The sequence below is a fragment of the Streptomyces blattellae genome, assembly GCF_009709555.1.
Taxonomy (GTDB): Bacteria; Actinomycetota; Actinomycetes; order Streptomycetales; family Streptomycetaceae; genus Streptomyces; species Streptomyces blattellae.
Genome location: NZ_WJBG01000112.1, coordinates 221218 through 270228, shown reverse-complemented (window position 1 = coordinate 270228; position 49011 = coordinate 221218). Strand labels below are relative to the sequence as shown.

The 49011-nt window shown below is 69.7% G+C and carries 39 protein-coding genes (1 of these 39 only partly in view); 22 read left to right on the top strand and 17 right to left on the bottom strand.

What is annotated here, in order from left to right:
* Positions 1–268 precede the first annotated feature (268 nt).
* Both GFH49_RS06755 and GFH49_RS06750 read left to right on the top strand, forming a co-directional pair.
* A complete protein-coding gene (locus tag GFH49_RS06755) occupies positions 269–979 on the top strand; it encodes a hypothetical protein (protein ID WP_155054837.1) in 711 nt (236 codons plus the stop codon).
* 13 nt (positions 980–992) lie between these two features.
* Positions 993–1760 (top strand): hypothetical protein, encoded by a 768-nt coding sequence (locus GFH49_RS06750; RefSeq protein WP_155054836.1) that lies wholly within the window; start codon positions 993–995, stop codon positions 1758–1760.
* A 32-nt stretch (positions 1761–1792) separates the two neighbouring features.
* On the opposite strand, the gene GFH49_RS06745 is transcribed toward GFH49_RS06750, so the two are convergent.
* A complete protein-coding gene (locus GFH49_RS06745) occupies positions 1793–2203 on the bottom strand; it encodes an ATP-binding protein (protein WP_155054835.1) in 411 nt (136 codons plus the stop codon).
* A gap of 193 nt (positions 2204–2396) precedes the next feature.
* On the opposite strand from GFH49_RS06745, the gene GFH49_RS39940 reads away from it, so the two are divergent.
* The 3 genes from GFH49_RS39940 to GFH49_RS06735 are packed head-to-tail and all read left to right on the top strand — an operon-like array spanning position 2397 to position 3072.
* Positions 2397–2666 carry a helix-turn-helix domain-containing protein gene (locus GFH49_RS39940; protein WP_230396196.1) on the top strand — a complete coding sequence of 90 codons (270 nt, stop codon included), beginning with the start codon at positions 2397–2399 and terminating at the stop codon, positions 2664–2666.
* A complete protein-coding gene (locus GFH49_RS39935) occupies positions 2612–2902 on the top strand; it encodes a Scr1 family TA system antitoxin-like transcriptional regulator (protein ID WP_230396185.1) in 291 nt (96 codons plus the stop codon). The genes GFH49_RS39940 and GFH49_RS39935 overlap by 55 nt, the downstream gene beginning before the upstream one ends.
* On the top strand, positions 2899–3072 hold the full coding sequence (locus tag GFH49_RS06735; RefSeq protein ID WP_155054834.1) for a DUF397 domain-containing protein: 174 nt from the start codon (positions 2899–2901) through the stop codon (positions 3070–3072). Before GFH49_RS39935 ends, GFH49_RS06735 begins: the two co-directional genes overlap by 4 nt.
* A gap of 854 nt (positions 3073–3926) precedes the next feature.
* On the opposite strand, the gene GFH49_RS06730 is transcribed toward GFH49_RS06735, so the two are convergent.
* Both GFH49_RS06730 and aroA read right to left on the bottom strand, forming a co-directional pair.
* Positions 3927–4553 carry a GNAT family N-acetyltransferase gene (locus GFH49_RS06730; protein ID WP_155054833.1) on the bottom strand — a complete coding sequence of 209 codons (627 nt, stop codon included), beginning with the start codon at positions 4551–4553 and terminating at the stop codon, positions 3927–3929.
* A 19-nt stretch (positions 4554–4572) separates the two neighbouring features.
* Positions 4573–5805, bottom strand: coding sequence for a 3-phosphoshikimate 1-carboxyvinyltransferase (gene aroA, locus GFH49_RS06725; protein ID WP_155054832.1), 1233 nt, complete (start codon positions 5803–5805; stop codon positions 4573–4575).
* Between the two features lie 676 nt (positions 5806–6481).
* On the opposite strand from aroA, the gene GFH49_RS06720 reads away from it, so the two are divergent.
* Positions 6482–8272: a glycoside hydrolase family 3 protein gene (locus GFH49_RS06720; protein WP_155054831.1), complete on the top strand. Its 1791-nt coding sequence runs from the start codon at positions 6482–6484 to the stop codon at positions 8270–8272.
* A 148-nt stretch (positions 8273–8420) separates the two neighbouring features.
* Positions 8421–9101: a hypothetical protein gene (locus GFH49_RS06715; protein ID WP_155054856.1), complete on the top strand. Its 681-nt coding sequence runs from the start codon at positions 8421–8423 to the stop codon at positions 9099–9101.
* Between the two features lie 164 nt (positions 9102–9265).
* On the opposite strand, the gene GFH49_RS06710 is transcribed toward GFH49_RS06715, so the two are convergent.
* From GFH49_RS06710 to GFH49_RS06695, 4 genes are all read right to left on the bottom strand, one after another.
* A complete protein-coding gene (locus tag GFH49_RS06710) occupies positions 9266–10708 on the bottom strand; it encodes a S28 family serine protease (RefSeq protein ID WP_155054830.1) in 1443 nt (480 codons plus the stop codon).
* 154 nt (positions 10709–10862) lie between these two features.
* Positions 10863–11252, bottom strand: coding sequence for a hypothetical protein (locus GFH49_RS06705; protein ID WP_155054829.1), 390 nt, complete (start codon positions 11250–11252; stop codon positions 10863–10865).
* 228 nt (positions 11253–11480) lie between these two features.
* A complete protein-coding gene (locus tag GFH49_RS06700; RefSeq protein WP_155054828.1) occupies positions 11481–15251 on the bottom strand; it encodes an ABC transporter ATP-binding protein in 3771 nt (1256 codons plus the stop codon).
* A 103-nt stretch (positions 15252–15354) separates the two neighbouring features.
* Positions 15355–16392 carry an esterase-like activity of phytase family protein gene (locus tag GFH49_RS06695; protein ID WP_155054827.1) on the bottom strand — a complete coding sequence of 346 codons (1038 nt, stop codon included), beginning with the start codon at positions 16390–16392 and terminating at the stop codon, positions 15355–15357.
* A gap of 299 nt (positions 16393–16691) precedes the next feature.
* Between GFH49_RS06695 and GFH49_RS06690 the strand changes: the two genes are divergently transcribed.
* The 3 genes from GFH49_RS06690 (at position 16692) to GFH49_RS06680 (ending at position 21215) form a co-directional block, all read left to right on the top strand.
* Positions 16692–17678, top strand: a complete 987-nt coding sequence (locus GFH49_RS06690) for a DMT family transporter (RefSeq protein ID WP_155054826.1) — start codon at positions 16692–16694, stop codon at positions 17676–17678.
* Positions 17679–17831: 153 nt separating this feature from the next.
* Positions 17832–20204: an ArnT family glycosyltransferase gene (locus GFH49_RS06685; RefSeq protein WP_155054825.1), complete on the top strand. Its 2373-nt coding sequence runs from the start codon at positions 17832–17834 to the stop codon at positions 20202–20204.
* Positions 20205–20411: 207 nt separating this feature from the next.
* A complete protein-coding gene (locus GFH49_RS06680) occupies positions 20412–21215 on the top strand; it encodes an endonuclease I family protein (RefSeq protein ID WP_155054824.1) in 804 nt (267 codons plus the stop codon).
* 30 nt (positions 21216–21245) lie between these two features.
* On the opposite strand, the gene GFH49_RS06675 is transcribed toward GFH49_RS06680, so the two are convergent.
* From GFH49_RS06675 to speB, 3 genes are all read right to left on the bottom strand, one after another.
* Entirely contained in the window at positions 21246–21809 is a 564-nt protein-coding gene (locus GFH49_RS06675; RefSeq protein ID WP_230396193.1) for a GNAT family N-acetyltransferase, read from the bottom strand.
* Positions 21810–21894: 85 nt separating this feature from the next.
* Positions 21895–23580, bottom strand: a complete 1686-nt coding sequence (locus GFH49_RS06670) for a thiamine pyrophosphate-binding protein (RefSeq protein WP_155054823.1) — start codon at positions 23578–23580, stop codon at positions 21895–21897.
* Positions 23577–24557 carry an agmatinase gene (gene speB / locus GFH49_RS06665; protein WP_155054822.1) on the bottom strand — a complete coding sequence of 327 codons (981 nt, stop codon included), beginning with the start codon at positions 24555–24557 and terminating at the stop codon, positions 23577–23579. The genes GFH49_RS06670 and speB overlap by 4 nt, the downstream gene beginning before the upstream one ends.
* Positions 24558–24850: 293 nt before the next feature.
* On the opposite strand from speB, the gene GFH49_RS06660 reads away from it, so the two are divergent.
* Entirely contained in the window at positions 24851–25645 is a 795-nt protein-coding gene (locus tag GFH49_RS06660; protein WP_155054821.1) for a phosphatase, read from the top strand.
* Here the strand turns inward: GFH49_RS06660 and GFH49_RS06655 are convergent.
* The 4 genes from GFH49_RS06655 to GFH49_RS06640 all read right to left on the bottom strand — a co-directional run bounded on the left by GFH49_RS06655 (position 25638) and on the right by GFH49_RS06640 (position 29208).
* Positions 25638–26516 (bottom strand): acyl-CoA thioesterase, encoded by an 879-nt coding sequence (locus GFH49_RS06655; RefSeq protein ID WP_155054820.1) that lies wholly within the window; start codon positions 26514–26516, stop codon positions 25638–25640. The genes GFH49_RS06660 and GFH49_RS06655 overlap by 8 nt on opposite strands.
* An 18-nt stretch (positions 26517–26534) precedes the next feature.
* Positions 26535–27692 (bottom strand): acyl-CoA dehydrogenase family protein, encoded by a 1158-nt coding sequence (locus GFH49_RS06650; RefSeq protein WP_155054819.1) that lies wholly within the window; start codon positions 27690–27692, stop codon positions 26535–26537.
* A gap of 180 nt (positions 27693–27872) precedes the next feature.
* Entirely contained in the window at positions 27873–28745 is an 873-nt protein-coding gene (locus GFH49_RS06645) for an RpnC/YadD family protein (RefSeq protein ID WP_155054818.1), read from the bottom strand.
* A gap of 49 nt (positions 28746–28794) precedes the next feature.
* On the bottom strand, positions 28795–29208 hold the full coding sequence (locus tag GFH49_RS06640) for an ATP-binding protein (protein WP_155054817.1): 414 nt from the start codon (positions 29206–29208) through the stop codon (positions 28795–28797).
* 224 nt (positions 29209–29432) lie between these two features.
* On the opposite strand from GFH49_RS06640, the gene GFH49_RS06635 reads away from it, so the two are divergent.
* Positions 29433–30284 carry a helix-turn-helix domain-containing protein gene (locus GFH49_RS06635; RefSeq protein ID WP_155054816.1) on the top strand — a complete coding sequence of 284 codons (852 nt, stop codon included), beginning with the start codon at positions 29433–29435 and terminating at the stop codon, positions 30282–30284.
* 8 nt (positions 30285–30292) lie between these two features.
* The gene (locus GFH49_RS06630) at positions 30293–30499 is read left to right on the top strand and encodes a DUF397 domain-containing protein (RefSeq protein WP_196217877.1); all 207 of its coding nucleotides are present in this window, start codon (positions 30293–30295) and stop codon (positions 30497–30499) included.
* Positions 30500–30503: 4 nt separating this feature from the next.
* On the opposite strand, the gene GFH49_RS06625 is transcribed toward GFH49_RS06630, so the two are convergent.
* Positions 30504–31271 carry a sensor domain-containing protein gene (locus GFH49_RS06625; protein WP_196217873.1) on the bottom strand — a complete coding sequence of 256 codons (768 nt, stop codon included), beginning with the start codon at positions 31269–31271 and terminating at the stop codon, positions 30504–30506.
* A 199-nt stretch (positions 31272–31470) separates the two neighbouring features.
* Here GFH49_RS06625 and GFH49_RS06620 point away from each other — a divergent pair, with 199 nt between their 5' ends.
* Positions 31471–31659, top strand: a complete 189-nt coding sequence (locus tag GFH49_RS06620; protein ID WP_155054813.1) for a hypothetical protein — start codon at positions 31471–31473, stop codon at positions 31657–31659.
* 564 nt (positions 31660–32223) lie between these two features.
* Here the strand turns inward: GFH49_RS06620 and GFH49_RS06615 are convergent.
* Positions 32224–38535 (bottom strand): RICIN domain-containing protein, encoded by a 6312-nt coding sequence (locus GFH49_RS06615; protein ID WP_230396183.1) that lies wholly within the window; start codon positions 38533–38535, stop codon positions 32224–32226.
* Between GFH49_RS06615 and GFH49_RS39930 the strand changes: the two genes are divergently transcribed.
* Positions 38485–38928, top strand: a complete 444-nt coding sequence (locus tag GFH49_RS39930; RefSeq protein ID WP_230396182.1) for a hypothetical protein — start codon at positions 38485–38487, stop codon at positions 38926–38928. The genes GFH49_RS06615 and GFH49_RS39930 overlap by 51 nt on opposite strands.
* Before the next feature lie 256 nt (positions 38929–39184).
* On the opposite strand, the gene GFH49_RS06610 is transcribed toward GFH49_RS39930, so the two are convergent.
* On the bottom strand, positions 39185–39781 hold the full coding sequence (locus GFH49_RS06610; RefSeq protein WP_155054811.1) for an SACE_7040 family transcriptional regulator: 597 nt from the start codon (positions 39779–39781) through the stop codon (positions 39185–39187).
* A gap of 87 nt (positions 39782–39868) precedes the next feature.
* Between GFH49_RS06610 and GFH49_RS06605 the strand changes: the two genes are divergently transcribed.
* The 7 genes from GFH49_RS06605 to desA form a co-directional block, all read left to right on the top strand.
* Entirely contained in the window at positions 39869–41485 is a 1617-nt protein-coding gene (locus GFH49_RS06605; RefSeq protein WP_155054810.1) for a carboxyl transferase domain-containing protein, read from the top strand.
* Between the two features lie 14 nt (positions 41486–41499).
* On the top strand, positions 41500–43593 hold the full coding sequence (locus GFH49_RS06600; protein WP_155054809.1) for an acetyl/propionyl/methylcrotonyl-CoA carboxylase subunit alpha: 2094 nt from the start codon (positions 41500–41502) through the stop codon (positions 43591–43593).
* A complete protein-coding gene (locus tag GFH49_RS06595; protein WP_155054808.1) occupies positions 43590–44546 on the top strand; it encodes a hydroxymethylglutaryl-CoA lyase in 957 nt (318 codons plus the stop codon). Before GFH49_RS06600 ends, GFH49_RS06595 begins: the two co-directional genes overlap by 4 nt.
* Positions 44547–44552: 6 nt before the next feature.
* Complete coding sequence (locus GFH49_RS06590; RefSeq protein ID WP_155054807.1) at positions 44553–45713, top strand: acyl-CoA dehydrogenase family protein; 1161 nt, start codon at positions 44553–44555, stop codon at positions 45711–45713.
* 135 nt (positions 45714–45848) lie between these two features.
* A complete protein-coding gene (locus tag GFH49_RS06585; protein ID WP_155054806.1) occupies positions 45849–46898 on the top strand; it encodes an ABC transporter substrate-binding protein in 1050 nt (349 codons plus the stop codon).
* 67 nt (positions 46899–46965) lie between these two features.
* Complete coding sequence (locus tag GFH49_RS06580) at positions 46966–47811, top strand: siderophore-interacting protein (RefSeq protein WP_155054805.1); 846 nt, start codon at positions 46966–46968, stop codon at positions 47809–47811.
* A gap of 147 nt (positions 47812–47958) precedes the next feature.
* Positions 47959–49011, top strand: partial view of a lysine decarboxylase DesA gene (gene desA, locus GFH49_RS06575; protein WP_155054804.1) — the 5' portion only. Its footprint extends 390 nt past the window's final position; the window shows 1053 of its 1443 coding nt (coding positions 1–1053); its start codon is at positions 47959–47961; its stop codon lies beyond the right edge, outside the window.

Sequence of the window (49011 nt, the reverse complement as noted above, 5' to 3'; positions counted from 1 at the left end):
GCCGCTGCGGATGCGCGAGGCATCCTCGCCGAACGTCACATCCCGCACGTAGTGAATCTTGTTCGGCAAAGTATTCACCGAGACCGAGCAAGTGGCCGTAAACGGAATCACCCAAGGAACACTCAAGGCCACTTCGTTCGGCAGGGGAATCTACCAGCAGGCAACAGGACAGGACTCAAGTCCTCAGCCATCCACCACCGCGCCGAGCAGCGAAGCCTTCCATAGCACGCTGGCCTACTAGGAACCCGCTCGATGTGAAGAGGGATACATGACATTGCCTTCAGGCCACGGCGGCGCCGCCGAACTCCCCGACGAGAAGCACCGGAAGCTGATTTACCGGACATTGGCGACATCGGACGTTGAGGCCATCTTCCTTGCCAGCGCGGGCATGGCCAACATGCCCAAAGCACGTCGGGCGGGCCGCCCTTTCGTGCTGATCGAAGCGGAGACGCGAGGAATTCGTTGGACGCACCCGCTCTTTCAGGTCGCGGCCTTCCTGAGCGGGGACTGGGAATGGTCCCGGTGGCAGGGTTCCAAGGTGCCCACCACAGCCGAGGAGCGCAGGAAACTCCGCGCATGGTCGGCCTCTCAGGATCAACACAAGCACCTGACCGCACATTTCGGCAGCTGGGACAGCATCGCGGGGTCCCTCGTCGAGGCAATGCAGCCCGTGTCCCGATGCCAAGTGCGCGAGTTCCTCGCCGTTCGCCGCGAGTCGCTTGAGGTGATCCATGTGAACACGCATCGCCGGCACCCCGAACGCACTGCCGAGTTCGCACAGCTTGCCTGGTCACTGCCGCGTAAGCACCTGAAGTGGACCCGCGATGTCACCGAGGGGAAGCCTCCCCGCGGCTATCAGATCGGCTTTGACGACGGCTCCTGGACGACACTCTGGCTCCACGCCCAGCCCCACCTTCCGGCTTTCCGCGACATCTTCCCCGGGACTCTGCCTCAGACCTCGCCGATCCCCGACGCGTAACGGAGCCGTCGCCATGACTGTCATGACCGCCCCCACCGGGGCCCTGCAGGCCTACCGGCTCAGCACCGGCCCTCTCCATATCGGCTGGATACAGCCGGACTTCGTCCACGACCTGCCGCTGGCCGTCGATGACGCCGACGACCTCGACGCAACGGCCGACCGCCTGTACGAGCTGGCGCGCGACCTGCTCCCCCACCGTGCCCCCACCGAACAGCACACTCTTGCCCGCCTGCTGATCCAGTCCGTCGGCCAGCTCATCGGCGCCGACGCCGTCTACGCCGGACTCTGCCTGATCGAGCACGAGGGCGAACCCTCCGTCTCCAGCCTCGCCGTCACCCACACCCCGCGCCTCCCCGGCGACGAGGAACAGGCCTGCGAGCTGATGGCCGAGGCGCTCGGTGAACGTTTTCCGGACGACGAGGTCGGCATCATCGAACTGCCGCAGCTGCGCGCCGTCAGCCGCATCGCCCGCGACTGGATCGCCCTCCCCGCGGAGATCGCCCCGGACGGCCAGACCCATCAGGTCCCCCGGAACCTGATCCAGGTCTTCCTGCCTCTGCCTCGGGTTCCGGAGCTGCTCACGTTCGAGCTGTCCAGCATCTCCGAGAACGCCTGGGCCCTGCACTCGCAGCTTTTCGCGGAGATCCTTCGCTCCATCGACTGGACGACCGACCAGGAGCTTGCCGACACGGCCCGGCTCGCGGCGGTACAGCAGCCGTACGTGCCCGAGCAGGGGTCGGGCACGTCGGCGGCGGACGCGGTGGCCAGGGACTTCGGCTGACACCGAAGGACCCCGCAACCACCCCGAACCCGTCACGTCGACAGCACATGAGCTGCGCTCAGCCCATGCATCCCTTTGCAGCCCGAAAATACGACGCGGGCCCACACGGACTTGCCGGACTCCCGGTGCCGGACCTCCCAGCCGTCGGCGAGGGCCTCTACGAGGAGCAGGCCCCGGCCTGAAGTGGCGTCCGGGTCATAGGGCTTGAGCACCGGGAGATCCGGTGATCCGTCGCCGACCTCGATCTCGATCGTCTTCTCGCCGTCGTAGGCGAGGGAGGTGTCGAAGGTACGGCCGGGGGTCCGGGCATGCCGTACGGCGTTCGCCGCCAGCTCGGACAGGATCAGCACGACTGTCTCGCTCGCGTCCTCGGGCACCGACCAGGAGGCGAGGACCAGTCGGGCACCGAGCCGGACCTCGGGGATGTTCTCGGAGACCGGCATGAAGGAGCGACGCCAGGAGTGGGGCCGGGCATGAGGGGGTGACTTTCCGTGTTCACCTTACGACTGTCGGTCCTGGTCGCTACCTTGGGTAGTGACCGTGCGTCAACGGTCGCCGACGACGACTGGCGGTGTGGGCGCGTTGAGTTGGGTTGAGTCGTGTTGAGATTGAGTCGTGTTGAGGGGGACAGCTGCGATGGGGCAGACCAAGAAGACATCATCCTCGCCCGCCGCGCAGTACTTCGCGGAAGTGCTGCGGCTGTTGCGTACGGCAAAGGCGCTCTCGCAGAACGAGTTGGGCGACCTCATGGCCTACTCGGGTGCGGCGGTGAGCGCGGTGGAGACCTGCGCGAAGCCGGCGACGGACGAGTTCAGCGGCGCCTCCGGTGCCAGGTCGGCGGCCCCGAGGCCATGCGGGCCCAGTACGAGTACCTGCTCACCTGCGCCCGGCGTCCCAACGTGGTGATCCAGGTCATGCCATCGAGCACGACGGGGCACGCGGGACTGCAAGGACCGCTGACCGTGCTCGAAACCCCGGAACAGACCACCCTCGTCTGCATGGAGGGCAACGGCCACAGCATGCTCGTATCCAAGCCGGACGAGGTCGGGGTCCTTGCCCGCCGCTGTGCGATGATCAGTCGGCAGGCCCTCCGCCCGGAGGAATCCGTAGCCCTGATCGAGCAGTTGGCAGGTGAGCTATGACTGAACTGACGTGGTTCAAGAGCAGTTACAGCGACTCCAGCGGCGGCGAATGCGTCGAGGTCGCCACCACCTCCGCCATCCACATCCGCGACTCCAAGACCCCCGACAACCCGTACCTCACCATCTCTGCCACCGCCTGGGCCGACTTCCTCACCCATGCCGTGAAGTGACCGTTGGGGCCGCCCGCTTCTTGGTCAGTGTCGTGCTGGAGCGAGCGAGCGGCCCGGAAAGACGGGTGGCCAGGGGCAGCCTCTTCGGTTGGCCGAGGGGCGGGCCGGGGTGGGGGGCGCGTCAGCGCCTCGCAAGCACGCCGGGTCGGCTCAGCGGCTTGCGGCCTGGGAGCTGCGGGTGCGGGTGGGCAGGGCGCGGGCAGGTCGGACGCGTCAGCGAGGCGGGGGCACGCCGGGTCGGCTCAGCGGCTGAGCCTGAGTGGGTGGGGTGGGGGCGTGCCGGGGCGGCGGCGTGTGGCCAGTGGGCGGCTTTGCTCAACGATTGGTGGATCTGTCTCACCCGGGGTGAGTAAGGTCCCAGCTCGAACGCCCCACCGGTGGGACAGACGCACCAATCACCGTCCGAGGCTCGGTGATTGAGGCTGGTGTGACAAGCGAGGTTGATGACAGCCGCACCCGCAGCCGCAGCGCCCACCGGCCGCAAGTCGCTGAGCCGACCCGGCGTGCCCCCGCCCCGCCGACACGTCCGCCCTGCCCGCGCCCTGCCCACCCGCACCCGCAGCCCCCCACCCGCCGCAAGCCGCCAAACCGGCCCGGCGTGCCTGCGAGGCGCTGACGCGCCCCCGACCCCGGTCCGCGTCGCAGCCGGCCAGCACGCACACACGCCTCGGCCACCCGCCTTTCCGGGCCGCTCGCTCGCTTCCAACCCGTGCTGGAGCGAGCCGAGTCAAGGGTGGCCCGGAGGGCCATCGGCGCAGCCGACGCGGAACGAAGTGGAGCGCCCTTTACTCGGCTCGCGGAAGTACGACACTGGCCAAGAAGCGGGCGGCCCCACGGCAACCGCTCAACTCCGTTCAGCGTGCCAACGCCTTGGCCAGCCGGCCCTCCAGTCGCTTCCGGCACTCCGGCCACTCCGTCGCCGTGATCGAGTAGATCGCCGAGTCCCGCAACCGCGCGTCCTCCCCCGGAGCCCATGAACGGGACCAGTTCCTCAGCACCCCCTCGAAGTGGGCGCCGGTCGCTGCGATGGCCGCGCGGGAGCGGGTGTTGCGGGCGTCCGTCTTCAGATCCACCCGGGACACGGCCCACTCCTCGAAGGCATGCCGGAACAGCAGCAGCTTGGCTTCCGCATTCAGCCCCGTGCCCTGAGCGGACGCCGCCAGCCAGGTGAAGCCGACCTCGATGGCGTCCAGGCGGTCGTCGGAGAGCCAGGAGCGCGGCTCCCAGTACGACGTCGTACCGACCGCTCGTCCCGAGGCGACCGACACCTGGGCGTACGGAGCCAGGCGGCCCGTTGCCGCGCGGGCGAGTTGCGCGTCGATGTACGCGCCGGCCTCCTCCGCCCGCGGCACCCACGTGAACTCGTACGTCCCCCGGTCCTCCTCCGCCGCCACCGCCAAGTCGGCCGCGTGCCGGTGCTCCAGCGGCTCCAGGCGCACCAACTCGCCCTCCAGAGCCGGGCCCTCCAGCTTGAAGCTCACCTGCGACGCCCCTCGGTCTCTACAGACTGAGCTCCGCGAACGCCTCGTGGAACCCCGGGAAAGTCTTCCGCACACACCCCGGGTCGTCGAACGAAATTCCCGGCACCCGCAACCCCGTCACCGCGAAGGACATGACGATGCGGTGGTCGCCGTACGACTTGATCTCCGCACCCACAAGGCCACCGGCAGCCCCCGGCCGGATCTCGATCCAGTCCGGGCCCGTCGCCGTCTCCACCCCCAACCGCCGCAGATTCTCCGCGCACGCCTCCAGCCGGTCGCACTCCTTCACCCGCGTGTTCGCCACGTCCTCGATCCGCACGGGGCCGGAGGCGAACGGCGCGATCGCGGCCAGGGTCGGCATGGTGTCTGAAATATCCCGCATGTTGACCGTCAGACCGCGGAGTTCGCCTGTCCCCCTGACCGTCGTGCTCTCCGCACCGACCGTCACCTGCGCGCCCATCCGGCCGAGTACGTCGACGAAGTCCAAATCGCCCTGGAGGGCCCCGGCGCCCAGCCCGGGGACCGTGACCTCGCCGCCCGTGACGGCCGCCGCGGCGAAGTAGTAGCTCGCGGTCGAGGCGTCCGGTTCGATCGCGTAGGTCGTGGCCCGGTAGCCGCCCGGCGGGACCACGAAGTCGTCCCCGTCCCGCCCGACCTCCACGCCGAACGCCCGCATCATCGCGATGGTGATCCCCACGTACGGCGCCGAGACCAGATCGGTGACCTTGATCCGCAGGCCCTTGCGGGTCAGCGGGCCCAGCAGCAGCAATGCCGTCAGGTACTGCGAGGACTGGCCGGCGTCGAGCGTCACCTCGCCGCCCTCGACTCCCGACGCCCGGACGGTCAGGGGGTGGTGACCCTCCGTCTCCTCGTGCCGGAGGTCCACGCCCAGGTCGCGCAGGGCACGGGACAGGGGCAGCAGGGGGCGGCGGCGCATCTGGGGGGACGCGTCGAAGCGGTACGTCCCGGCGCCCGTCGCCGCCAGGGTCGGCAGGAAGCGGGCCGTCGTCGCGCCGTCGCGGCAGTACACGTCCGTCTCGGTCACGGACGGGCCCTGCGGGCGGCCGTCGATCTGCCAGGTGTCCGGGGTCTGGCCCACGCGGTAGCCGAGGCGGGTCAGGCCTTCCGCGAAGCCTTCCGTGTCGTCGGAGCGGAGCGGGCGTACGAGGGTGGTGACCCCGTCGGCCGCCGCCGCCAGGAAGAGGGCGCGGGCGGTGATGGACTTGGAACCGGGGATGTCGACAACAGGCATGGCCTCATGATCGCCCGACCCGCGCCCTCGGTGTCCTCGCGTCCACGGGATGGACCACGGACGGTCGCCCGGTCGTCACCGTCGTCGGCATGCGTACGGTTTCCGTGGCCCAAGGTGACGGACGACCCATCCATGACCCAAGGTGACGGACGACCCATCCATGACCCAAGGTGACGGACGGCCCATCCATGACCCAAGGTGACGGACGGCCCATCCGTGGCTCAAACTTACGGCCCATCCGTCCCGTTGAACCCCGGGTCACCAACTTCCGGGAATCCGGGCCGAGCCGGGAACCCGGCCCCACCCCCGCTCGTCCAACCCGCAAGCTGCCGGAGAGTCACCGTGATGCGGTGTCGGCCTCGCTGCTGGCTGCGAACGCTGACCCACCCTCTCCGCCGTACCGCGGCCGGCAGCACACCGCCATCGGCGCACCCCCCTCCAACTGCGCCGATGGCGGCCTTTCGCTCCGCGGGAGGGCCACGATTGGCCGTCGATCGTCTGCGGGTTCGTCGTGGCTGGTCGCGCAGTTCCCCGCGCCCCTTCGGGGGCGCCGCCGAACCGCCGCCGACTTCAGCAGAGCCGCTCCGTGTGCCCTCCCTTGACTGGCAGAAACTTCCCGGATATTGGTGGCTCCTCGGAAGTTTCTTTCAGTGGATCATTTCCGGAAGGAGCGCACGTGCCCTCCAGACGTACCGTTCTGGCCGCCACCGCAGGCGTCGCCGCCACCCTCGCCGTGGGCGGAACCGCCTACGCGGACGACAAGAGGCTCCGCTCTCTCATCTCCCGTATGACGCTGCCCGAGAAGGTCGGGCAGCTGTTCGTCATGCGGGTCTACGGCCACTCCGCCACCGCCCCCGACCAGGCCGACATCGACGCCAACCTCGATGAGATCGGCGTCCGCAACGCCGCCGAGCTCATCGCCGAGTACCACGTCGGCGGCATCATCTACTTCACCTGGGCGCACAACACACGCGACCCCCGTCAGATCGCCGACCTGTCCAACGGCATCCAGCGCGCCTCGCTCCAGCGGCCGCGCGGGCTGCCCGTCCTCGTCTCCACCGACCAGGAGCACGGGATAGTGTGCCGAGTCGGCGAACCCGCCACCCTCTTCCCGGGCGCGATGGCCATCGGCGCGGGCGGGTCACGCACCGACGCACGCTCCCTCGGCCGTATCGCCGGGCAAGAGCTGCGAGCCCTCGGCATCCGGCAGAACTACTCCCCCGTCGCCGACGTCAACGTCAATCCCGCCAACCCGGTCATCGGTGTCCGCTCCTTCGGCTCCGAACCCGGCGCGGTGGCGGGTCTGGTCGCCGCCGAAATCGCCGGGTACCAGGGCTCGGGCGTCGCGGCGACCGCCAAGCACTTCCCGGGCCACGGGGACACCACCGTCGACAGCCACTACGGCTTCCCGGTCATCACGCACAGCCGGGAGGAATGGGAAGAGCTGGACGCCGAGCCCTTCCGGGCCGCGATCCGCGCGGGCATCGACTCGATCATGACCGCGCACATCCAGTTCCCCGCCCTCGACGACTCCGGCGACCCGGCCACCCTCTCCCGCCCGATCCTCACCGGCATCCTGCGCGAGGAGCTCGGCTATGACGGAGTGGTCGTCACCGACTCCCTCGGGATGGAGGGCGTGCGCACCAAGTACGGCGACGACCGCGTGCCCGTGCTCGCGCTCAAGGCCGGTGTGGACCAGCTCCTCAACCCGCCGAAGCTGGACGTCGCATGGAACGCGGTGCTCCAGGCCGTGGAGGACGGGGAACTCGACGAGGCGCGGCTCGACGAGTCGGTGCTGCGCATCCTGCGGCTGAAGGCGAAGCTCGGCCTGTTCGACGCGCCCTACGTCAGCCCCGGCGGCGTCGACCGGAACGTCGGCACCCCGGCCCACCTCTCCGCCGCGGACCGCATCGCCGAGCGGACGACCACGCTCCTCGTCAACGAGGGCGGACTGCTGCCCCTGTCCACCCGCGAGCACCCCCGGCTCCTCGTCGTAGGCGCCGACCCCGCCTCACCGTCCGGCACGACCGGACCGCCCACCGGCGTCCTCGCCGCCGCCCTCACCGAACTCGGCTTCACCGCCACCAGGCTGTCCACCGGTACGGCACCGGCCTCGGCGACCATAAGCGCCGCCGTGGCCGCGGCGGGCGAGGCGGACGCCGTCGTGGTCGGGACGTACAACGTCACGGCGAGCAGCACCCAGAAGACCTTGGTCCAGGAACTGCTGGCGACCGGGAAGCCGGTGGTGGCGGTCGCCACCCGCAATCCCTACGACGTGGCCCAACTGCCCGCCGTCCAGGCGTACTTGGCGTCGTACTCCTGGACGGATGTGGAACTGCGCGCCGCGGCGCGCGTGATCGCCGGGCAGGTGCTGCCGCGCGGGAGGCTGCCGGTGCCGGTGCTGCGGGCCGACGATCCGGCGCGGGTGCTGTATCCGGTCGGGCATGGGCTGTCGTACCGGACGTAGCACACATACGTCATGCGCCCGGCGTACAACCATTAATGGGCGCAAAGCATCCCGGCGCGTCTGGCGTGCGCCCGCCTCGGCGGGTCACGCTGGGCCGGGGGGCGGAGGGGTGTCAGGGGGTGCCGGGGGGTGCCGGGGGGGGATGGCGATGCGTGAAAAGGGTTCCGTGGGGGTGGCGGTGTGCGTGCTGACGGCGCTGCTCGTCACCCTGCTGACGGGCTGTCAGGGCATAGCTTCCGACCGGCCCGCGGCAGCGGAGGAGGAGACGCCGGGCGGCAGCGGCGGGGCGGCCCCGACGCAGCCCTCCGGCCACGGCGCGGTGTTCCTCGCGGTCGACGAGTGCAGCTCCTTCGGTACGACGAGCTTCACCGAGGTGCCGTGCACCGGTGAACGGGCGGCGGCGCGGGTCGTGGCGCGGTACGAGGGCCGGGTGGGCGACGGGCCGCTGTGCCCCGGGACCACGGACTTCGTCCTCCACATCAGCGACAAGGCACCGGCCTTGGCCGACGAGGACGGCGACGGAACGATCCCGCAGGGCTACGCCTGCATGCGCAACCTCTCCCCGCCCCACCCCGGCGACCCCGGCGGCGGAGGCGGTCCCCGCACCATCGTCGGCGACTGCGTCTACAGCTCCGGCGACGGGCAGGTCCGCGAGACGTCCTGCGCGGGCGAGGGCAAGGGCGCGGGCGAGAACGGGGGCGAGGGCAAGCAGGAGCCCGAGTACGAGGTGACGAAGGCCGTCGGCAGGCGTACGCAGTGCCCGGCGTCGACGGCGCTGTACATCCAGCTGGGCGGGACGGATCCGGTGGGCTGCGCCCGGCCGCTGTGAGCAACGGCCGGGCACACCTCATGCGTCCGGGCACATCTCATACGTCACCGACGCAGCGCGGTACGGACGCAGCGTCGGCTCACGCGTCACGGACGCAGCGTCGGCTCACGCGTCACGGACGCAGCGTCGGCTCGCGCGGTACGGACGCAGCGTCGGCTCACGCGTCACGGACGCAGCGTCGGCTCGCGCTCGATGTCGCGCTTGTCCAGCTTGGCGTCGAACGGGGCCAGTGGCTCGGCCGCCGCGGGGTTCGACTGTACGGCGCTGGACGCGACGCCCGCCCACTCCAGGATCCGCGCCGTGGCCAGGGCCTTCTCGTCGGCGACGAGGCCCGCGACGTTGGCGCCGTGGTTGAGGCCCGGCGCGGTGAAGACGTAGCTGTCCCGCGCGCCCTTGCCGAGGCGGAACGGCTCGGCGCCCCACGGGTCGTTCTCGCCGTAGACGAACATCATCTGCCGCGCGTTGTGCCGGACCCAGCTGTCGACGTCCTTCATGACGTACGGCTGGAACCTCATCGGGATCGACCGCGGGACGAAGTTGCGCGGCGGCTGGTAGCCGTAGCGGATGTACTTCTCCTCGATGTGCGGGAAGACGATCGTCGGCGCACCCAGCTGCGTACCCGCCTGGTAGTAGTACGGCGTGTACGGCTCCAGGCCCTGGTCCGTGTAGAAGGAGAACCCGGCGATGGTGTCGATGGAGTTCCAGATGGCGTCGTCGGTGGCGTTCTCGGCGTCCGCCGGGATCGTGTCGCAGTCGGACAGCAGGCTGTACTGCCAGAAGCCCCAGACGTAGTCGAGGACGGTGGCCTCGTAGGCCTTGTCGAGGCTGCCGATGGTGTCGAAGGTGTAGCCGTTGTCCGCCGCGTAGGCCGCGTACCGCTTCTCCAGCGGCTCCCGGCGCACCAGCGCCTCGCGCTGCACGCCGTTCAGGCGGTCGCGGCACTCCTCGGTGCCGACGGTGGCGAAGAAGTCGTCATAGGCGGAGTCCTCGTTGTTCACGACGTCGTTGGGGGCGACGTAGGCGACGACGCCGTCCATGTCGCGCGGGTAGAAGCGCTCGTAGTAGGTGGCGGTCATGCCGCCCTTGGAGCCGCCCGTGGAGAGCCAGTTCTGGTCGTAGACCGGCTTGAGCGCCTCGAAGATGCGGTGCTGGTCGCTGGCCGCCTGCCAGATGTCCAGCTTGGTCCAGTCGGCCGGGTCGGGACGCGACGGGGTGAAGAAGCGGTACTCCATGGAGACCTGGTTGCCGTCCACGATCTGGGTCGGCTCGCTGCGGCGGGGCGTCGTGGAGACGTTGTAGCCGCCGGTGTAGAAGACCGTCGGGCGGGACTCGTCCTTGTGCAGCACGGTGATGCGCTGCTGGAACGTGCCCTTGGACGGGCGCCGGTGGTCTATCGGCTGGGTGTAGTTGAGGACGAAGAAGCGGTAGCCGGTGTACGGCTTCTCCTCGACCAGGCTCATGCCCGGAACGGAGAGCAGCTTCTCCTTGATGTCAGCGATATCAGCGGTGCCGGTGGCTTCCGGCTCGGCGGCTGTGGCCGCCCCCGCCGTACTCAGTGTGCCTATGAGCACTGTGAGCGCCAGCAGCCATCTGAGCGCCTTGCGCATGCACCCTCCCGGTGAATACAGATGTGCGCCGGAAGCTAGCGGAGCAAGTCACCTGAATACCAGGGGACATGACAGGCCGATGAGTAAATCCTGTTGAAAACCTGTACGTCGGTATTGCGTCGGAAACCCGCGTCGCTACCGCGTCGGCGCCGCCTCAGTACCGGATCCAGCCGCTGCTGACCGATCCCCGACCCACCGCGCCCTTGACGCGCACGCTCCGGTGGCCCATGTAGACCAGCGGCGTGCTGATGCGGCGGACGCGCTTGTCCTTGTAGGCGACCGGGCGATGGCCGCGCACCTGCACACTGACCGACATCGTCCGCGCGGGGCCGGGGTTCTTGGCGAGCGTGACGGCGCAGACCTCGCGGCCCTGCTTGTAGACGCGCACCATGCCGGTCGAGAAGGTGAGCGTCCTGACCTTGCGGCCGGCACAGGGCTTGGCCGCCGCGTGCGCCTCCGCCGGTGCCGTGAGCGCGAGCAGCCCGGATGTGGTGAGCACGGCGACGCCGAGCGCCAGCCCTCGGCGTATCGCACCACTGTCCACTGTCGTCCCTCCCGCACCCCGTCCATAAGCGTACGGGTGTACGGACGCCTGACATGTATCGGACGGTTGCACCCCCACCGCCGCCCCCCACTCCCCCCACCACCGCCCCCCGACCAGCTCCTCGCCCCGCACCACCCGAGGAACGCCCACCGCAACTCGACGTACCGCCCGCCCCGCGCGGTGCGTGGCGTCCTCGGCGGACAGCCCCGTCGGCACGCCGACGACCCGTCAGGCCACCGCCGCCGTGTCCTCCCCCGCGATTCCGGCGAACGTGCGCCACAACTCGGCGTACTGTCCGCCGCGGGCGAGGAGTTCTTCGTGGGTGCCGTCTTCGGCGATCCGGCCGTGGGCCATGACCACGACGCGGTCCGCGCGGGCCGCGGTGGTCAGGCGGTGGGCGACCACGAGGGTCGTACGGCGGCCTGAGAGGCGGTCGGTGGCCTGGTTGACCAGGGCCTCGGTGGCCAGGTCCAGGGCGGCTGTGGCCTCGTCGAGGAGGAGGATGTCCGGGTCGACCAGCTCGGCGCGGGCCAGCGCGATCAGCTGGCGTTGTCCCGCGGAGAGGTTGCGGCCGCGCTCGGCGACCTCGTGCAGGTACCCGCCTTCGAGCGTGGCGATCATGTCGTGCGCGCCGACCGCACGGGCCGCCGTCTCCACCTCGGCGTCGGTGGCGTCGGGGCGGCCGTAGGCGATGGCGTCACGGACGGTGCCCTGGAAGAGGTACGCCTCCTGCGGGACGACGCCGAGGCGGTGCCGGTACGACGTGAGGTCGAGGGCGCGGAGGTCGGTGCCGTCGACGGTGACGCGGCCGGCGGTGGGGTCGTAGAAGCGGGCCACCAGCTTGACGAGGGTCGACTTGCCGGCGCCGGTCTCGCCGACGAAGGCGACGGTCTGGCCGGCGGGGATGTCGAGGTGGATCCCGGTGAGGGCCTCCTCGGGTCCGCCGGTGGAGCCGTACGCGAAGTGCACGTCCTCGAAGGCGACTTCGCCCCGCAGCCGGCGCACGTCGAGCGGCTCGCCGGCGCTCTTCGTCGAGGCCGGCTCCTGGAGCAGCTCCTGGATGCGGCCCAGCGAGACCGTCGCCTGCTGGTAGCCGTCGAAGACCTGGGAGAGCTGCTGGACGGGGGCGAAGAACAGGTCGATGTAGAGGAGGTACGCCACCAGCGCGCCGGTGGTGAGCGTGGCGTCGTCGACCCGCCCGGCGCCCACGATCAGGACGGCCGCCGCGGCGACCGACGCCAGCAACTGCACTCCGGGGAAGTACACCGATATCAGCCACTGCCCCCGGACACGGGCCTGGCGGTAGCTGTCGCTCCGCTCCGCGAACCGCCGCCCGCCGTCCCGCTCGCGCCGGAACGCCTGCACGATCCGCAGCCCGGACACCGACTCCTGGAGGTCGGCGTTGACCAACGACACGCGTTCCCGGGCGAGTTCGTACGCCTTCACGCTCGCGCGGCGGAAGAAGACCGTGGCGATGATCAGCGGCGGGAGGGTGGCGAAGACGACCAGCGCCAGCTGTACGTCGATCACCAGCAGGGCCACCATGATGCCGAAGAAGGTGACGACCGAGACGAACGCCGTGACCAGACCGGTCTGCAGGAAGGTCGACAACGCGTCGACGTCCGTCGTCATCCTCGTCATGATCCGTCCGGTCAGCTCCCGCTCGTAGTAGTCGAGTCCGAGCCGCTGGAGCTGGGCGAAGATCTTCAGACGGAGGGAGTACAGGACGCGCTCGCCCGTGCGTCCGGTCATCCGGGTCTCGCCGACCTGCGCCGCCCACTGGATCAGCACGGTGAGCAGTCCGAGCAGCGACGCCGCCCAGATCGCGCCGAGGACCATCTCCGAGACGCCGCTGTCGATGCCGTGCCGGATCAGGACGGGCAGCAGGAGCCCCATACCCGCGTCCACGGCGACCAGGCCGAGGCTCACGAGGAGGGGCAGGCCGAAGCCGCGCAGGAGCCGGCGCAGGCCGTAGCTCTCCTCGGGTGTCACGGCGCGTGCCTCGTCGATCTCCGGGGTGTCGGTCGCCGGCGGCAGCGCGTCCACCTGGGCGAGGAGTTCGGGCGTGGCCGGGGTGCCGTCCATCGCGAGGTCGCGCGGGGTGCGCTCGCCCGCCCACAGCCGGGGCGTGATGCCCCGCTCGGCGTCGAACCCGGCGTCCAGCTCGTCCCGTACGGAGTCCCGTACGGAGTCCCGTACGGAGGTGTCCTCCCGCGGGCAGGCGGGCTGGGCGTGGCCGGGCGAGACGCCGCCGAGTTCGTCCGGGTCGGTGAGCAGGCGGCGGTAGAGCGCCGACCGCTGCTGGAGTTCGTCGTGGGTGCCGATGTCGGCGAGCCGACCGTCTTCGAGAACCGCGATGCGGTCGGCCAGATTGAGGGTCGAGCGGCGGTGGGCGATGAGCAGAGTCGTCCGGCCCTCCATGACGTGCTTCAGCGCCTCGTGGATCTCGTGCTCGACGCGGGCGTCCACCGCGGAGGTGGCGTCGTCGAGGACCAGCAGCCGCGGGTCGGTGAGGATCGCGCGGGCGAGGGCGACGCGCTGGCGCTGGCCGCCGGAGAGGGTGAGGCCGTGCTCGCCGACCTTGGTGTCGTAACCGTCGGGGAGTTCCCTGATGAAACGGTCCGCCTGGGCGGCGCGGGCGGCCTGCTCGATGTCTTGCCGGGTGGCGTCCGGACGGCCGTACGCGATGTTGTTGCGGACCGTGTCCGAGAAGAGGAAGGAGTCCTCGGGGACCAGCCCGATCGCGGCCCTCAGCGAGTCGAGGGTCAGCTCGCGGACGTCGTGGCCGCCGATGAGGACGGCGCCGTGGGTGACGTCGTAGAAGCGGGGCAGCAGCAGCGAGACCGTCGACTTGCCGGAGCCGGAGGAGCCGACGACGGCGAGGGTCTCGCCGGGGCGGATCTCGAAGGAGAGGCCGGACAGGACGGGGACGGGGCTGGTTGTGCCGGAGGCGCCCTCGTAGGCGAAGGAGACGTCGTCGAACTCGACGGTGGCCGGGGCGTCGGCGGGCAGGGTCTTGCCGCCCCCGTCGAACGTCGGCTCGGTGTCGATCAGCTCCAGGACGCGCTCCGTGCCGGCGCGGGCCTGCTGGGCGACGGTGAGGACCATGGCGAGCATCCGGACCGGGCCGACGAGCTGGGCGAGGTAAGTGGAGAAGGCGACGAACGTGCCGAGCGTGATGTGGCCGCGGACGGCGAGCCAGCCGCCCAGCGCGAGCATCGCGACCTGGCCGAGCGCGGGGACGGCCTGGAGGGCGGGGGTGTACGTGGAGTTGAACCGGATCGTGCGCAGCCGCCCCGCGAACAGCTTCCGTCCGACCTCCCGCAGTTTCCCGGTCTCCTGCTCCTCCTGCCCGAACCCCTTCACCACGCGTACGCCGCTGACGGCGCCGTCGACGACGCCCGCGACCGCGGCGGCCTGGGCCTGGGCATACCAGGTGGCGGGGTGCAGCTTGGTGCGGCTGCGCTTGGCGATGAACCAGATCGCCGGCCCGACCGCGAGGGCGACGAGCGTGAGCGGGAGCGACAGCCACGCCATGACGACCAGGGAGATCAGGAAGAGCATGAAGTTCCCGATGGTCATCGGGAGCATGAACAGCAGGCTCTGGATCAGCTGAAGGTCGCTGGTCGCCCGGCCGACGACCTGACCGGTGGACAGCTCGTCCTGCCGGCGGCCGTCGAGGCGGGTGATCGTGCCGTACATCTCGGTCCGCAGGTCGTGCTGGACGTCGAGGGCGAGCCGGCCGCCGTAGTAGCGGCGTATGTAGGTGAGGACGTAGACGAGGAGCGCGGCGCCGATCAGGGCGCCCGCCCAGACCGCCATCGACCTGCTGTGATCGACGATCACGTCATCGATGATCACCTTGGTGATCAGCGGGGCCAGCGCCATGACGGCCATGCCCGCGAGGGAGGAACCGAGGGCCAGGACGACATCCTTGGGGTAGCGCCAGGCGTACGCCCACAGCCTGCGCGCCCAGCCCTGCCCCTGCGGCGGTGCCACGTCGGTGCCTCCCCGTTCTGTTAAATCTACGGAAGGCACCAACGCGGAATGAAGCGGATTTCATCCCTCGCCGTGGTGATCGCCGTGGTGATCACCGTGGTGATCAGATGCGGACGCGGAGATCGTAGAAGCGAGTCGTCTGCGCCGCGTTCTGGTTGTCGTCGCTGACCAGGAGCACATGCAGGCGGCCCTTGGTCCGGCCCGTGACCACCATGCCTTCGATGTTGTCGAGGAGCGGGTTGGGCTGGGGCTGCTTGGCGGTCGCTCCCAGTGACGGGCAGTTCACGAGGTCGGCGAGGAGGGTCTTCTTCACCAGCCGTACGCCGTCCTGGCCGGTCAGCGTGTCGGTGCCGCCGGTGTCGGTCGCGCGGCGCGGGTCGGCGAGGTAGAGGCGGACGGTGTTGCCGACGCCGGAGGTGAAGCCGCGCTCCAGGACGAGGAGGCGGCCGTCGGGCAGCGCGGTGACCTCGGGGACGCCGAGGCCGGGGTCGGCCTGGTAGGCGTACTGGGCGCCGGGCTCGAAGGTGCCGTGGTGCCACGTCCAGGTCTGCCAGCGGACGATGCCGGGGGCGTCGCCGGACAGCGCGTACTCCATCGACGCCAGCAGGGTGCGCCCGCCGGGGAGCATGGTCAGGCCCTCGAAGGTGCCATTGGTCACGGCCCGACCGGCCGGGGCGACCTGGAGGGAGGCCGGTACCGGGAGACGGTCGAGGATCTTGCCGTCGCGCGAGTAGCGGCGTACGGACGGCTCGGTCTCGGAGCTGATCAGCCGGGTGCCGTCGCCGTCCACGACAAGGCCCTCGGAGTCCAGCGCGGCGCCGCTCTCGTCGGCGAGCGCGACGACGCTCTTCGGCTGGAGGGTCCCGCGGTCCAGGGTGAACAGCGCCGAGCGGTCCGAGACGGCGGCGAGGTCACCGTTGCGGTCCACGGCGAGCGCGGAGAAGTTGCCGGCATAGGTGCCCTGGTACGTCGTCTTGTCCAGGGCGTCGGAGAAGCCCTCGATGGCGACGGAGGGCGAACAGGCATGGCCGCTCTGCGTGCCGGTCCCCGCGTCGGCGGGCGCCGCGGCGGTGAGGCAGGTGGCCGCGGCGAGGCCTGCGGTGGCGGTCGCGAGCACGGTTCGTATGTTTCTCAGGCGCATGGGCGTCACCGTAGGGCGGGCCGGTGACGGACGGGAGACCAGCCCGTGAAGCGTCGGCTCGCGCTCATCACGCCCACTGTACGACCCGGTACGCTCCCCGCATGAGTACGTACTGGCACGCCGTCACGCCCCCTCCCTGCGCCTGACCGGGCGCAGCCGCCGAGGGTTCGTTTTCCCCGGCCCCGACCGACCCACCGGGCGGTGAGGGGCCGTCGTCGTGCGCCCGTTTCGGACCCGGTCCCAGACGCGCGGACGCAGACGCGCGGACGCAGACGCACTCGACGACGGAAGACACGACTGTGCCGAACCGCACCACCCCCTTGACCCCCGCTTCGACTCCCACTTCGACTCCCGCGCGCCCGGACGCGCGCCTCCTCACCGGCCCCGCGCCCATCCTCATCTCGTCCGTGCTGTGGGGCACGACCGGCACCACCTCCTCCCTGGCCCCCGCCGGCGCCCCCGCGGCGGCGATCGGCTGCGCCGGTCTCGTGCTCGGCGGCATCCTGCTGTTCCTGACCTCCCGCGGCGCCCGCTCACTGCCCGCCGTCTGCACACACCGTGAGCGGTGGCTGCTGGTGCTGGGCGCGCTGGCGGTGGCCGGATATCCGGCCACCTTCTATCCGGCGGTGGCCCGCACCGGCGTCGCGGTGACGACGGTGATCACGCTCGGCAGCGCGCCGGTCTTCGCCGGACTGCTGTCCTGGGCCACCGGACAGGCCCGGCCCACCGCACGCTGGACGCTCGCGACGGCGGCGGCCGTGCTGGGCTGCGCCCTGCTGGTGCTCGGCCCCGCCCTCGGCAGGCACTCCACGCCGATGGACCTGACCGGCGTCGGGCTCGCCGCGGGCGCCGGACTGTCGTACGCCGTCTACGCGCTGATCTGCGGCCGGCTCATCAGGCGCGGACACGCGTCCGACGCGGTGATGGGCGTGCTGTTCGGCGGAGCCGGGCTGCTCGTCCTGCCGCTCGTGCTGTTCCTGGACACGCAGTGGCTGACCACGACACGCGGCGCGGCGGTGGCGGTCTACCTGGCCCTGTTCACGGTCGCTCTCGCCTACCGGCTCTTCGGCTACGGGCTGCGCCACACCCCCGCGTCGACGGCGACGTCCCTGACCCTGGCCGAGCCCGCCGTCGCCGCGCTTCTGGGCGTCACCGTCCTCGGCGAACGCCTGCCGGCCGTCTCCTGGTGCGGGCTGGGCGTGCTCGCGCTGGGCCTGGTGTTCGTCGGCGGTGATCGTCAGAGCCGAACGTCAGAGCCGAAGGTCAGCGTTGAACGTCAGAGTTGAACGTCAGCGTTGAACGTCAGAGCTGATCGTCAGCGGTGACAGCGGCCGGTTGGTCAAGGGCTGAACCAACCATGACCCGGCCCTTGGCCGATTCAAAGCCGAGGGCCAGGTACGGCACAGCCCGCACCCACCCCTCCTTTGCACGATGCGCGGGTGACCTCAGCGACTGATCCACTCCCCCGCACGACCGCGACCCCCGAACCCCCGCCGCCGACCCGTGACGCGGCACTCCCGGACGAGGCACCACGCTGGTCGCTCCCCGCGCTCCTCGCGATCATGATCCTTGCGGCGGCGCTGTACTCCTGGAACCTGTCGTCGTCCGGCCTCAACAGCTTCTACAGCGCGGCCGTGCTGAGCGGCACAGAGAGCTGGAAGGCGTGGTTCTTCGGCTCGCTGGACGCCGGCAACTTCCTCACCGTCGACAAGCCGCCGCTCGCGCTGATGGTCATGGGCCTGTCGTGCCGGGTCTTCGGCTACGGCACCTGGCAGATGATGGCACCGATGATCGCGGCGGCCCTCGGCACGATCTGGATCCTGCACTCCTGCGTGCAGCGGGTCTGGGGCCACGCGGCGGCGGCCGTCGCCGCGCTGGTCCTGGCACTGACCCCGATCACCGTCGCCATCAACCGGGACAACAACCCCGACACGCTCCTCGTGCTGCTGATGGTGGCCGGCGCCGCGCTCGCGCTCCGCGCCACACGGAACGGCAAGCTGCTGCCGCTGCTCGGCTCGGCCGTGTGCTTCGGGCTCGCCTTCAACACGAAGATGCTCCAGGGCTACATCGCCCTGCCCGCCGTCTTCGCGGTCTACCTGTACGCGGCCGGGCCGAAGCTCGTGAAGCGGATCATCAACCTGGCCGTAGCCACCGTCGTCCTGGCGGTCTCCAGCTTCTGGTGGGCGGCCGCCGTCTCGCTCGTCCCCGCGTCCGAGAGGCCGTACATCGGCGGCTCCACGGACGGCACCGCGTGGGACCTGATCATGGGTTACAACGGCCTCGGCCGGATCTTCGGCGGCGAGGGCAACGGCGGAGGCGGCGGTGGCGGAGGCGGCTTCTCCGGTACGGCGGGAATCGGCCGTCTCTTCAACGACATCCTCGGCGGCCAGATCTCCTGGCTGATCCCCTTCGCCACGATCGCCTGCATCGGCGGCCTGGTGCTGTGCGGCCGGGCCCCGCGTACCGACATGACGCGGGCCGCGCTGGTGATGTGGGGCGGCTGGACCGCGCTGCACTACCTCACCTTCGCCATGGCCGAGGGCACCATGCACCCGTACTACACGACCGCGCTCGCGCCCGGCATCGCGGCGCTGTGCGGAGGCGGCGGCCTGATGCTGCTGCGCGCCTTCCGCACCGACAAGCGCTGGGTGTGGGTGCTGCCGGCGGGCCTCGCGATCACCGGTGTCTGGGCCGCCGTCCTGCTGCGCCGCGCCTCCGGCTGGAACACCTGGCTGTGGCCGACGATCGCGGTCGTCATGACGCTGGCGGTCGTCGGGCTGCTCGTCTTCCGGTCGGGCACGCGGGTGCGTCTCCTGTCGGTGTCCCTCGCCGCCGCGATCGTCGCGGCGGTCGCGGGCCCGGCGGCGTACGCCTGGTCGGTGCCGTCCGGTTCGGGCGGCGGCATGGGCGGTACGAACCCGACGGCGGGTCCGTCGACGGGTGGCGGCCTCGGCGGCGGGCCGGGCCGGGGCGGCGGAGGCTTCGGCGGAGGGGGGATGCCGGGTGGCGGGCAGCAGGGCGGCCAGAGCGGGCAGAGCGACCAGAGCGGGCAGTCCGGACAGCAGGACGGTCAGGCTGCCGGGGACTTCCCGGGCGGGGGCATGCCCAGCGGGGCGCCGAGTGGGGCGCCGAGTGGAGCACCCAGCGGAGCACCCAGTGGTGGCGCATCCGGAGGCACGTCCGGTGGCACATCCGGTGGCGCTGGCGGCGCATCCGGTGGCACTGGCGGCGCATCCGGCGATACGCAGCAGGACGGCACCCAGCAGGGCGGCGGCCTCCCGGGCGGCGATGGCCAGAACGGCGCGATGCCCGGCGGCGGCACGTCCCAGAACGGCGTCCAGGGCGGCGGCCCCGGCGGCGAAGGCGGCATGGGCGGAGGCGGCATGGGCGGAGGCGCCGCCGGGACCGAACTCATCTCGTACCTCAAGAAGCACCAGGACGGCGCCACTTGGCTGCTCGCCGTCTCCAGTTCGCAGAGCGCGGCCCAGCTCATCGTCAGCAGCGGCGAGCCCGTGATCTCCATGTGGGGCTGGTCGGGCTCCGACCAGGCGATGACCCTCGCCAAGCTCAAGGAGCTGGTGAAGAAGGGGAAGTTGCACTACATCCAGATCGGCGGCTCGGGCATGGGCGGCGGCCCCGGCGGCGGCTCGACCCTCTCCACCGAGGTGACGGAGTGGGTGCAGAAGAACGGCACGGCGGTGAAGGAGAGCGAGTACAGCACCAGTTCGACCTCCGACTCCGGCACGGGAGGCACATCGACCGAATCGACCGAGTCGTCGATCTACCGCCTGGACCCGTCAAACGTCAGCTGATCCACTGAGCACCTCCTGTCGATCCAGCCCAACGGCCCCTGACTTCCCGCTCAGGGGCCGCTTCGGTGCGTCAACTCGCGTAGACAAGAGTCGATTTGCCGCCCCCGGTCATCAAATGGACACGCGGAGTCCATTTACACCGCCACATGTCCATGTCACTCTCCCATGTGCCGCCTCCATTCAACCCGCGTAGATGGGACCCCCCTTATGCTGGCGACACGCATCCGGCACTGGAAGCCCGTGGCTCTGACCACCGCGGCCGTCCTGGTCGGCCTCACCGCCTCGACACTGACCGCGACCCCCGCCGCGGCCACGACCACGGCGTACGACGACACGTACTACGCCGACGCCATCGGCAGGACCGGTACGGCGCTGAAGAACTCGCTGCACACGATCATCAGCGACCAGACGACCCTGTCGTACTCGGCGGTCTGGGACGCGCTGAAGGTGACGGACCAGGACCCGAACAACAGCAACAACGTGATCCTGCTGTACTCGGGCATCTCCCGCAGCAAGTCCCTGAACGGCGGCAACACCGGCAACTGGAACCGCGAGCACGTCTGGGCCCAGTCCCACGGCGACTTCGGCACCTCGGCCGGCCCCGGCACCGACCTGCACCACCTCCGCCCCGAGGACGTCCAGGTCAACTCCACCCGCGGAAACAAGGACTTCGACAACGGCGGCAGCAGCTTCACCAACTCCGGCGGCAGCCTCACCGACTCGAACTCCTTCGAGCCCCGCGACGCCGTCAAGGGCGACGTCGCCCGCATGATCCTCTACATGGCCGTCCGCTACGAGGGCGACGACGCCTTCGCCGACCTCGAACCCAACGACTCGGTCTCCAACGGCAGCGTCCCCTACCACGGCCGCCTCTCCGTCCTGAAGCAGTGGAACGACGACGACCCGCCCAACGCCTTCGAGGAAAACCGCAACGAGATCATCTACGACACCTACCAGGGCAACCGCAACCCGTTCATCGACCACCCGGAGTGGGTGGAAGCGATCTGGTAGGTCTCCGGCCGGTCATCCATCCGGCTCCCGTCATCCCCGGGAGCCGGCTCGCAAGCGCTCCGGCCGAGCAGCCGGACCCAGGTCGAGGCGCATACGGACGTAGTTCGCGTCACCAGGACCAGCCCGATGGTGCCCATCGGGCTGCCATCCGTGCCGGGCATAGAAAGCCTGGGCGCGGCGATTGCGCTCCCACGCTTCGAGCACCCCGGCCGTCAAGGACGCGTCGCGAAGGTACCGCACGAAAGCCGCGTGCAGCTGACTGCCGATTCCCTGTCCCCAACACCCCGGTCGGACGTGGATCTGGTGAAGTTGCCCGACAGCCGCTGGGTCCACGTCAGCATCGAGTGGTGGGCCCATCGCCAGGACACCCACCGTCTCGCCTTCTCGCACGGCGCACAGCACCAACCGGGTGTCGCCCTTGATGGCACGCAGCCACATCTCCCGCCGACGAGAGCATGCCTCAGGAGAGGTGAGCTCCGCATCCGGCAATCCACCTGCTCGGTAGTACGCCGTGCGCGCCTGAGTATGCAGGGCGGTGATCTGGTCCAGGTCGTCAGGGCCCGCACTTCGCAGCAAGGCACGTGAAGTCGTCACGATCACGAGACGCAATCACCTCGATGCGCAGTTCCGCGACACTCGACGGTCGCGCCGACTTGGCCGCCCGCTTCGCCGTGCGCCCTCAACCCAGATGCGTCGGCGCGAACATCCGCAGCACCGCCGGGAGCACGACCACAGACGGGCCGGGTGACGCCAGTGCCTTCGCCAGGTCGGCCTCCAAAGCCTCCGGGGTCGTCCGCACCCCCGGCACCCCGAAAGACTCCGCCAGCGCCACATAGTCCGGCCGCGTCAGCTCCGTCGCCGTCGGCTCGCCGAACGCGTCGGTCATGTACTCGCGCAGGATGCCGTAGCCGCCGTCGTCGATGATGAGCCAGGTGACCGGCAGGTCGTACTGCCTGGCCGTCGCCAGCTCGGCGATCGAGTACAGGGCGCCGCCGTCGCCGGACACCGCCAGCACCGGGCGGGCCGGGTCGGCGGCAGCGGCGCCGAGCGCCGCCGGGAAGCCGTAGCCGAGGCCGCCGGCGCCCTGGGCGGAGTGCAGGAGGTTGGGGCCCTTGGCGTCGAAGGCCGACCAGGCCCAGTACGCGAGGATCGTCATGTCCCAGAAGGACGGGGAGTCGGCGGGGAGGGCCCGCCGGACCGACGCCAGCACCCCCTGTTCCAGGGTGAGTTCCTGGGCCGCGATACGGTCGGCGACCTTCGCGAGGACCTCACGGACGCGCTCGGCGGCGCCTGCGTCCTCGCGCGGAGTCACCGTTTCCAGCAGCGCCTGCGACGCAAGCCGCGCGTCCGCGTGGATGCCCAGCGCCGGGTGGTTGGACTCCAGCTTGCCGAGGTCCGCCTCGATCTGGATGACCCGGCCGCGTGGCTTGAACGTGTGGTAGTTGGACGACACCTCTCCCAGACCCGAGCCGACCACCAGCAGGACATCCGCGTCCTCCAGGAAGTCCGTGGTGTGCCGGTCCTCGATCCACGACTGCAGCGAGAGCGGGTGCTTCCAGGGGAACGCGCCCTTGCCGCCGGGCGTGGTGACCACCGGCGCCTGCAGCAGCTCGGCGAGCCGGCGGAGTTTGCCCGAGGCGTCCGCCCGTACCACTCCCCCGCCCGCGATGATCGCCGGGCGGGCCGCCTTCGACAGCAGGTCGGCTGCCAGCGCCGTCAGTTCGGGGCGCGGCGGCAGCTCCTCGGGGAAGGCGTCGCCGCCCGTCACCACCGGGATCGACGTCTCGGCCAGGAGGACGTCCTGCGGGATCTCCACCCACACCGGGCCGTGCGGAGCCGTCAGCGCCGACTTCCAGGCCGCCTCGATCGCGGACGGGATCTGGGACTGGGTGCGGACCGTGTGGACCGATTTCACCACGCCTCTGAACGACGCGGCCTGGTCCGGGAGTTCGTGCAGATAGCCGTGCCGGCCGCCGCCCAGCCCCGCCGTCGGGATCTGGCTGCTGATCGCCAGTACGGGGGCCGAAGCCGCCGCCGCCTCCTGCAGCGCCGCCAGTGACGTCAGCGCGCCCGGCCCCGTCGACAGCAGCAGCGGTGCCGCCTCGCCCGTGATCCGGCCGTACGCGTCGGCCGCGAACCCGGCATTGTTCTCCACGCGCAGGCCGATGTACCGCAGGTCGGAGCGGCGCAGCGCGTCGAACATGCCCAGCGCGTGCTGGCCGGGCAGCCCGAACACCGTCGTGGTGCCCAGCGCCGCCAGCGTCTCCACGACCAGGTCTCCGCCGTTGCGCCCGGGGGGCGGGTTCAGGGCGGCTGCGATCTGTGCCGGCGTCGGGCGGAGCACCAGGTCGTGGTCGTGGGTCACTTGGCTTCCGAGTCCTTCCGGGCCGCCGCGATCTGGCGCGACATGATGGTGGTCAGTTCGTACGCCGTGTGGGACGCGGCCACCGACGTGATCTCGGCGTGATCGTACGCGGGGGCCACCTCGACGACATCCGCCGAGACCAGGTGGCAGTCGGCCAGCCCGCGCAGGATCTCCAGCAGCTCCCTCGACGTCATGCCGCCCGCCTCCGGCGTCCCCGTGCCGGGCGCGTGGGCCGGGTCAAGGCAGTCGATGTCGATGGAGATGTAGAGGGGACGGTCACCGACGCGCCCGCGCAGCTGGTCGGCGATCTCGTCGACGCCGCGCCTCATGACATCCGCCGACGTGACGATGCCGAAGCCCATCTTCTCGTCGTCGGTGAGGTCCTGCCTGCCGTACAGCGGTCCGCGCGTACCGACGTGGGAGAGGGCGGAGGTGTCCAGGATCCCCTCCTCCACCGCCCGCCGGAACGGCGTCCCGTGCGTGTACTCCGCGCCGAAGTACGTGTCCCAGGTGTCGAGGTGCGCGTCGAAGTGCAGCAGCGCCACCGGGCCGTGCTTCCTGGCGACGGAGCGGAGCAGCGGCAGCGCGATGGTGTGGTCGCCGCCCAGCGTCATCAGGCGGGCGCCGGTCCCCAGCAGCTCGTCCGCCGCCGCCTCGATCGTCTCGACGGCCTCGTTGATGTCGAAGGGGTTCACCGCGATGTCCCCGCCGTCCGCGACCTGCGCCAGCGCGAAGGGGGACGCGTCCTGCGCCGGGTTGTACGGGCGCAGCAGCCGGGACGCCTCGCGGATCGCGTTGCCGCCGAAGCGGGCGCCCGGCCGGTAGGAGACGCCCGAGTCGAACGGCACGCCGATCACGGCGACATCGGCGCGGCCGACCTCGTCGAGGCGCGGCAGCCGGGCGAAGGTCGCGGGTCCGGCGTACCGCGGGATGCGGGAGGAGTCGACGGGGCCGCGGGGCGTCTCGGTGCCGCTCATGGACGTATGCCTTCTTTCCTGCACTTCATCATGTATGTACTGCCGCACTACCTTTGTACGCTGTGCCTACGACCCTACGGGGGAGCCGGGAGCCGGGAGCCGGGAGCCGGGGAGCCGGGGAGCGGGGGAGCCGGGAGCCGGGAGCCGGGTCGACACTAGGCGGCCGGAGAGCGGCTGCGAAGACTACGTTTCGTACACCGCGGCGCGACAGAATGGAGGAAACGTCCATCACGTCGGGCCCCGCCACCGGCACGCCGGGGGTTCGCACAGGTGTCTGCCTCACAATGGTTCCCATGCCGATACCCGGGACCCCCAGCCGCGCCGAACTCGTCGACCACCTCGTGAAGACCCGTATCGCGGGCGACGTGGCCACCCCTCGCGAGAACAACCTCTCCCACTATCGCAAGTTGGCCAACGGCGACCGGCACTACCGGCTCGGCCTGGAACTCGGCGAGCGCTGGACGGACGAGCAGGACGTGCTCGCGGTGATGGCGGAGCGGGTGGGCGTGCACGACGACCCGGAGCACCGGTACGGCCAGGACACCATCGACCCCGAGCTGACGGTCGACGCCCTGGAGCGGATGGCGGCCCGGCTGCGCAAGGCGGCCGACGGCGGACAGCGGGTACTGTTCGCCACCGGCCACCCCGGCGGCCTGCTCGACGTGCACCGCGCGACGGCCGCCGCGCTGCGCACGGCCGGCTGCGAGATCGCCGTCATCCCGGACGGGCTGCAGACGGACGAGGGGTACGTCATGCAGTTCGCGGACGTGGCGATGCTGGAGCACGGCGCCACGCTGTGGCACACGCACTCCGGCGACCCTATGCGCGCCATCCTCACCGGCCTGGAGCAGGAGGGCCGCCCGCTGCCCGACCTGGTCGTCGCCGACCACGGCTGGGCCGGATACGCCGCCCAGCACGGCGTCGACTCCGTCGGCTACGCCGACTGCAACGACCCGGCCCTCTTCCTCGCCGAGTCCGAAGGCACCCTCCAGGTCGCGGTCCCCCTCGACGACCACGTCCTCAGTCCGCGGTACTACGACCCGCTGACGGCGTATCTGCTGTCCAAGGCCGGGCTCAGCCTCACCTAGCCCCGGGGCCCCTGGGGGCGCGCACCAAGCCCTCCTGGATCACCGTTATCGCGAGCTGTCCGTCCTGCGTGTAGATACGGCCCTGACCGAGGCCGCGGCCGCCGTGCGCGGAGGGCGACTCCTGGTCGTACAGGAGCCACTCGTCGGCACGGAAGGGCCGGTGGAACCACATCGCGTGGTCCAGGGAGGCGCCGACGACGTCCCCGACCGCCCATCCGCCGCGCCCGTGCGCGAGGAGGATCGAGTCGAGGAGGGTCATGTCGGAGACATAGGTGGCGAGGACCACGTGGAGCAGGGGGTCGTCGGGCAGCTTGCCGTTGGTGCGGAACCACACCTGAGAGTGCGGCTCGCGCGGCTCGCCGTAGCGGCCGTACGGCGGGTCGTCGACATGGCGCAGATCGACGGCGGTCCGCACCTCCAGCATCTTCTCGACGACCTCGGGGGCGAGGTCGTACGCCGACAGCCGTTCCTCGGCGGTGGGGAGGGTGGCCGGGTCGGGGGCGGGCGGCATCAGGGCCTGGTGGTCGAAGCCTTCCTCGTACGTCTGGAAGGAGGCCGAGAGCGCGAAGATCGGCTGCCCGTGCTGGACCGCGACCGCGCGGCGCGTGGTGAAGGAACGGCCGTCGTTCATGCGGTCGACGTTGTAGACGATCGGTGCGCCCGGGTCGCCGATGCGCAGGAAGTACGCGTGGAGGGAGTGGGCGAGACGGCCCTCGGGGACCGTACGCCCGGCGGCGACGAGCGCCTGGGCCGCGACCTGTCCGCCGAAGATGCGCGGGACGACGGCGGACCGGGACTGGCCGCGGAAGATGTTCTCCTCGATCTGCTCCAGGTCGAGCAGATCGAGGAGACCCTGGAGTGCCGGATTCATAGGAGGTGATTTCGGGGCCTACAGGCCCATGTCCTTCGCGATGATCGACTTCATGATCTCGCTGGTGCCGCCGTAGATGCGGTTGACGCGGTTGTCAGCGTACAGGCGGGCGATCGGGTACTCGTTCATGAACCCGTAGCCGCCGTGCAGTTGGAGGCAGCGGTCGATCACGCGGTGCGCGACCTCGGTGCAGAACAGCTTGGCGCTGGCGGCCTCGGCCGGGGTCAGCTCACCGGCGTCGAGCGCCTCCAGCGCACGGTCGACGACCGCCTCCGCCGCGTCCACCTCGGCCTGGCAGGCGGCCAGCTCGAACTTGGTGTTCTGGAACGACGCGACCGGCTTGCCGAAGACGGTGCGCTCCTGGACGTACTCCTTGGCGAACCGGACGGCCGCCTTGGCCTGCGCGTACGCACCGAAGGCGATGCCCCAGCGCTCGGAGGCCAGGTTGTGGCCGAGGTAGGAGAAGCCCTTGTTCTCCTCGCCGAGCAGGTCCTCGACCGGCACCTTGACGTCGACGAACGCCAGCTCGGCGGTGTCGGAGGTCTTCAGCCCGAGCTTGTCGAGCTTGCGGCCTATGGAGTAGCCCTCGGACTTGGTGTCGACGGCGAAGAGGGAGATACCGAAGCGGCGGTCCTCGGCGGTGGGCGCGGAGGTCCGGGCGCAGACGATGACCCGGTCCGCGTGCACGCCACCGGTGATGAAGGTCTTGGAGCCGTTGAGGACGTAGTGCGTGCCGTCCTCGCTGAGCTTGGCGGTGGTCTTCATGCCCGCGAGGTCGGAGCCGGTGCCCGGCTCGGTCATCGCCAGGGCCCACATCTCCTCACCGGAGACGAACTTCGGCAGGTAGCGCTTCTTCTGCTCGTCGGTGGCGAGCATCTTGATGTACGGCAGACCGAGCAGCACGTGCACACCGGAACCGCCGAACTGCACACCCGCGCGGGCCGTCTCCTCGTACATCACGGCCTCGAACTTGTACGAGTCGATACCGGCGCCGCCGAACTCCTCGTCCACGCGGATGCCGAAGATGCCCAGCTCGGCGAGCTTGTAGTAGAAGTCGCGCGGCGCCTGGCCGGCCGCGAACCACTCGTCGTACACCGGTACGACCTCGGCCTCGATGAAGGCGCGAAGGGTCTCCCGGAACGCCTCGTGATCCTCATTGAACACCGTACGGCGCACGGCCGCCTCCTCCACCGGTACATGTCTAAGCGCTTGCTCATTCACCGTACCGGCGAGTACGAATCGGCGTCCAGAGTGGACCGCACGTAACGCTCGTCACGCCGGCGCGCACGAGTGGCGGCGCGCGAAGGGGCCGGATCTGCATGGACGGCTCCGGCCCTGTACGGCTGCGGCTGCGCCCTAATCGACCTGGAACAAATCCTCCGCACTCTCCACGTCCATCGCCCGTCGCGCCCAGAGCGTGAGCAGCCCCTGGTCGGTACACGTCCCCACGCGAGAGCGCACGGCATCGGATACCGGGATGCCGCGCCACTCAAGGATGTTCAGGATCGCCTCGATACGGCCCTCGACACGGCCCTGCTCGCGAATCTCCTCGGCGAGCGGGTGCCGGTAGAAGTAGTGCATCGTCGTCATCAGGTCCCTCCACATCTGCTTGACCTGGGGATCTGCCAGGCATGAGTCGACGAACTGCGCGAAGGCCGCTGCAGTGTCCGGTTCCACTTTCCGCAGGGCGGCTACCAGGGATTCCAGTATGGCGGGAGCCTGCGGACCCCGGCCATGCGTCATGGCCGAAAGCACCGCAAGGGACGGATTCGCCACAGCCTCATCCACGTCCGCGATCAGCGGAACGTTGTCCGGTCCCAGCACGAGGGGGCGAACGGTGAGCGAAGGACACCCTCCCATCCCCAGGTGAATGGGTTGCGCCGCCCATCGGGCCGTGGCGCTGCTCTGCGTGACGACGATGAGTACCGGCTCCCAGTGGTACTTCTCGTACAGATAGCTGAGGTAGTACGGCCAACTGCCGCGCTTCTTCTTGTTGGGCTTCCCCTGCGACTCCACGATCAGGAGGTAGGTGCCTTCGTCGGTCTCCGCCCGCAGCAACGTGTCCACGCGCCGCTCGACCGGCTCGATCTCCGTGAGGTCGATGTTCATGGCGGCGAAGTCGTGCGGCTCGGGGAAGGGGACACGCAACACCTCCTGCAGAGCGTTGGTGAGCAGTGCAGGGTCCTTCTGGAAGATGCGGTGCATCGCCTCGTGCGACGAGCTGACCATCAGCTCTCCTTTCTGTCTTTCTGTCTCTCCGTCAGCCGTGATCAACGAGCTACGCGGCGGCCAGGTCACACCACACGAACTTGCCGCGATTGCCGTGCCGGGACTGCGGCTGCCAGCCCCAGAGGTCGGAGCACGCCCGGACGAGGGCGAGGCCGCGCCCCTGCTCCAGGTCGGCGATGCGGTCCAACTGCCGTGGTGGCTCAGGGGGTTGAGGGTCGCCGTCCCACGCGCCGATCCGCAGGACGCCCGCCGACCAGGACACGCGCAGGTCGGCGCGGCCCTTGGTGTGGCGTACGGCATTGGCGACCAACTCCGCGGCGAGGAGTTCGGCGACGTCGACGAGGTTGATCAGGCCGTGCATGGCGAGGATGAGGCGGAGCGTGCGGCGGCTGATGGTGACGGCTCGGGGGTCGTTGGGGATGGAGAGGACGTACTGCCAGGGTTCGGGGTTGTTTTCGGGCATGGGTCAGCTCCTGTCGGCGGGAGGGGAGTTGAGGGGCGGGCCGGTGGCAGTGCCGCAGCCGTCTTGGCAGGACGGAGCGGTGCGCTTCCGGATCCCGGCGATTCCGCAGCGTGTGCGGCGCAGCACTGACGGTATTTCCTAAACTTAGGAATCCGCAACCCGTTGCCGTACTCTGACCCCCGAACGGGGCACGTGTGCCAGGCAGTTGAAACGAGGAGGTGCGAGTGCCGCCGAAGAGGCATCTCACGGCTCGCAGAGTGCGCCTGGGCGCTGAGCTGCGCAAACTGCGCGAAGCAGCCGGCATGAAGGCCCGGGAAGCCGCAGCACTGCTCGGTGCGGACTCGGTTCAGATGAGTCAGATCGAGTCCGGCGTCGCCGGGGTGAGCCCAGAGCGCGTACGCCGCCTCGCGGCCCACTACGCCTGCACGGACGAGGCCTTGATCGAAGCGCTGGTGGGCATGGCCATCGATCGCACGCGAGGTTGGTGGGAGGACTACCGCGGGGTGCTACCCCCGGTGTTCCTGAACACCGCCGAAGTGGAACACCACGCGACGTTCCTGCGCGAGGTGGTGATCACCCACGTTCCCGGGCTGCTCCAGACCGCCGACTACGCCCGCGCCGTCTACTCGTTCATGGTCCCCGGGCTGCCAGAGAGTGAGCTGAACCCTCGCGTGGAGCACCGGATGAAGCGGAGGGCGGCCATCGAGAGCGACAACCCCACGCCGTACGAGACACTCATCCATGAATTCGCCCTGCGCATCCGGGTGTCCGATCGCAGCGTGGCACGCGCTCAACTCCGGCAGATCCTGGACCAGATCGAGCGGGGGCATGCCACAGTGCGCATCATCCCAACCGACCAGGACGGCTTCGCCGGTGCCGGAGCTTCGATGATGTACGCAGGCGGCCCCGTACCCCAGCTGGACACCGGACTACGTGATGCCCCCACCGGCACCGCATTCATCGACGCGGAACCCCAACTGAAGCTGCTTCGAACGCTTTTCCATAGGGTGGAGAAGGCGGCGCTGAACCCAACGGCGTCCCGGGACCTCATCCACCGTGTGACGAAGGAACTGTGATGCGCACGATGACTCAGGCCTTGCACTGGCAGAAGTCGACCTTTTCCGACGGAGGCGACGGCAACACCTGCGTCGAACTCGCCACCTCCTCCCCCACCGCAACCCACCTCCGCGAAAGCGACACCCCCACCACCCACCTCACCACCGCCCCCGACGCCCTCGCCCACCTCCTGGCAGGCATACGCACCGGGGCCGTCACCTCGCCCCCCTCCTGACGAGTCAGTCGAGCTTCGCGTCCTGGGTCTCGACCAGGACGGTGGGGAAGTCCCAGTCGTCGGTGGACTTGGCGTCGTCGTTGACCGCGCTGACCTGGACGACGAGGCCGCCCTCTCGGAAGACCACCGCCCTCGTCGAGCCGGAGAGATCGCCGTCGTCGCTACTCTCCACGGCGAAGGCGACAGCCTCGTCACCGGCGTCGGGCGCGGTGTCGGCTTCCACCCTCTCGCCGGTGCCGATGGACGAGAACCCACCCTCGCACGTGGCGATCGAGCCCCTCAGCGAGTCGAGTGCCGCTCTGGCCTGGGACGGGGTGTCGTAGGAAGCGAGGGTGACGGTGGTGTGGATGACGGTGAACGCCGCGTCCAGTTCCTCGGACGTCTCCGCCGCGTCGATGGCGCGGTCGTCGAGCTCCGAGTCCATCCGCCGCTGAGCGGTGGCCGCCGGGTCACCCAGGGCCACGTCATACATGGCCTGGCTGACGGGGGCGCAGTCCGCCTCGTCCGTGCGCACGTCGTGCTGCGTGAACGCCTCGGTTTCGTCGAGTTCGCGGACCGTGAACCCCTTGACGTCACCCGCCGTCAGGGACAGCTTGTCCAACTGGGCGGCGGAGAGAGCCGACGAGGCGCTCTCGGTCCTGGGGACGGAGGCAGGACTCTCGACTGCACCGTTCTCGCCGCTGCCGCATGCCGCGATCAGAGCGAGGGGAAGGACGAGGCCGACGGCGACATGGATGCGACGCGAACTGGCGGGTATACGGGTGGTGTCCATTAAACCGGGAATCTCCGTTCTACGTTCTCTGTGCTGCATTGACTGCAAGCCGGAACCGAACGCTGACGCGTCGGCCCCGGCTACGCGTGGGGTGTGAGCGGATCAGGCCGGCTTGTCGGACCGGGTGGTGACAGGCCGGTAGGGAAAATGAAGTCCTCGCCGGAGACCATGGAGCCCGCGTTGGCGAGTCTTCGAAGCTGTGCAGTGCAAGGAACTCCTCGGCCACGCCCACACCGGCGTAAACGCCATCGTCTACGCCCACGTCCGGCTCCGCCTCCAGCGCGACGCCATCGACCTCCTCAGCCACGCCCTCCATGGCCCCGCCGGGGCCGTCAACCGGCTCGATGAAGGCGGCGAACCGCCCCTCAGCGCCGCACCCGTCCGCTGACGTTGCCGTCAACTACTGCCGTCAGATACCCCGGAGGCCCCACCGGAAGAAATCTCCGGTGGGGCCTCTGCACTATTTCCAAAGAGTCGCCTCGGAAGTTCTCAGCCGCACAGAATTATTCCGAATCCGCCGGATCAGAATCCGTCACTGAGGGTCGGACCCCAAGGCATGAAATTACCTTCTCGAAGCCCGACGTCAGGAAGATCTGGAAGTAGTACCCGCCCGTCGGGCGATCATCGACATATCCGACGAGGAGTTCCGTATCTGCACACGCTTTGAGATCGGCAACTGCCTCAGCTACACCGATTGAAGGTTGCCCGGTTCGATTCATGGTCCGCATCCGACGGGAATAGATGGACGCGATCTCCCGCGTCGATGTCGGCTCGATCCATACTTCAAAATCGGCACCGCCAGTCAATGCGGACCTACAAAGGCGGAAGATCTCCCTATCACCTACGAGGAGTTCGGCGAGTTCCATCCGCTCCAAGTCACTTACCTCCAGGTCATAGCCTGCTGGGGCCAAGTTGTCGTGCTCGACCCCAGCAGGCTGTCTCATGCAGGACCCTACCCCCCTGGCAGAGTCCACGGCCCTCTGTTGATACTGATCTCCGCGCCTCCTACCGGGCCTCGGAGCGCGTGCTCCATCTCCTCGTACGATTCCAAGTCCGTGCCGTGAATCTGAGTGTCGATTCCCTTCGGAACACTGGATCTTGGAATCCTCAGAACGATTCCACCCGGACCAAGCTCCTCTGCGGCATCAAGGGCCACGCCTTCATAGTCGTGGGTCCACGAGGTGAACTCGCTTTCGGTATTACCTCCTGCATGGCGCCCAGGGTCGGAATGGCCACCTCTGGGCACTGCACGTCCCTGAAGGGCATCGTCATACGCGGGATGCCCCTTGGGAATTCCGCGATAGAGATAGTCGCCCGCTTCATTGCAGTTGTGCACCAAGACCGGGGTAGTTCCAGCCAGCACATAGTACGTATGCAGATCACTGACCGTGAGGTTGTGGACCGTGGCATCCGGTGTCGTCCAGCGCTGGACTGCCGTGACCTGGACGTAGGTCCCCGCGCCGGTCTGGAGCCACTGGCCGGCCGTCAACGCGGTCGCGTCGATCCATTCGCTCAGTTCCGGGACCCAGAAGGGGTGGCCGTCGGTCGCTGTGATGTCGGCGGTTGCGTGGCCCTGGTTGCCGTCGGTGTCGATGGTGACCTTCACCAGGTGCTTGACGCCCTCGCCCTTGATCTCGGCGGTGACGGTCTCGACGCTCGTCTCGCCGGTCTCCGGGTCGGTGGCCAAGACCTGGTCGCCGTTCTTCACCTCCTCGATCGGCTTGCTGGTGCCGTCGGCCATCAGCACCGGCGTGCCCGGGGTGAAGCTGTTGCTCTCGCAGCTGGTCTTGGCGCCCGGTCTCGCTTTGGCCTTCTGGTAGCCGGTCTTGACCGCTTCCTCGGACTTGGCCGTGGCCTTCTGGGTTTTCTGGGCGGTATTGCCGGTCTTCTGGGCGGCCCTCTTCGCCGCTCTGGTTGTGGCTTCCTGTGCCTTCTTCTTCAGTTGTGCGGCGCGTTCCGCTGCCCGCTTCCTGATCTCGTTCGCCTTACGGACCGCCTCGCGGGCCTTCCGCACCGTCTCAAGAATCTTGCGGGCCTTCTCCTTGGCCTTCTGCCACGCTTGCACCGCATCGATGGCTTTTCTGACGGCCTTGACCGCTGTCCATGCCTTGCCCATCCCCCCGAAGAAGCTCACCAGCGTGTTGCCGCACGCCCATACATCTCCGCGGGTGACACAGTCCACGAAGTCCTTCCACCCCAGGAACTCGGACACCATCGCCCAGCCGCTGCTCCGGATGACCTGCGACACGGTCGTGTTCAACTGCTCGTTGGCCCACGCTTCTTCCACCGAGGACGGACCGCTGTAGCCGTCATTGCCGCCCTCCGACATCAGGCCGGTGGGATCGGCGAACGTCACCGGGTTGTTCTCGCAGTACACGTACCCGTTCATCTGGACCGGGTCCGCCAGGTCCAGAACCGGGTCGGCGGACAGGAAACGGCCCGTGACCGGGTCGTACTCCCGCGCCCCCAGGTGGACCAGGCCGCTGGCGTTGTCGTCGTCACCGCCGACGTACGACCGGCCCGAGCGCCAGGTCGCGCTCTCCGCACGCTCGTTGCCGAAGGGGTCGGTCTTGGAGAACTTGACCTTGTTGCCCTCGGCAAGGGTCACGTTCACGTACGCGGTGCCGTTCTGGTCGGCCACCTGGACCGACAGCTCCCCGGTCCCGCCGCCCGACGCGTGGCGCAGCACGGTCGGCGCACCCGGCTGGGCGTAATAGCGCTCGGCGGAGGACTGGGCGCCGTCGGCGTTCAGTGAGATCGTCGCTTCGCCCAGGTACAGGGTGCGTTCGGTCGCCGAGATGGCCATCAGGCGGGCGCCGTCACCGCCGTAGACATACTCCGTCTCCGTGTCCGGCGTCCACGACTGCGCCTGCCCGTTCGCGTCGCAGGTGTACAGCTGCAGGTCCGTGCCGTTCGCGGAGTTCGAGCCCGGGACGTCCAGGCACTTGCCCGAGGAGACGTGCTTGAGCTTGTGGCCCGCGGAGATCGTCGTCCACTGCTGGCCCGCATCGCCGGTGCAGTCCGCGATCACCACCGGGGTGCCGTTGGCGCTGCCGCCGCTCTTCGGCACCACGCACTTGCCCAGCACCTTCAGCGCGCCCGTCGAGGGGCTCGCCTCCGACTCCGAGTCGATCCGCAGCTGCTGCGCCTTGGTGCCGTTGCACGACCACAGTTGCAGCGCCGTGCCCGCGGCGGTCGACGCGGCCGACAGGTCCAGGCACTTGCCCGCGATGCCCGCCCACGCGCCGGCCCCGTTCTCGCCGAACCCGGTGACCTTCTCGACCTGCCCGTCCCACGTCCACTCCAGCGCCTGCTCGTCGCCGTCCGTGCCGCGGGTCTCCGTGTTTCCGGATGCGTCGTACGTCAGCGTCGACGCCTTCGTGACCTGCGCGCCGCTGTCGGCCCGGTACGTGGTCGACGTGCCGGTGAGCGTGTGCGGCTGGGTGCCGTCCGCGGCGCCGTACGCGTACGAAGTCGTCGCGTCCTTGGAGGAGTCCAGGCCCGGGTCGTGCTCGACCAGCTTCGTGCGGTTGCCCATCGCGTCGTAGCTGTACGACTGCCAGTAACCGTCGTTCGCGGCCGTGACGTTGACCGTGCCGTCGTCGTACCTGGGTGCCGCGACCGACTTGCCCGTGGGCGCGCAGGACGCCGGACTCGTCCATGCCTCGGTCAGCTGCCCCAACGCGTCATAGGTGAAGCACTGCCGGTCCGTGACACCGTCCACCCGGTCGGCGATCGAGGTGACGTTGCCCGCCGGATCGTAGGCGTAGGTACGGGAGTTGACTCGGTTGCCGGACACCGTCGTCGTGTCGCTGACGGACTCCCGGTCGACGATGCTCTGTTGCAGCTCACCGGTCGACTCGTCGAACAGGTTGGTCGTCCATACCCGGTAGGGCAGTTCGCCAGTGACCGTGCGCAGCACCTCGCCGTGCGGGGAGTAGGTGGTCTCCGCGGTGTACCAGGTGTCGCCGGAGGTCGAGACGGGCAGGCCGTCCTCGTTGTGCCGGATCTCCAGCGTTTCGGCGCCGAGCGTGCCCACCGCCGGAAGCGACGTGGAAGTCAGCAGGCCCGTCTTCGAGTAGGTGTAGCCGTATTCGTACGAGTCGTCGAGGCCGTACGAGGCAGCGACGAGGGGCGGCAGCTGGACCTTCGTGCCGGTCGGCTGGTAGTCCGCCGTGTAGCCGGTGACACCCGTGGTGTATCCCGTGCCGTCGTCGGTGTACCGCGTCGACGAGGTCGGCAGGCCCAGGCCGCCGGGCAGCGTGTCGTAAAGGGTCGTCGCCAGCAGCTTGCCGTCCTGGTTGCCGAGGCGCTGCTCGGTGACCCGCGACAGGCCGTCGTACCTGTTCCATACGACCACTCCGCGCGCGTCCCTCACGGTCACCGGGCGGTTCGCGTCGTCGTACGTCGTCCGCGTCTCGCCGGTGTCCGGGTCCACGGACCGGATCTCCCGGCCCCGCGCGTCGAACTGCCACGTCCAGCGATTGCCCTCGGAGTCCTCCGCGCCGGTCATGTCCCCGCGCTCGTCGAACTCGTACGTCGTGGAGCGGTACTTCGTGCGCGCCGCGTCCGTGAAGGTGTCCACGCGGACCGTGCGGCCCAGCGCGTCGGTGTAACTGCGCTGCGCCGCGCCGCCCTCGGGCTCGATCACGGTGGAGTTGTCGTAGCCGTACTGGTAGCGCGTCGCCTTCCCGGACTTCTCCTTGCCCGATTCGTACGGCGTCTCCGACAGGACCCGGCCCAGACCGTCGTACGCGTAGAGCGTCGCGTTCGGCACCTGCGAGTCCGAGTCCAGTTCGAAGGGGATCGTGGACGGCTCACCTGGCGCGTAGTACGCGTTGTTGGTCTGCGCGATGGTGCCGTTGGCGCTGTAGAGGACGTCCGTGATCAGCCGGCCCTCGCCGACCGCCGGAGTCTGCTTCTGCCGCTCGCGGCCGAGACCGTCGTAGATCACCACGCTGTCCGCGTAGGTGCCCGCGTCGGTGAGCGTCGAGGTCACCACCGACACCGGCTCACCGATCGTGGTGTCGTACGCGATCTTCACCGCGGGCGTGGTGGATGTGGTCTTGGTCGCGTCGCCCCAGGTGGCCGTCGTCCGGCCCAGGGCGTCGTAGGCGTAATGGGTGGTACGGCTGTTGGCGTCCTCCTCCTTCCATGAGGTGCCGCGGCCGGGCTCCAGGAAGGTCTTCGCCGTGTGGCGCAGTTCGTTGGTCGTGACGATCGAGTACACCTGACCGTGGTCGGGGATGTACGTCGTGGTGTCGGTACTGCCAGCGGCGTCGTCCGCGGACTTCACCCGGCCGTACTCGTCGTAGGTGATCGTGCCGCTGAGTTTCCAGGCGCCGCCGTTGCCGCTGACGTCGTAGGTCCGCGTGGGCAGGCCGGTGGTCGGCGCGTCACCGACCTCCCCGTCGTCGTACGCGACCCGGGCGCCCGAGATCCAGTCGTCGGCCGTCGCCGTGGACGCCTGCGCGCAGGTGCCCGCCGTGGTCAGCGTCTGCTTGTCCAGACCGATCAGGTGAGCGTCGGTGTTGTGGACATACGACGTGACCGTGCAGGACTCGTCGCCCTCCTTGTCGACATCGCCCCACGACTCGACCTGGACGGGCAGGCCGTACTTGGCCTCGTAAGTGGTGCTGGTTTCCGTGGTGCGCCACTGCTTCGCCCCACTCGACGTGTCCGAGGCGCGGGTCACCGTGATGGTGTCGCTGTCCAGGACCCGGTACGCCCTGAGCGGGGGAATGCCGTCGCCGCGCGGGCGGGTGGCGAGGACGGTCGCGGTCGGTCTGTCGACGGTGCGGGTGACCAGTTCGCCGCCCGCACCGGTGTAAGTGAGAGTTTCGGCGACCCGGCCCTGGAATGCCTCCGAGTCCCGGGCGATCTCGGCGCCCTCGGCGTCGCGGACGGTCACCGAGCGGGCGGAGCCGCCGGGCAGCGGATCGCCGTCCATGCCGCGGAAGTAGCGGGTCGCGGACATGGATTGCTTCGTGCTCATGTACGGGGTGCTTGAATCCTCCCCCGTGTACGTCGTGACCAGGGAGAAGCCTCGCCACTGGTCATAGGTGCGGGTCTTCTTCTTGGAGAACTCGGCCTGGTTCAGCGCCCAGGCGCCGCCGGTGCCGCCGTAGTCGTACGTGGTCGTCACGTCCGGGACACCGACGACGGCCGGCTTCTCCTCGACGAAGTCGACTACGTACTTGTTGAACCAGCTGAGGCTTTCGTCGGCTTTGTCGGGGTCTGGATGCCAGTAGACCGGGAAGCACAGCCCGGTGTTCGACTCCGGCTCGGGGAAACCACTGCCTGTCTTGCAGGCGCCCTCGGGCTTGTTGTACTCGACCAGGGTCTCGCCGCCGTACTCACTGACGACCCGTGCGATGCGCAGCCGGTCGAAGACGGGATTCTTGTCGGCCGCACCCTCCCGCACCCGGTTGGGCATGGACTCGCTGTTCGCGACGAAGCGCACCGGGTTGAGTCTCTTTGTGGTCTCGCCGTCGGGTGCGTAGCCGGTCCGGGTGATGGACTCCAGCCACAGCGCCGCGCCCTCGTCCGTCGCGTCGGCGGGCAGCGACTGCTGGAGTGTCCAGCTGTCGACCGGCGTCTGAGCGGTGGAGCCCTCGGTGCGCTGGGCCTTGGTGGTGACCGTGGCGAGCCGCTTGCGCGACCAGAAGGTGGGCACGGGCACGTAGCATTCCTCGCCGCTCCTGCCCGAGCAGTACAGGTCGGCCGGGGTGTCGTACCAGATGCGGTTCTTGTCGTGGTCTCCGGACGTGAAGTTGGTCTCGGTGCAGACTCCTTCGCCGAAGCAGCGTTCGTCCACTTCGAAGTCGACACGGGCGATGGGCTCGTTGTCGAGGGTGGAGTCGTCCTGGTCGTAGCTCTCGCGCTGGCCGTACTTGATGGACCGGAGGTAGCCGCCCCGGTGGTAGAGCACCGGGGCGTCGTACTTCATGTTCTTGGCGTAGTAGTTGTTCTCGCGCCCCCACCACAGGGACATGGCGTTGCCCTGCGGATCGACCACGTAGTCGAGGTTCCAGCGCCAGGCCTGATCGCAGAAGGAGTCCGCGAACTTCTCGGCGTGGCAGGGCTCCTCGTCCTGGTTGCCCGCCACGGGCACGGACAGCACGGAGGCGGTGGTCGCGTCGCCGTCCTCCCAGCCGGGGAGCTTGTTCCGGCCGAAGTAGTACTGGGTGCCGTCCCGGGTGGTGACGCGCCAGTGCTCGCCGTCGTCGCCGTTGGCGAAGTCGGTGTTCTTCAGCAGTTCCACGCGCGAGCCGTCGCCGTTGGCGGTGACCCAGCTGTCACCCACGGCTTTGGCTCCGTCGGGGAGCACCAGCTCGGTCGTCGTGCCGCCGAGGGTGAGCACCGCGTTGTACGACCCCCAGCACAGGTCGCTGGTCTTGCCTCACTGTCCACGGCCGCCGGTTCCCTGAACGGCAAGGACACCGTCTACGCCGAGGGCTGGAGCGAGGCCACCACACCCGTCACCCACCTCTACGGCACCCCGGACGTCAACGGGGACGACATCCCCGACATCTGGGCCCTCGCCTCCGACGGGAGCATCGCCCTGCACACGGGCGGCCGGAACACCATCGGCGACGCCACCACGGTGCAGTCCGCGGCCAGTGAATGGGGCGTCAACAAGCTGACCTTCGGCTGACGGAAGAACGGAAGAGGGGGCGCCCAGCACACGCCGGGCACCAGGCCCTCGCCGGGCGTTCAGCCCCTCGCCGGGCGCCAGGCCCGCTCCTGGCGCCACGCCCGCCCAGCGCACACCCGTCGCCACACCAGCCAGACCCGCCCAGCGCACACCCGTCGCCACACCAGCCAGACCCGCCCAGCGCACGCCCATCGTCAGGCCCGCCAGGCACACGCCGGTCTCGGGCCCGCCCGGCGCCCGGCCCGCGCCCCGCGCCTCACCCCACCCCCGCCGCCCCGAACGCCCCCCGAGCCATCCGGTGCAATAGCTCCGCCGTGGCCCCCCGCCCCGGCAGCGAGCCCGGCCTGCCCAGGTGGGGCGTCGAGTTCAGCAGGCCGAACACCGAGTGCACGGCCGAGCGGGCCGTCGGCTCGGACAACCCCGGGTACACCTCCCGCACCACCTCCACCCACAGCTCGACGTACTGCCGCTGGAGCTGGCGCACGAGCTTGCGGTCGCTGTCGCGGAGGCGGTCCAGCTCGCGGTCGTGCAGGGTGATGAGGGGGCGGTCGTCGAGGGCGAAGTCGATGTGGCCCTCGATGAGGGAGTCGAGGACGGCCGTGGCCGGCACCCCGTCGGCCTCCGCGAGGCGCCGCTTCGCGCCGGTCAGGAGCTGGCCGCTGATGCCCACGAGCAGCTCGGCGAGCATCGCGTCCTTGCCCGCGAAATGGCGGTAGAGCCCGGGGCCGCTGATGCCCACCGCGGCTCCTATCTCGTCGACTCCGACCCCGTGGAAGCCGCGCTCGGCGAAGAGCCGGGCCGCCTCCTTGAGGATCTGCTCACGGCGGGTGGGGGTGTCGGTTCTGGTGGCCATGGAGCCAATTCTAGACAGGGAGGTTAGCGGTCGTTAACCTGAAGGGAGTGCGTTAACGCTCATTAACAAGGTGAGGTGGACCGCAGGATGCAACAGGCACCGGAGCTCCACAGCGCGGCAGAGCCCGCGTCGGAGGCCTGGCGGGCCAACGAGGCGGCACAGCTGGCGCTCGTGGAGGAACTGCACGGCAAGCTGGCCGCCGCCCGGCTCGGCGGCGGTGAGAAGGCCCGCGCCCGCCACACCGCACGCGGCAAGCTGCTGCCCCGCGACCGGGTCGACACCCTGCTCGACCCCGGCTCGCCCTTCCTGGAGCTGGCCCCGCTCGCGGCCGACGGGATGTACGACGGACAGGCCCCGGCCGGCGGTGTCATCGCCGGGATCGGGCGGGTCAGCGGGCGCGAGTGCGTGATCGTCGCCAATGACGCCACCGTGAAGGGGGGGACGTACTACCCCATCACCGTGAAGAAGCATCTGCGGGCGCAGGAAGTCGCCCTTGAGAACCGGCTGCCCTGTCTCTATCTCGTCGACTCCGGCGGCGCCTTCCTGCCCATGCAGGACGAGGTCTTCCCCGACCGCGAGCACTTCGGGCGGATCTTCTTCAACCAGGCGCGGATGTCGGCGGCCGGGATTCCGCAGATCGCGGCGGTGCTCGGGTCGTGCACCGCCGGAGGCGCGTATGTGCCCGCGATGAGCGACGAGGCCGTGATCGTCCGCAATCAGGGGACGATCTTTCTCGGCGGGCCCCCGCTGGTGAAGGCCGCCACCGGTGAGGTCGTCACCGCCGAGGAGCTGGGCGGCGGCGAGGTCCACTCGCGGGTGTCCGGCGTGACCGACCACCTCGCGGAGGACGACGCGCACGCGCTGCGGATCGTCCGGAACATCGTCGCCACGCTCCCCGCGCGCGGACCGCTGCCGTGGTCCGTGGAGCCTGCCGAGGAGCCCAAGGCCGACCCTTACGGGCTGTACGGCGCCGTGCCCGCCGACCCCCGTACGCCGTACGACGTCCGCGAGATCATCGCGCGCGTCACGGACGGCTCCCGCTTCTCCGAGTTCAAGTCCGAGTTCGGGCAGACCCTGGTCACCGGCTTCGCCCGGATCCACGGCCACCCGGTCGGCATCGTCGCCAACAACGGCATCCTGTTCTCCGAGTCCGCCCAGAAGGGCGCCCACTTCATCGAGCTGTGCGACCAGCGCGGGATCCCGCTGGTGTTCCTGCAGAACATCTCGGGGTTCATGGTGGGGCGGGACTACGAGGCGGGCGGCATCGCCAAGCACGGCGCCAAGATGGTGACAGCGGTCGCCACGACCCGGGTACCGAAGCTGACCGTGGTGGTGGGCGGGTCCTACGGCGCGGGGAACTACTCCATGTGCGGCCGGGCCTACTCCCCCCGCTTCCTGTGGATGTGGCCCGGCGCCAAGATCTCCGTCATGGGCGGCGAGCAGGCCGCCTCCGTCCTCGCCACCGTCAAGCGGGACCAGCTGGAAGCCCGCGGCGAGTCCTGGCCCCAGGACGAGGAAGAGGACTTCAAGGCGCCGATCCGCGCGCAGTACGAGCGCCAGGGGAGCGCTTACTACGCCACCGCCCGCCTCTGGGACGACGGCGTCATCGACCCGCTGGAGACCCGCCAGGTGCTGGGCCTGGCGCTGACCGCGTGCGCAAACGCGCCCCTGGGCGAGCCCCAGTTCGGCGTCTTCCGGATGTGAGGGGACCTACGACCATGTTCGACACGGTGCTTGTGGCCAACCGGGGCGAGATCGCCGTCCGGGTCATCCGCACGCTGCGCACGCTGGGCGTCCGCTCGGTCGCCGTCTTCTCCGACGCGGACGCCGACGCCCGGCACGTCCGGGAGGCCGACACGGCGGTACGGATCGGACCGGCGCCGGCGACGCAGAGCTATCTGTCCGTGGAGCGCATCCTCGACGCCGCCGCCCGCAGCGGCGCCCAGGCGATCCACCCCGGGTACGGCTTCCTCGCCGAGAACACCGCCTTCGCCCGCGCGTGCGCCGCACAGGGGCTGGTCTTCATCGGGCCGCCCGCCGAGGCGATCTCCCTCATGGGCGACAAGATCCGGGCGAAGGAGACGGTCAAGGCGGCCGGGGTGCCGGTGGTGCCCGGCGGGCGCGACCCGGAACTCGCCGACGCCGCCCATGAGCTGGGCGCTCCCGTGCTGCTGAAGCCCAGCGCCGGCGGTGGCGGCAAGGGCATGCGTCTGGTGCGGGACCTGGCCGTCCTGGAGGAGGAGATCGCGGCGGCCCGGCGCGAGGCCGCGGCCTCGTTCGGCGACGACACGCTCCTGGTCGAGCGGTGGATCGACCGGCCCCGGCACATCGAGATCCAGGTCCTGGCGGACGCCCACGGGAACGTGATCCATCTCGGCGAGCGCGAGTGCTCCCTCCAGCGCCGCCATCAGAAGATCATCGAGGAGGCGCCCTCGGTCCTGCTGGACGAGGGCACGCGCGCGTCCATGGGCGAGGCGGCGGCCCAGGCGGCCCGTTCCTGCGGGTACGTCGGTGCGGGCACGGTGGAGTTCATCGTCCCGGGCGGCGACCCGTCGTCGTACTACTTCATGGAGATGAACACCCGCCTCCAGGTCGAGCACCCGGTGACGGAGCTGATCACGGGTCTGGACCTGGTGGAGTGGCAGCTGCGGGTGGCGGCCGGCGAGCCGCTGCCGTGGACGCAGGCGGACATCTCGCTCACCGGGCACGCGATCGAGGCCCGTGTCTGCGCCGAGGACCCCGCCCGCGGATTCCTGCCGTCCGGCGGCACCGTCCTCACCCTCCGCGAACCGCAGGGCGACGGAGTCCGCACCGACTCCGGGCTCAGCGAGGGCACCGAGGTCGGCAGCCTGTACGACCCGATGCTGTCCAAGGTGATCGCGTACGGCCCCGACCGCGCGACCGCCCTCAGGAAGCTCCGCTCGGCCCTCGCCGGGACCGTCACGCTGGGCGTGCAGACGAACGCGGGGTTCCTGCGGCGGCTGCTGGCCCACCCGGCGGTCGTGGCGGGCGAGTTGGACACGGGGCTGGTCGAGCGGGAGGTGGACGGCCTCGTACTCGACGAGGTACCCGCGGAGGTCTACGCGGCGGCGGCGCTGCTGCGCCAGGCGTCACTCGCCCCGGCCGGCACCACCGGCTGGGCCGACCCGTTCGCCGCCGCGGACGGATGGCGACTGGGGGGCGAGCGGGCCTGGACGGCGCACCATCTGCGGGTACCGGGCCACGAGCCGGTGACCGTGCGGGTACGCAGCACACCGGGCGGCGGGAGCGAACTGCTGCTGGACGACGCGGACAAGCCGCTTCAGGGGACCGCTGACCAGCCGCTTCAGGGGGCCACTGACCAGCCGCTTCAGGGGGCCACTGACCAGCCCCTTCAGGGATCCGCGGCCAAGCCGCTTCGGGGGACCGCGGGCCCGCTGCCCGGACCGGAAGGCCGGTTCACCTGCCGGCTCGACGGCATCGCCCACACCTTCGCCGCCCTGCCGGACGGCACCTGGCTGGGCCGCGACGGCGACGCCTGGCAGGTACGCGACCACGACCCGGTCGCCGCCTCGCTCACCGGGGCCGCGCACTCCGGTGCCGACTCGCTCACCGCGCCGATGCCCGGCACGGTCACGGTCGTGAAGGTCGCCGTCGGCGACGAGGTGAGCGCCGGTCAGAGTCTGCTGGTCGTGGAGGCGATGAAGATGGAGCACGTCATCTCCGCGCCGCACGCCGGCACGGTCGCCGAACTGGATGTGGCGCCGGGCACGACGGTCGCCATGGACCAGGTGCTGGCGGTCGTCGCACCGCACGAGGAGGCGGAAGGATGACGGTTCCAGGACTCCCCATGGTCGTACCGGCCCGGGGGCTGCCCGCACGCGTGCGGATCCACGAGGTGGGCGCGCGCGACGGGCTGCAGAACGAGAAGTCGACCGTGCCGACCGAGGTCAAGGCGGAGTTCATCCGCCGGCTGGCCGACGCGGGCCTGACGACGATCGAGGCCACCAGCTTCGTCCACCCCAAGTGGGTGCCCCAACTGGCGGACGCGGAACAGCTGTTCCCGGCCGTGAGCGGGCTGCCGGTCGCGCTCCCGGTGCTCGTGCCGAACGAACGGGGACTGGACCGGGCGCTGTCCCTCGGGGCCACCCACGTCGCCGTCTTCGCCAGCGCCACGGAGTCCTTCGCGAAGGCGAACCTCAACCGGACGGTCGACGAGTCGCTGGCCATGTTCGAGCCGGTGGTCGCGCGGGCGAAGGCCGGGCAGGTCCATGTGCGCGGCTATCTGTCGATGTGCTTCGGCGACCCGTGGGAGGGCCCGGTCCCGGTCCACCAGGTCGTGCACGTCGCCAAGGCCCTGCTGGACATGGGCTGCGACGAGCTGAGCCTGGGCGACACGATCGGCGTGGCGACCCCGGGCCATGTCCGCGAACTCCTCGCCGCACTCAATGAACAGGCCGTCCCGACCAGCGCGTTGGGCGTGCACTTCCACGACACGTACGGGCAGGCGCTCGCCAACACCTTGGCCGCGCTGCAACACGGTGTCACCACCGTCGACGCCTCGGCGGGCGGCCTCGGCGGCTGCCCGTACGCCAAGTCCGCCACCGGCAACCTCGCCACGGAAGACCTTCTCTGGCTGCTCCAGGGACTCGGCGTCGAGACCGGGGTAGACCTCGGCCGCCTCGTCGCCACCAGCGTCTGGATGGCCGGCCACCTGGGCCGGCCCAGCCCCTCCCGCACCGTCCGCGCACTCGGTGAAACACCGCAGCCCCACAAGGAGCAGTGACCTGCCATGGACCACCACCTCTCCCCCGAACTCGAAGAACTCCGCCGTACGGTCGAGCAGTTCGCTCACGATGTTGTCGCACCCAAGATCGGCGAGTTCTACGAACACCATGAATTCCCGTACGAGATCGTCCGCGAGATGGGCCGCATGGGCCTGTTCGGACTGCCGTTCCCGGAGGAGTACGGCGGTATGGGCGGCGACTATCTGGCGCTGGGCCTCGCCCTGGAGGAACTCGCCCGCGTGGACTCCTCGGTGGCCATCACCCTGGAGGCCGGTGTCTCGCTCGGCGCGATGCCGATCCATCTCTTCGGTACCGAGGAGCAGAAGCGCGAGTGGCTCCCCCGTCTTTGCACCGGCGAAATCCTCGGCGCCTTCGGCCTGACCGAGCCGGACGGCGGCAGCGACGCGGGCGCGACGCGTACGACGGCCCGGCTGGACGCCGAGACGAATGAATGGGTGATCAACGGCACGAAGTGCTTCATCACCAACTCCGGTACCGACATCACGGGGTTGGTGACGGTCACCGCGGTGACGGGCCGCAAGCCGGACGGCAAGCCTCTGATCTCCGCGATCATCGTCCCGTCGGGCACCCCGGGGTTCACGGTCGCCGCGCCCTACTCGAAGGTCGGCTGGAACGCCTCCGACACCCGTGAGCTGTCCTTCTCCGACGTCCGGGTCCCGGCGGCGAACCTGCTGGGCGAAGAGGGCCGGGGCTACGCCCAGTTCCTGCACATCCTCGACGAGGGCCGCATCGCCATCGCGGCCCTGGCGACGGGTCTGGCCCAGGGCTGCGTGGACGAGTCGGTGAAGTACGCGAAGGAACGTCACGCCTTCGGCCGCCCGATCGGCGCCAACCAGGCGATCCAGTTCAAGCTCGCGGACATGGAGATGAAGGCCCACACCTCCCGCCTGGCCTGGCGCGACGCGGCCTCCCGCCTGGTGGCCGGGGAACGCTTCAAGAAGGAGGCGGCCCTGGCCAAGCTCTACTCGTCGACGATCGCGGTGGACAACGCCCGCGACGCGACCCAGATCCACGGCGGCTACGGCTTCATGAACGAATACCCGGTGGCGCGAATGTGGCGGGACTCCAAGATCCTGGAAATCGGCGAGGGCACCAGTGAGGTCCAACGGATGCTGATTGCACGGGAGTTGGGGCTGACCGGCTGAAGCAGCTGGTCAGCGGGTTCACACTGGCTTCGAACGGGGGGGGTCGCCCACCCCTGTGACAATTGATGAGGTTAGGCTAACCTACGTTCGAAATTGTCCGGCGGGCGTCTTGCCCCGTTCGAAAGCAGTCACACCATGTCCAACGCCAGAGCCACCCACTTCACCCGCCGCGGCATACTCGCCGCCGGCGGCGCCCTCGGCCTCGGTGCAGTGCTCACCGCCTGCGGAGACGACGACGCGGAGAGCAGTGGCTCTGAGCCGACGGCGTCCGCGAAGGAGTCCGGCCCCTGGTCGTTCAAGGACGACCGCGGCGAGACCGCGAAGACCGACAAGACCCCCTCGAACATCGTCGCGTTCACCGGTGTCGCCGCCGCACTCTACGACTACGGCATCGAGGTCAAGGGTGTTTTCGGCCCGACCGAGACCACGGACGGCAAGCCCGATGTCCAGGCCGGCGACATGGACATCAGCAAGGTGACCATCCTGGGCAACACCTGGGGCGAGTTCAACGTCGAGAAGTACGCCGGACTCACCCCGGACGTCCTCATCACCACGATGTTCGACGACGCCGGCACCCTCTGGTACGTCCCTGAGGAGTCCAAGGAGAAGATCCTCGCCGTCGGCGCCCCGACCGTCGGCATCTCCGTCTACGACCGCCAGATCACCGAGCCGCTGCAGCGCATGCTGGACCTCGCCAAGTCGCTCGGCGCGGATGTGAACTCCGCGAAGATCACCGACGCCAAGAAGCGCTTCGAGGACGCCTCGGCCCGGCTGCGCGCCGCCGCCAAGGCCAAGCCCGACATCAAGGTGATGGCCGGCTCCGCCAGCGCGGAGCTGTTCTACGTCTCCGGCTCCAACCTCTCCATCGACCTGGAGTACTTCAAGGCCCTCGGCGTGAACTTCGTCGAGCCGCCGGCGAAGGCCATGGCCGAGAGCGGCGGCTGGTACGAGAGCCTCAGCTGGGAGAACGTCGACAAGTACCCCGCGGACATCATCATGATGGACGACCGTACGTCGGCGATTCAGCCCGCCGACATCACCGAGGCCACATGGAAGCAGCTGCCGGCGGTGAAGGCGGGGCAGGTCATCTCCCGCGCGCCTGAGCCGATTCTGTCGTACGACAAGTGCGTGTCGATGGTCGAGAGCCTTGCGAAGGCCATCGAGGACGCGAAGAAGGTCAGCTGACCAGCGGGACGTGAAGCGCGCCCCGGAAACAGGCGCGTTCCCCCGCCCTCTGTTACAGGAGCCCCCCATGGCCACCGTCGTCGCCGCCCAGTTCCGTTTCTTCTCCCTGCAGGTCGTACGGACCCGGCGACTCGGGCCGTCACTGGTGCGGGTCAGCTTCGCCGGAGACGATCTGCGTGACTTCCACTCCGACGGGCGCGACCAGTCGCTGTCGCTGTTCCTGCCGCACCCCGGCCAGACCGAGCCCGTCGTACCCGTCGAGCTCGGTGAGGGCTGGTGGCAGGGGTGGCGTGAACTGCCGGACGACGTACGGGCCGTGATGCGGTCGTACACGCTGCGGGAGCTGCGCAGAGATCCCGACGAGATCGACATCGACTTCGTGCTGCACGGGGTCGAGCCGGGCGCCGCGGTGCCCGCCGGGCCGGCGTCCCGGTGGGCCTCGCGGGCCTCGGCCGGGGACCGTGTGCTGCTGATCGGTCCGGCCGTCGCCGACAACCGGGCCATCCGCTTCCGGCCGCCCGCCGACACCGACCTGGTGGTGATCTGGGGCGACGAGACCGCCGTACCGGCCGTCTCCGCCATCGTCGAGTCACTGCCGGCCGGCACCCGTGCCCGGGTGTGGCTGGAGGTGCACGACGCCGGCGACATCCAGGACCTGGTGACCGAGGCGGACGCGGACATCGCGTGGCTCGTACGCGCCGAGGGGTCCCCCACGGCCCTCGACGCCGTACGGGCCGGCGGGCTCCCGCCCGCCGAGCACCCGTACGTCTGGATCGCGGGCGAGTCCGGCTGTGTGAAGGAGCTGCGCCGGCACTTCGTGGGCGAGCGCGGGATCGACCGCCGCCGGGTCACGTTCGTGGGCTACTGGCGGCAGGGACTGACCGAGGAGCAGCTGCGCGAGAGCGGCGAGTGATGAGGCGGCGACAAGAGTGATCACCGTCACGGGTGGGGTGGGGTTTCCCATGCCCCGATTCGGGAGAAGTTAGGTTAGGCTTACCTAACCGGAAGCCCACATTCCGCCTCTCCCCGCCCCGGATCATCCCCACCGGAGGACCAGAACATGCGCTCGCACCTGCTCAATGACACGACTGCGGAGCGATACCGCAGCTCCGTGACCGAAGGAATCGAGCGGGTGGCGGCCAAACTCGCCACCACCGACCGGCCGTTCACCGGCGTCACAGTCGACGCCCTCGCCCCCCGTATCGACGCGATCGACCTCGACCGGCCGCTGCACGACACCGCCGCGGTCCTCGACGAACTGGAGGACGTCTACCTCCGGGACGCGATCTACTTCCACCACCCCCGCTACCTCGCCCACCTCAACTGCCCGGTCGTCATACCGGCCGTGCTCGGCGAGGCGGTCCTCTCCGCCGTCAACTCCTCCCTGGACACCTGGGACCAGTCGGCCGGCGGCACCCTCATCGAGCGCAAGCTCATCGACTGGACCACCGCCCGTATCGGCCTCGGCCCGGCCGCCGACGGCGTGTTCACCTCCGGCGGCACCCAGTCCAACCTCCAGGCGCTGCTGCTCGCCCGTGAGGAGGCCAAGACGGACACGCTCGCCAAGCTGCGTATCTTCGCCTCCGAGGTCAGCCACTTCAGCGTGAAGAAGTCCGCGAAACTGCTCGGCCTGAGCCCCGACTCCGTCGTCTCGGTCCCCGTCGACCAGGACAAGCGCATGCAGACCCTCGCGCTCGCCCATGAGCTGGAGCGCTGCAAGAAGGCCGGCCTGGTCCCCATGGCCGTCGTCGCCACCGCCGGCACCACCGACTTCGGCTCCATCGACCCGCTGCCCGAGATCGCCGAGCTGTGCGAGCAGTACAACACCTGGATGCACGTCGACGCCGCCTACGGCTGCGGACTCCTCGCCTCGCTGAAGTACCGCGACCGTATCGACGGCATCGAGCGCGCCGACTCCGTCACCGTCGACTACCACAAGTCCTTCTTCCAGCCGGTGAGTTCGTCGGCCGTGCTGGTCCGCGACGCCGCCACGCTGCGGCACGCCACCTACCACGCGGAGTACCTCAACCCGCGCCGGATGGTGCAGGAGCGCATACCCAACCAGGTCGACAAGTCCCTGCAGACCACCCGCCGCTTCGACGCGCTCAAGCTG

What these genes read in the sequence shown, in the direction of transcription:
- GFH49_RS06580 (WP_155054805.1), top strand. Translation starts at nt 46,966, where the DNA reads ATGGCCACCGTCGTCGCCGCCCAGTTCCGTTTCTTCTCCCTGCAGGTC.
- GFH49_RS06585 (WP_155054806.1), top strand. Translation starts at nt 45,849, where the DNA reads ATGTCCAACGCCAGAGCCACCCACTTCACCCGCCGCGGCATACTCGCC.
- GFH49_RS06745 (WP_155054835.1), bottom strand. Translation starts at nt 2,203, where the DNA reads ATGCCGGTCTCCGAGAACATCCCCGAGGTCCGGCTCGGTGCCCGACTG.
- GFH49_RS06710 (WP_155054830.1), bottom strand. Translation starts at nt 10,708, where the DNA reads ATGCGCAAGGCGCTCAGATGGCTGCTGGCGCTCACAGTGCTCATAGGC.
- aroA (WP_155054832.1), bottom strand. Translation starts at nt 5,805, where the DNA reads ATGCCTGTTGTCGACATCCCCGGTTCCAAGTCCATCACCGCCCGCGCC.
- GFH49_RS06630 (WP_196217877.1), top strand. Translation starts at nt 30,293, where the DNA reads ATGACTCAGGCCTTGCACTGGCAGAAGTCGACCTTTTCCGACGGAGGC.
- GFH49_RS06625 (WP_196217873.1), bottom strand. Translation starts at nt 31,271, where the DNA reads ATGGACACCACCCGTATACCCGCCAGTTCGCGTCGCATCCATGTCGCC.
- GFH49_RS06715 (WP_155054856.1), top strand. Translation starts at nt 8,421, where the DNA reads ATGCGTGAAAAGGGTTCCGTGGGGGTGGCGGTGTGCGTGCTGACGGCG.
- GFH49_RS06755 (WP_155054837.1), top strand. Translation starts at nt 269, where the DNA reads ATGACATTGCCTTCAGGCCACGGCGGCGCCGCCGAACTCCCCGACGAG.
- GFH49_RS06695 (WP_155054827.1), bottom strand. Translation starts at nt 16,392, where the DNA reads ATGCGCCTGAGAAACATACGAACCGTGCTCGCGACCGCCACCGCAGGC.
- GFH49_RS06660 (WP_155054821.1), top strand. Translation starts at nt 24,851, where the DNA reads ATGCCGATACCCGGGACCCCCAGCCGCGCCGAACTCGTCGACCACCTC.
- GFH49_RS06595 (WP_155054808.1), top strand. Translation starts at nt 43,590, where the DNA reads ATGACGGTTCCAGGACTCCCCATGGTCGTACCGGCCCGGGGGCTGCCC.
- GFH49_RS06655 (WP_155054820.1), bottom strand. Translation starts at nt 26,516, where the DNA reads ATGAATCCGGCACTCCAGGGTCTCCTCGATCTGCTCGACCTGGAGCAG.
- GFH49_RS39935 (WP_230396185.1), top strand. Translation starts at nt 2,612, where the DNA reads ATGCGGGCCCAGTACGAGTACCTGCTCACCTGCGCCCGGCGTCCCAAC.
- speB (WP_155054822.1), bottom strand. Translation starts at nt 24,557, where the DNA reads ATGAGCGGCACCGAGACGCCCCGCGGCCCCGTCGACTCCTCCCGCATC.
- GFH49_RS06680 (WP_155054824.1), top strand. Translation starts at nt 20,412, where the DNA reads ATGCTGGCGACACGCATCCGGCACTGGAAGCCCGTGGCTCTGACCACC.
- GFH49_RS06750 (WP_155054836.1), top strand. Translation starts at nt 993, where the DNA reads ATGACTGTCATGACCGCCCCCACCGGGGCCCTGCAGGCCTACCGGCTC.
- GFH49_RS39940 (WP_230396196.1), top strand. Translation starts at nt 2,397, where the DNA reads ATGGGGCAGACCAAGAAGACATCATCCTCGCCCGCCGCGCAGTACTTC.
- GFH49_RS06640 (WP_155054817.1), bottom strand. Translation starts at nt 29,208, where the DNA reads ATGCCCGAAAACAACCCCGAACCCTGGCAGTACGTCCTCTCCATCCCC.
- GFH49_RS06605 (WP_155054810.1), top strand. Translation starts at nt 39,869, where the DNA reads ATGCAACAGGCACCGGAGCTCCACAGCGCGGCAGAGCCCGCGTCGGAG.
- GFH49_RS06600 (WP_155054809.1), top strand. Translation starts at nt 41,500, where the DNA reads ATGTTCGACACGGTGCTTGTGGCCAACCGGGGCGAGATCGCCGTCCGG.
- GFH49_RS06590 (WP_155054807.1), top strand. Translation starts at nt 44,553, where the DNA reads ATGGACCACCACCTCTCCCCCGAACTCGAAGAACTCCGCCGTACGGTC.
- GFH49_RS06610 (WP_155054811.1), bottom strand. Translation starts at nt 39,781, where the DNA reads ATGGCCACCAGAACCGACACCCCCACCCGCCGTGAGCAGATCCTCAAG.
- GFH49_RS06735 (WP_155054834.1), top strand. Translation starts at nt 2,899, where the DNA reads ATGACTGAACTGACGTGGTTCAAGAGCAGTTACAGCGACTCCAGCGGC.
- GFH49_RS06645 (WP_155054818.1), bottom strand. Translation starts at nt 28,745, where the DNA reads ATGGTCAGCTCGTCGCACGAGGCGATGCACCGCATCTTCCAGAAGGAC.